This is a genomic window from Herbiconiux dendrobii, assembly GCF_052048175.1.
In the GTDB taxonomy this organism is placed as follows: domain Bacteria; phylum Actinomycetota; class Actinomycetes; order Actinomycetales; family Microbacteriaceae; genus Herbiconiux.
On the sequence record NZ_JBLZQV010000002.1, the window covers coordinates 438,596 to 494,279 of the forward strand.

The window sequence follows — 55,684 nt, forward strand, 5'->3', positions numbered from 1 at the left end:
CGAGCGGATGCGCCAGGGACTGCGCGAGGCGCGGGTCGCCCGCGAGTCGGCGCTGAGCGCCGCCGGAGCCCAGCGCACCGAGGCGGCCCGCCTGCGCGACACGGTCGAGGATGCGGCGGCCGCCGAGCGGATCACCGCCGCCTCCGCCGCCCTGGAGGCAGCCGTCGACACCGCGCGTGCGCGCACCGCCGCGGATCCCGTCGCCGACGTCGACGCCCTCGCGGCCGCGGCCGCCCACCTGGACGAGACGCTGGCCGTCGCCCGCACCGCGCAGCAGCGGCTGGACTCGGCTCGCTCGGCACTGGTGGGCGCCATCGCGATCGCCGAGAGCCACATCCGCACCGCCGACGACGCGATCGCCTCGGGTCGTGGCCGGGTGGGGACGGATGCGCGCACGCGGCTCGCCGCCGCCCGTCATGAGCTCGAGCTGGCGCGACAGGAGGCCGATCCGGTGGCCGCGCTCGACGGAGCACGCCGGGCCGCCACCCGGGCGACGGATGCCGACGCGCTGGCCCGCTACGACCTCCAGGGACTCGGCCGCTGACGCCGATACCCGGCGACGCCGCGGACGTCGGCACCCGGGGATAGGGTCGAAGCGTGACCGACGCCGCATCCTCACCCGTCCGCCGCCGGCATCCGGTCGCCCGCCGCATCGGGGCCGCGGCCCTCGCACTGCTCGTGCTCCTGGTGCTGGCCGTCGTGGGGTTCCTGGCCGACGCCCACATCACCTATGCCGCGGAGCGCGATCCGGTGCTCGCGCTGGCCGAGAACCCGGCGGTCGACGTGCAGTACAGCTACGGCTCGGTCGTGCTCTCCCCCACCGGCGAGGCGAACGGCGTGGGTCTGGTCTTCCTGGCCGGGGCCAAGGTCGATCCGCTCGCCTACGCCGAGAAGCTGAGCGGCGCCGTCGAGGCCGGCAGCACCGTGGTGATCGTGCGCCCGCTCGCCAACTACGCGATCCTGGAGTGGCGCCCGATCGGTGATTTCACCGCCCTCGCGCCGGGCGTCGAGACCTGGTACGTCGGCGGCCACTCGCTCGGCGGTGTGAAGGCGTGCCAGTACGCCGGCGACGACGCGATCGCGGGCCTCGTGCTCTTCGGCTCGTACTGCGCGGGCGACGCCTCCGGCCTCGGCAAGCCGGTGCTGTCGATCTCGGCGAGCAACGACGGCCTCAGCACCCCCGCCAAGATCGAGGCCTCCCGCACCCAGCTGCCCGCCGACACCGACTTCGTCGTCATCGAGGGCGCGAACCACGCCCAGTTCGGCGACTACGGCCCCCAGCCCGGCGACGGCGTCTCGACCACCCCCGACCCCCAGGTGCGCGCCGACATCACCGCCGCCCTCGACCCCTTCCTCGCGAAACACTGACCCGAACCGACAGAGCCTGAGAAGCGCGGCAGAAGCACGAGGAGCCGCAAAAGGAGAAGGGCCCGAACTCCCTGGTACTCCGGGAAGTCGGACCCTTGCGTTCGTGCGCGAGGGGGGACTTGAACCCCCACGCCCTTGCGGGCACTGGCACCTGAAGCCAGCGCGTCTGCCAATTCCGCCACTCGCGCGAACTAGGAGAGATTAGCACGACGGATGCGATGGTCGCGAACCGGGGCGCCGGAACCGTCCCGGAGGCGTCTTCGGGTGCGCCCGGAGGGGCAATAAAGGGGCGCCCTCAGGTGCCCCTTAGGTGGATTGTCACGCAAGGCAAGTAACATCATCGGAGCAGTGCCGGGAGAATGGGAACGATCTGACGTGGGAATACTGGACAACTTCGAGAAGGGTCTCGAGCGCGCCGTCAACGGCGCTTTCGCGAAGACCTTCCGCTCGGGGCTCCAGCCGGTCGAGATCTCGTCGGCCCTGAAGCGCGAGCTCGACACCACGGCGGCCGTGGTCTCGCGCGACCGGATCCTGGTTCCCAACAGCTTCCGGGTTCTGCTCGCGCCGGCCGATCTGCAGCGCATGACGGGCATCGGCCAGGCCCTCATCGACGACCTGCTCCAGATCGTCACCCAGCACGCGGCCCAGCAGGGCTTCCAATTCGCCGGCGCCGTCTCGATCGAGCTCGAGAACGACGCGAAGCTCACCACCGGCGTGGTGCGGATCGAGTCCTCCACCGTGCAGGGCAACGTCACCTGGACGCCGGTTCTCGACGTCGCCGGCCAGCGGCATCCGATCACCAAGTCGCGTACCGTCATCGGCCGCGGCAGCGACGCCGACATCACCATCGACGACTCCGGCACCTCGCGCAAGCACGTCGAGATCCTCTGGGACGGCTCTCACGCCCAGGCGCGTGATCTCGGCAGCACCAACGGCTCGCAGTTGAACGGTCAGGCCTTCCAGCGCGCCAATCTCGAGCCCGACTCGGTCATCCTGATCGGCCGCACGAGCATCGTCTTCCGGGTGGTGCCGCAGACCGGCGCGCGGGGGTCGGGCCCCGCCGGAGCCGGAGCCGGCTCCGCCTCCGACGGTCGGCCTCAGGCCGATCCGGGCGGGTTCTGGCGGTAGGCGGCGACATGAGCGAACTGACACTCCTCATCCTGCAGCTCGCCTTCCTGGCGCTGCTCTGGGTGTTCATCTTCATCGTGGTCTACGCGATGCGGTCCGACCTGTTCGGCCAGCGTGTGCGCAAGCTGCGCGAGGCCCCGGCGGCCACGGCGGGAGCGGCATCCGGCGCAGCCCAGCCGTCCGTACCCGCAGGAGCCGGAGCAGGAGCGGGAGCAGCAGCGAACGCAGCCGCCGCCGCCGCGCCGGCCGCCCCCGCTCCCCCGGCCCCCAAGGTGCCCACCTTCGTCCCCGCCCCCGGCACCGAGCTGAGCGGCCCGCCGCACGCCAGCACGGCCAACGCCCGGCGCCTGGTCATCACCTCCGGCGCCAAGGCCGGCAGTGAGATCCCGCTCGGCACCGAGCCGCTCACGATCGGCCGCTCCTCCGACTCCAGCGTCGTCATCCGCGACGACTACACCTCCACGCACCACGCCCGCCTGATGGTGTGGAGCGAGGAGTGGGTCATCCAAGACCTCGACTCCACGAACGGCACGTTCCTCGACGGCCAGCGGGTCACCTCACCCACCCACGTGCCCCTGAACACGCCGATCCGAATCGGAGCCACGAGCTTCGAGCTGCGGCGGTAGCCCATGGCGATCGTGACCGTGAGCGCGGCCGTCTCCCACGTCGGCAAGATCCGCTCCAACAACCAGGACTCCGGGTACGCCGGCGAGACCCTCTTCGCCGTGGCCGACGGGATGGGCGGTCACGCGGGCGGCGACGTCGCCAGTGCCCTGGCCCTGAAGCGTCTGGTCGAGATCGACGGTCAGTACACCTCGGCGGTCGACGCCGAGTTCGCCCTGCAGGAGGCCATCGTCGCGGCGAACGCCGTGCTCACCGAGACCGTGTACGAGCATCCGGAGCTCACCGGCATGGGCACCACGCTCAGCGCGCTGGTGCGGGTGGGCCAGAGCGTCGCCCTCGCCCACATCGGCGACTCCCGGGTCTACCGCCTGCGCGACGAGGCGCTCACCCAGATCACCATCGACCACACCTTCGTGCAGCGCCTGGTCGACTCCGGCCGCATCACACCCGAGGAGGCGAAGACCCACCCGCGCCGCTCGGTGCTGATGCGCGTGCTCGGCGACGTCGACGCGGCCCCCGAGGTCGATCTGCAGGTGATGGACACCCGCCCCGGCGATCGCTGGATGCTCTGCTCCGACGGCCTCTCCGGCGTCGTCGAGCCGGAAGACATCGAGAAGATCCTGGGCAGCAACATCCAGCCGAAGGATGCCGCGAACGCCCTGGTCAAGGCCAGTCTCGACCACGGGGCCCCCGACAACGTCACTGTCGTGGTGGTGGACGTGCACCAGTCGATCGAGACGCCGGAGGCGAGCCCCGTGATGGTCGGCTCGGCCGCGCATCCGATCGCTTTCGAGCAGCAGCCGGGCCGACGCTCCTCCCGCCCCGGCCTCCGCCTGCACCGCACCCCCGCGGTCAGCCACTTCGAGGCCGAGTCGGACGACTACCTCGACGAGCTCATCGAAGAAGACCGCCGCCGCAGCCGCCGCCGCAAGGTCACCTGGCTGGTCGGCGCCCTGGTCGTGCTCGCCCTGATCGCCGTGGGCCTATACGCCGGCTACCGCTGGACGCAGACCCGCTACTACGTGGGCAGCTCCGACGGCACGGTCGCCATCTTCCAGGGCATCCAGCAGAGCGTCGGCCCGATCGAGCTCTCGCACGTCTTCCAGGAGACCGACATCACCACCGAGGTGCTGCCGCCGTACACCCAGCGCCAGGTGGAGAACACCATCAGCGCCGACTCCGTCACCGCGGCGCTGGAGATCGTGAAGCGGCTGAGCGACGCGGCGGCCACCGGCACCGAGACCCAGCTGGGGGCCGACGGATCGGCGACCCCCGCGCCCACCGGCACCGCCACGCCCACCCCCGGTTCGACGCCCGCCCCCACGACCGCGCCCGCTCCCGGGACGGGCCAGTGACGAACGCCGTCGCCCCCGCGGCCGCCGAGCCCGCCCCCGCCACGCCGGACAGGGGCATCCGGCGCATCCGGGTGCCGCAGAAGCTGCGCAACCTGGAGCTCTTCCTGCTGCTGTTCGTCTGCGCTGTGAACGCCTTCGCGGTGGTGCTCGTGCAGTTCGGCGCGCTCGGCTACGCCGACATGACGGTGTTCACGCTCGGCGCGGGTCTCGCGGTGCTGGTGCTCGGCATGCACATCGCCCTGCGCTTCGTGGCCACGAACGCCGATCCGTTCATCCTGCCGATCGCGGCACTGCTGAACGGCATCGGCATCGCGATGATCTACCGCATCGACATCGCCGAGAAGCTCACCGGCTGGGAGAGCACGGCCGTCCGCCAGGTCGTCTGGAGCGGTCTGGCCATCGCGCTCGCGCTCGTGGTGATCGTCGTCATCCGCAACCACCGGGTGCTGCAGCGCTACACCTACCTGGCCATGCTGGTGGCCGCCCTCCTGCTCCTGCTGCCGATGCTGCCGGTGATCGGGCAGGAGATCAACGGCGCACGGGTGTGGATCCACGTCGGCCAGTTCTCGTTCCAGCCCGGAGAGGTGGCGAAGATCGCCCTCGCCGTGTTCTTCGCGGGCTACCTGGTGTCGCGGCGCGACAGCCTCTCGATGGTAGGCACCAAGGTGCTCGGGATGCGGTTCCCTCGGGCGCGCGACCTCGGGCCGATCCTCGTGCTCTGGGCGCTGTCGATGTCGATCATCATCTTCCAGCGCGACCTCGGCACGGCGCTGCTCTACTTCGGCCTGTTCGTGGTGATGATCTACGTCTCCACCGGCCGCGCCAGCTGGGTGGTGCTCGGCGTCGGGCTCTTCCTCGCCGGCGCCGTGATCGCCGGTCAGGTGCTGGTCTACGTCAACGACCGCTTCACCAACTGGCTGGATGCGCTGAACCCGGCGATCTACGACGCCCAGGGCGGCAGCTACCAGCTCGTGCAGGGCCTGTTCGGCCTGGCCAACGGCGGCCTGATCGGCACCGGTCTCGGCGAAGGCCGGCCCGACATCACCCCGCTCGCGCAGAGCGACTACATCATCGCCTCGCTCGGCGAAGAGCTCGGTCTCGCGGGCATGTTCGCCATCCTGGCGCTCTACCTGCTGTTCATCTCGCGCGGGTTCCGGATCAGCTTCGCGGGGCAGGACGACTTCGGCCGACTGCTCGGCGTGGGCCTCTCGTTCACGGTGGCGCTGCAGTGCTTCATCGTGATCGGCGGCGTCACCCGGGTCATCCCGCTGACCGGCCTCACGGCCCCGTTCATGGCGGCCGGCGGATCGTCGCTGGTGGCCAACTGGATCATCGTCGCGCTGCTGCTGCGCCTGTCGGACACAGTCCGCAATCAGCCAAGGCTGGTGATCTAGAGCCGTGACCCGAGAACTCAAACGCGTGAGCATCGTGGTCTTCGCGATGTTCCTCACCCTGCTCGTGTCCACCACGATCATCCAGTTCTTCCAGGCGGATGCTCTCGCGAGCGACGCCCGGAACGCCCGCACCATCTACGCCAGCTACGACACCGAGCGCGGCCCGATCCTGGTCGACGGCCAGCCGATCGCCGTCTCGGTGCCCACGAACGACGAGTTCAAGTACCAGCGCAGCTATCCGCAGGGACCGCTCTACAGCGCGGTCACCGGGTACTACACGCTGGGCCAGGGCTCGAGCCAGATCGAGCAGGCGATGAACGACTACCTCTCGGGCACCTCGAACTCCCAGTTCCTCGACTACCTCAACCGCCTGGTCACCGGCCAGAACCCGCAGGGCGCCTCCGTGGAGCTCACGATCGACCCCGTGGTGCAGCAGGCGGCCTACGACGCGCTCGGCAGCTACCAGGGCGCGGTCGTGGCGATCGAGCCCTCGACCGGGCGCATCCTGGCCATGGTCTCCAAGCCCGACTACGACCCCAACACGCTCGCCGCGCACGACACGCAGCAGGTGCTCGACACCTACGACACCCTGCTGGCGGCCGACGGCGATCCGCTGATCAACAAGACCATCAACGACCTGAACCCTCCCGGCTCGACCTTCAAGATCGTCACCACCTCGGCGGCGCTGCAGAACGCGGGGCTCGATGTGAACCACACCGAACCGAACCTCGCACGCCTGCCGCTCCCCGGCAGCGACTCCACCGTCGCCAACGCCGGCGGCGGAACCTGCGGCGGTGGCGACAGCGTCAGCATCCGCACCGCCTTCGTGCTCTCCTGCAACATCCCGATGGCCGAGCTCGGCATGGAGATGGGCGAGACCCCGCTGGCCGACATGGCGAAGGCCTTCGGTTTCGGCAGCGAGCTGTCGGTGCCGATGGATGTCTCCACCAGCGTGTACCCCCGCGGACTCGACGACGCACAGCTCGCGCTCTCGGCCTTCGGCCAGGGCAGCGACACGGCCACCCCGCTGCAGATCGCGATGCTCTCGGCCGCGGTCGCGAACGGAGGAACGCTGATGACCCCGAACTTGGTGGACGAGATCCGAGCCCCGGATCTGAGCCTTCTGCAGGGCTTCGAAGCGAAGGAGTTCGGCACTCCGCTGACTTCTATAACAGCTTCGACACTTTCGGATCTGATGGTCGAGGCAGTCGATTCCGGCGCAGCGACTAATGCAAGAATAGACGGAGTCAGTGTGGCCGGTAAGACCGGAACTGCGGAGAACGGGGAGGGCGATCCCTACACGCTGTGGTTCACCGGTTTTGCTCCCGCCGACAACCCTCGGGTAGCCGTCGCAGTGGTCGTAGAAGATGGTGGTGGGTTGGGTCAATCCGGTTCAGGCAACGAATTGGCCGCACCGATCGCAAAACGAGTACTAGAGGCGGTGCTGAGTAAATGAGACCCACAGCAGGGGTGACCTTCGGTGGCCGGTACGAACTTTCGAGCCGGATCGCGATCGGCGGCATGGGCGAGGTCTGGCAGGCCACCGACCTCGTGATCGGGCGCACCGTCGCCATCAAGATCCTGAAAGACGAGTACCTGGGCGACCCGGGCTTCCTCGAGCGCTTCCGCGCCGAGGCCCGCCACGCCGCGCTCGTCAACCACGAGGGCATCGCCAACGTCTTCGACTACGGCGAAGAAGAGGGCAGCGCCTACCTCGTGATGGAGCTCGTGCCCGGCGAGGCGCTCTCCACCATCCTCGAGCGCGAGCACGTGCTGTCGACGGATCGCGTACTCGACATCGTGGCCCAGACCGCGCTCGCCCTGCAGGCCGCGCACGCTGCGGGCCTCGTGCACCGCGACATCAAGCCGGGCAACCTGCTGATCACGCCCGACGGCCGCGTCAAGATCACCGACTTCGGTATCGCCCGGATCGCCGACCAGGTGCCGCTCACGGCCACCGGTCAGGTGATGGGCACGGTGCAGTACCTCTCCCCCGAGCAGGCCAGCGGCCAGCCCGCCTCGCCGACGACCGACATCTACTCGCTCGGCATCGTGGCGTACGAGTGCCTCGCCGGCAAGCGCCCCTTCACGGGGGAGTCGCAGGTCGCCATCGCGATGGCGCAGATCAACGAGGCCCCGCCCGAACTGCCGGTCACGGTGGCCGAGCCGGTGCGCAACCTCGTGCTCTCGTGCATCGCCAAGAAGCCGGCCGACCGGCCGTCCTCCACCGGCAACCTCGCCCGCGCGGCGATGGCCCTGCGCCGCGGCGACATCGCCTCGGCCGCGGCCGCCGTGCCGGCCGTGCTCGGCAACGAGCCGCTCCCGCCCACCATGGCCACCCAGCTGATGCCGGCCGCGGGTGCCACGCAGGCCACGACCGTGCTGCAGGCCCCGGGCGCCGCATCCGCTCAGCCCGTTCCCACGCCGGTCGGCACCGAGGTGGCCGAGGACGAGCCGAAGAAGCGCTCGCCCTGGACCTGGCCGCTGATCGTGCTGATCATCATCCTGGCCCTGGTGCTCGTCGGAACGATCGTGGCGCTCGTGCTGCAGGGCGGCAACAGCGCGGCCCCGGTCACCACCCCGGCCACGAGCTCGACGCCCACGCCGGTTCCCACCTCGAACACACCCACCCCGACGCCGAGCGCGACGACCGTCGCCATCACCGAGGCCGAGCTCAAGGGCAAGTCCTTCGACGAGGCCGCCGCCATCCTGTCGCAGAAGGGCCTGAGCGCCGCTCGCGCCGTCGGCAACGCGGCGCCGGCGGCCGACCAGGTCGACTTCGTCTACCAGGCCTCGCCGGTGGGCAACCTCGCGCCGGGCGCCACCGTCACCCTCACGGTCTACGGCGACGTGATCGTGCCCACCTCCCCCTCCTCGGCGCCCACCGGCGGCAGCGGGGTCACCAGCGGCAGCGTGATCGCCAGCCAGGGCTTCGAGGTCACCTGGCCGAGCTACAGCTGCCCCTCGGGCACCACGCTCGACGGCTACACGGTCAACGCCACCGGTGCCACCCTGCAGACGCAGTCAGGAACCTCGGCGGGCTTCACCGCCGGTGCCGCGGGTACGCCGATCGAGATCAGCTACAGCGTGAGCTGCTCGGGATCGGCCTCCGGCAACTCGCCGGTGCTGAGCCTCAGCACCGGCGCCGGGCCCACCAGCAGCGCCAACCCCGGCAACGGGAACGGCAACGGCGGAAACGACGACTGACCCGGATCCCCTCCGGCGACGGCTCCCCGACCCAACCCAATTCGCTTCCCTTCCCTTCCCACGACGAGCGACCCGAGGCTCACCCCACGATCCAGGAGCAGCAACAGTGACCGACGACAACCGTCTCCTCGCCGGGAGGTATCGCCTCGGCGAGCTCATCGGCCGCGGGGGGATGTCGAACGTGTACTCCGGCCGTGACGAGCGACTCGGGCGCCAGGTGGCCATCAAGCTGCTGAAGTCGTCGCTGGCCGGCGACCCGGTGTTCCGCACCCGCTTCCGGCAGGAGGCGCAGGCCGCGTCGCGGATGGCGCATCCGACGATCGTGCGCGTCTTCGACGCCGGCGAGGAGCGGGTGGCCGAGGCCGGGGGCTTCGAGGGCATCGTGCCCTTCATCGTGATGGAGTTCGTCGAGGGCAAGCTGCTCAAAGACCTGATCCGCGAGGGTCCGGTCGACTCGGCCGAGGCCATCCGCATCACCGAGGGCATCCTCACGGCGCTGGAGTACTCGCACCGCGCCGGCGTGGTGCACCGCGACATCAAGCCCGGCAACGTGATGGTCACGCACGGCGGTCAGGTCAAGGTGATGGACTTCGGCATCGCCCGGGCCATCTCCGACTCCTCCGCCACGGTCGCGCAGACCACCGCCATCCTCGGCACGGCGCAGTACTTCTCGCCGGAGCAGGCGCGCGGTGAATCCGTCGACGCCCGCACCGACCTCTACTCCACCGGAGTGGTGCTGTTCGAGATGCTCACCGGCGAGCCGCCCTTCAAGGGCGAGACCCCGGTCGCCGTCGCGTACCAGCACGTCAGCGAGATGCCGGTCGCTCCCTCGAGCATCAACCCGCTGGTCTCGCCGGCGATCGATCAGGTCGTGCTGCACGCCCTGGCCAAGGACCGCTTCACCCGCTTCCAGAGCGCAGTCGAGTTCCGCGCCGACCTCGAGGTGGCCGGTGCGGGCAAGATCCCGTCCAAGCGCCTGCCGGCCGACGACTTCCAGTCCTCGCTCTTCGGCGCCCCGCCGAGCCTCGCCCAGGGCAACGAGTCCGCCCTCACGCAGCTCGCCGGCGACGACGAGTACACCGTGCGCACGCAGTCCCGCCCGCCCGTGGTGTGGATCTGGGCCGGTATCGCCTCCGTGGCCGTGATCCTGGTGGCCATCGTGTTCTGGGTGCTCACCCTGCAGCCGACGAATGCTCTGCCCGACACCTCGAGGCAGATCCCCACGGTCACCGGCCAGACCTTCGATGCGGCGGATGCCACGCTGCAGCAGCTCGACCTGGTGACGGCCCGCTTCGAGGTGTTCAGCGACAGCATCCCCGAGGGCCAGGTCGTCGAGACCGATCCCGCGGCCGGCACCATCGTGAGCCCGGGCACCGTCATCGAGGTGCACGTCTCCAAGGGCAAGGAGGCGGTGGCCGTACCGACCCTCACCGGCAAGAGCGTGGCCGATGCCACCGCGGCCATCACGGCGGCACGACTGACCGTCGGGCAGACCATCAAAGAGAACTCCAAAGACGCGCCGGCCGATTCCGTGATCCGCACGGATCCGGAGGGTGCCAGCCAGGCTTTCGCGGGAGACACGATCAACATCATCGTCTCCAGCGGGATGGTCGACGTGCCGGATGTCACGGGCAAGCCCATCGCCGACGCGAACAACGAGCTGCAGAACAGCCTGCTCACGGTGACCTGGGTGGCCGATCCCGGCTGCAAGGCGCAGGCCGACAACCCGGTGACGCGTCAGTCGATCGCGGCGGGCGATGCTCTGCAGAAGTCGGAGATCAGCCTGACCTACTGCACCGGCACCTGATCAGGCCTCGACCGGACAGCATCCTCGCCAAGCTCGGCGCTCGTCTTCTAGTGGACGTCGATCGCGACAGCGTCGCGATGGGCGACGACATGGCGTCCCATGCGTATCGCCGGTCGTTCCGGAGCGGCACGCGACTCGCCGGGGTGCTCGAGGCGACGCATCCGGAGATCCACAGCCGCGGATGGTCCTGGGTCGCGGTCGTCGACGGCACCGTGTCGGCGGTGTGGTCGGTGGACCTGGGCGTGCGGCTCCTGGTCGACAACCGCCGGCTGCGGGCAGGCGCCTCTCCCCTGCCGGTGGTCTTCCGCTACTTCGTGCAGATCGACCCGCAGTGGCTGCACGAGCGGCTGGCAGCGGGAGCTCCCGCCGACCGGGACGCCCTGAGCGCGGAGTACGCGCCGATCGCCGCCGAGCGTCTGGAGCAGGAACAGCGCCGGCGAGAGCGTGAGGTTCCGGAGAGGCTGTTGTCGGCCGTCTGCATCGAGGCCCTCGAACGCCTCGGCGCGAGGATCGACCTGCATTCGGACACGCGCTGTCGATTCGACGCCCACGGCGAGCGCTGGATCGTCGTGCGTTCGGACACGATGACGCTCGTCCACCATGGGGAGAATCCGGGACCGATCGCGTCCCTCCGCCCCCGCGCCTTCGCCGAGGTCTGGCTCGCGTCGGCGGTCGGTGCGCGCGGGCGGGAGAAGGACGGGCTCCCTCCGCTGCCCTCCCCGGTGCCGGATCAGGGCCCACCACTGCGGTCGATGACATCGTGGCCGCCCGGGAGAGAGCGCTGGTCGGCGACCGGGGACGACGGTTTCGTCGCTCAGCTCTCCGGCGAGGATGCCGTGGCCTGGTACCGATTCGCGTTCGGGCGCACGCTCGACGAGATCGTCGAAGCGCTCACCGGGCCGGGATGGCCCTCCGCTGCGGACGGCTAGGCCTGGGCGGTGCGCAGCAGCGGGTTGAGCGTGGCGGCCTTGGCCGGGGCGTCGTCGAGGCCGGCGGTGGCCAGCCAGTTGCCGAGCATCCGGTAGCCGCCCTCGGTGAGCACCGACTCGGGGTGGAACTGCACGCCGTACACGGGCGCTTCGGCGTGACGGAGCCCCATGATGACGCCGCCTTCGGTGCGGGCCGTCACCACGAGGGTGTCGGGCACCGTGCCGTCGACCACGGCGAGTGAGTGGTACCGGGTGGCGGTGAAGCCGTCGGGCACCCCGTCGTAGAACGGGCTGTCGTCGTGGCGGATGACCGAGGTCTTGCCGTGCATGAGCTCTTCGGCGTTCGTGACCGTGGCGCCCATCGCCTCGGCGATCGCCTGATGGCCGAGGCACACGCCCAGCAGCGGCTTCTGTGCGTCGAGTGCCGCGAAGACGACGGGGATCGACACTCCCGCCTCCGACGGCTTGCCGGGACCGGGCGAGAGCAGCACCGCATCGTACCCGGCGATCGTCTCGGCTGCGTCGGCCGCGTCGAAGGCGTCGTTGCGCACCACGACGGTCTCGGCGCCCAACTGCTGCAGGTAGCCGTTGAGCGTGTAGACGAAGCTGTCGTAGTTGTCGACGACGAGGACGCGGGTCATTGGTCCACCGTGACATCCTGGGCCGGAGCGGTCAAATCGTCGATCCAGGGGAAGACCCAGAAGGCCAGCGCGTACAGAACGGCGACCACGAGCACCACCACGATCAGGATGCGCACCCACAACGGTCCGGGCAGGATGCGCCACAAGGCTGCGTACATGGTCTAGGCCCCCACGAGTCCGGCGATGGCGGCGGGCGCGCCGGCCGATCGCGGTGTGTAGTCGGTCAGCACGCCATAGGCGATGATGCGCTCCGAGGCGATGTAGAGCGGGTTGCAGCTGGTGAGCGTGATGATGCGGTCGACGGCCGTGGCATCCGGAACCTGGGGAACCTCGTCGATGACTCCGACGCCGAGGGGCGTCACGTACTCGGAGCTGCGGTAGGTGTACGTGTACCAGCCGTCTTGCGTCTCGATGTAGATGGGGTCGCCCACCTGCAGCTCGTTGATCTTGAGGAAGGGACTGCCCCAGCCGTCGCGATGCGCGGCGATGGCGAAGTTGCCGACCTGCCCCGGCATCTGCGTGGTGGTGTAGTGGCCGGCCCCGCCGTTGTTCAGCACGGTCTTCGGATCGACGCCTTCGGCGATGGTCTTCTTGAAGTCGCTGCCGAAGCGCGGCACGTACATCACCGCGAAGTCGTCGCCGGTACCGGGTTCGGAGCCGGCCGCCGGCGGCTCACCGTAGAGGAAGGTGCCTGCGGGCTCGGCACCGGTGCTCGCGCTCGGGGTGGGTGCGGCCGTCGGCGACTCCGCGGCCCAGTTCTGCGACAGCGACCCGGCATCCGAGGCCTGCTGGTTGTTGAGCATGATGCCGTTCAGCGAGAACTGCCAGCCCAGGAAGAGCAGCACCAGGACGCCGGCCGTGATCAGCAGCTCGCCGACCACGCCGATCGCCTTGGACACGGGACTGCGCTTGCGACGGCGGGGACGCATCGGGAGCGGTTCGGGCACGGCGTCGTGCGGGGCGGACGGCTCGCTCATGTCCACCATCCTAAAAGGTAATGGCTGTGCAGCCGCCCCGAGTGCGCAGCCTGTGGAGAACCGGTGGAGAACGCGTCGGCAAAGCCCGTTAGAATCATCGGCATGGCCCGAGACAAAGCATCCACGAAGGACGTCGCCCGCCGAAGCCGCGACGTTCAGCGCGCATCGAGCGACGAGTCCTCCGCGAACAACCCGAACCCGGTGTGGTTCAAGCCGGTGATGTTCGGGTTCATGATCGTCGGTCTGCTGTGGATCATCGTGTTCTACGTGTCACAGGGCCTGTTCCCCATCCCCGACCTCGGGAGCTGGAACATCCTGATCGGCTTCGGCATCGCCTTCATCGGCTTCATCATGACCACGCGCTGGCGCTGAGCCGCGCTTTCGACGACGCCCGCCCGGGGAAGAATTACACTGCTGTAATTATCCCCAATGTTAATAACCTTGTGGATAAGTCCACAGCTGTGGATAACCCTGTGGAATAGCTGCCGCGAGCAGGGTCCCGGATGGCGCAGATCAGACCAGCGCGCGGACGACCGTGATGGCCACCAGGGCGACGGCGACGGCCGCCACCAGCAGGATCTGCACGTTCTTCATCCGGATCGGACGCGTGCGCACGTAGATGAAGGCGATCAGCAGGCCGACCGCGAGGCCGCCGAGATGGGCCTGCCAGGAGACACCGGGAACGAAGAAACCGTACGCCAGGTTGATGCCCACGAGCACGACGAGCTGGATGCTGCTGCCCCCGAGGTGGCGGTTGATCACGAAGAACGCGCCCATCAGGCCGAAGATGGCCCCGGATGCGCCGACGACGGCGGAGAGCGGGCTCGCGAAGAGCACGACCGCGACCGAGCCGCCGAGACCCGAGATCAGATAGAGCGCCAGATAGCGCCAGCGGCCGAGGAGCCGCTCCAGGCCGCTGCCGAAGATGAACAGGGTGTACATGTTCAGCAGCAGGTGCAGGATCGAGCCGTGGGTGAACACCGACGTGATCATCCGCCACGGTTCGAACGGCGCCCCGACGGGGAGCACGTACGCCGGCGCGAACTGCAGCGCCGTCGTGACTCCCAGCCCGGGGATGGACTGCAGCAGGAACACCACGGCGCAGATCGCGATCAGCGCATACGTGACCACGGGAGCGCCCTGTCCCGTCAGGTTCCGCAGGAAGGCGGGCCGCCCGCGGTTCATCTTCGGTGCCGACCGGCGATCCTGAGCCGCGCACTCGACGCAGTGCACGCCGACCGCGGCCTGCACCTGGCAGTCGGGGCACACCGTGCGCCCGCAACGCTGGCAGAGGATGTAGCTCTGCCGGCCCGGATGCCGGTAGCAGTAGTTGTCGGGGTTGGCCGAGGCGCTGCTCATCGACGGGTCAGGATGCCGGAACGCGGAACGGGGACGGTGGAAACGGCTTGGGCCGGGCCTAGACCGCCTCGACGGTGACGCTCTCGAGCACCACGTCGTCCAGCGGACGGTCGTAGGCGTCGGTGGCCACACCGGCGAGCTTGTCGACGACGCGCTTGGAGGCGTCGTCGGCCACCTCGCCGAAGATGGTGTGCTTGCCCTGGAGCCAGCTGGTGTTGCCGACGGTGATGAAGAACTGCGAACCGTTGGTGCCCTTGCCGCCCTGGATGCCGGCGTTGGCCATCGCGAGGATGTAGGGCTCGTTGAAGTTCAGCTCGCCGTTGATCTCGTCGTCGAACCTGTAGCCCGGGCCACCGGTGCCGTTGCCGAGCGGGTCGCCGCCCTGGATCATGAAGCCGGGGATGATGCGGTGGAACACGATGCCGTCGTACAGCGGGGCGTTCGTGGGCTGGCCCGTCTTCGGGTCGGTCCACTCGATCTCGCCCGTGGCGAGGCCGACGAAGTTCTTGACGGTCTTAGGTGCCTGGTGACCGTACAGGTTGACCACGATCGGGCCGTGGTTGGTGGTGAGGGTAGCGACGTGCGTGTGTGCGGGCATGTCCCAATTGTGTCACACCGGCATCGGGCATCCAGTGAAGGTCCAGGCGATGCGAAGGCGATGATCAGTGGTGCGAACTACTCCGCTTCGGGATTGCGTGGCAAGATGACACTGACCGTGCTCTCGCCGATGGAGGTTTCTTATGAGTCTTTCCCGCAAGCGCCGCAAAGCGCTCACGCGCCTGAAGGGAACGGCAGAAGACCTGTGGGTCGACCAGCAGGACGTTCTCGACCGTGCCAACGCGATTCTGCGTGAGGCCGGGCGCCAGGCCAGCTTTCTGGCCGATGAAGAAGTGAAGCCCCGTGTGAAGACCGCTGTCGACAGCGGTGCGGTGGCCATCAGCCGTAAGGTCGCGGATGTGAAGGTGGCCGGCGAGACCGTCAAGCACCGTTTCGCCACCGACGTGCTGCCCGCGATCGCCGGTACCGTCGGCTCCGCCGCGGCGGTGCTGCAGTCCTCCAAGAACCCGGAGTTCGTGCAGCAGGCCGGCAAGCAGGTCTCCAAAGCCTCCAAGTCGCTGCAGAAGGCCGCTCCGAAGCCCGCGGGCTCGAAGGTCGGCCTCGTCTTCGCGATCAGCCTCGGCGTCGTCACCGCCGTGGGCCTCGGTTACGCCATCTGGCAGACCTTCCGCGCCGACGACGAGCTCTGGATCGCCGACGAGGACCCGGAGCCCGAGACCGACCCCGAGAGCTGACCACCAGCTCTCCCCAAGAAGAAAGGCCCCGCACAAACCGTGCGGGGCCTTTCTCGTCCCATGAAACCAGCCGTTAACGACGAAGAGGATGCGTGTACGCATCCTCTTCCCTAAGCGGAGTGGAGCCTGGGAGAATCGAACTCCCGACATCCTGCTTGCAAAGCAGGCGCTCTACCAACTGAGCTAAGGCCCCCCAAGAGATCTTGCGGACGAACCGCACCGATCTCCCGGAGATTTCTTGTGGATCTCTCGTGGGGCTACAAGGACTTGAACCTTGGACCTCTTCGTTATCAGCGAAGCGCTCTAACCGCCTGAGCTATAGCCCCGTCTTTTGACCAGAGACGAGACTACCTTACGGAAGCCCCGTTCTGCCAATCGGCCCTACTTGTTGGTGAAGCCGAGCATCACGCCACCCGTGATCCGCACCGCGAGGTTGTACAACGCGGCCCAGATCGCACCGAGTGCGGTGATCACGATCACGTTCAGCACGGCGACGACGACGGAGAAGCCCATCACCTGGGGCAGCGAGGCGAAGTCGAACAGGTCGAAGTTGCCGGCGCCCGCGATGTCTTGCAGCAGCGTGTTGACGGAGTCGAACACACCGGTCTGGTTGAGCACCGACCACACCAGGAACGAGGCGACCACGGTGACGATACCGAGGATGATCGCCAGGAGGAAGGAGATCTTGAGCACCGACCAGAAGTCGATGTAGACCAGCTTCAGCCGAACCTGCTTGGTGGTGGCGACGCGCGCCGTCTTCTTCGCGAATTTGTCGCCGAGGTTACTCATCCGTCGTTACGTCCTCTCCAGGAGCCGCAGGGGCTTCGGGGTCGAGCGGCTCCGCATCCTCGGAATCCAGGTTGCGTTCCGTGTTCTTGGCCACCGCGATGATGCGATCCTCGTCCGCGAAGCGAGCGAAGACCACGCCCATCGTGTCGCGTCCTTTAGCCGGTACCTCGGCCACGGCAGAGCGTACCACCTTGCCGCTGGCAAGAACCACAAGGACCTCGTCGTCCTCCCCGACGATCAGCGAGCCGATCAGGTCGCCGCGCGCATCCTGCAGCTTGGCCACCTTGATGCCGAGGCCGCCTCGGCCCTGCACCCGGTATTCCTCCACCGAGGTGCGCTTGGCGTAGCCGCCCTCGGTGACGATGAACACGTAGCCCTCGTCGGAGACCACCGAGGCGCCCTGCAACGCGTCGTCGCCGCGGAACTTCATGCCGATGACACCCGAGGTGGCGCGGCCCATCGGCCGCAGCGCCTCATCCGTCGCCGTGAAGCGGATCGACATGCCCTTCTTCGACACCAGCAGCAGGTCGGAGTCCTCGTCCACCAGCAGGGCCGAGACGAGCTCGTCGTCTTCGCGCAGGTTGATGGCGATGATGCCGCCCGAGCGGTTGGTGTCGTACTCGGTCAGCGCCGTCTTCTTCAGCAGGCCGCCCCGGGTGGCGAGCACCAGGAACTGCGCCGCCTGGTAGTCGCGGATGTCGAGGATCTGCGTGATCTGCTCCTCCGGCGCGAGCGCCAGCAGGTTCGCCACGTGCTGGCCCTTCGCGTCGCGGCCGGCCTCCTGCAGCTCGTAGGCCTTCGCGCGGTACACGCGGCCCCGGTTGGTGAAGAACAGCAGCCAGTGGTGCGTGGTGGTGACGAAGAAGTGCTCCACCACGTCGTCGGCCCGCAGCTGGGCGCCCTTGACGCCCTTGCCGCCGCGGTGCTGGCTGCGGTAGTTGTCGCTGCGCGTGCGCTTGACGTAGCCGCCGCGGGTGACCGTGACCACCATCTCCTCTTCGGGGATGAGATCTTCGATGTTCATGTCGCCGTCGAAACCGAACATGATCTCGGTGCGGCGGTCGTCGCCGAACTTGTCGACGATCTCGGTGAGCTCTTCGGTGATGATCTCGCGCTGACGCGACGGCGAGCCGAGGATGACGTTGTACTCGTCGATCCGGGTCTGCAGCTCGGTGGCCTCGTCCTGGATCTTCTGGCGCTCCAGCGCGGCCAGCCGGCGCAGCTGCAGTTCCAGGATGGCGCGGGCCTGCAGCTCGTCGATCGAGAGCAGGTCGATCAGGCCGTCACGGGCCTCCTCGACGGTCGGCGAGCGCCGGATGAGGGCGATCACCTCGTCGAGAGCGTCGAGCGCCGCCAGGTAGCCGCGCAGGATGTGCATGCGGGCCTCGGCCTCGCGCAGGCGGTACTGGGTGCGGCGCACGATCACCTGGATCTGGTGCGCCACCCACTCGGTGATGAAGCCGTCCAGCGGCAGGGTGCGCGGGATGCCGTCGACGATCGCCAGCATGTTGGCGCCGAAGTTGTCCTGCAGCTGGGTGTGCTTGTAGAGGTTGTTCAGCACGACCTTGGCCACGGCGTCGCGCTTCAGCACGATCACCAGGCGCTGGCCGGTGCGGCCCGAGGTCTCGTCGCGGATGTCGGCGATGCCGGCGAGCTTGCCGTCTTTCACCAGCTCGGCGATCTTCACGGCCAGGTTGTCAGGGTTCACCTGGTAGGGCAGCTCGGTCACGACGAGGCAGGTGCGGCCCTGCAGCTCTTCGACGTTGACGACCGCGCGCATGGTGATCGATCCGCGCCCGGTGCGGTACGCATCCTGGATCCCCTTGACGCCCAGGATCTGCGCTCCCGTGGGGAAGTCGGGGCCCTTGATGCGCTGCATCAGCGCCTCGAGCAGCTCTTCGCGGCTCGCCTCGGGGTTCTCCAGATACCAGACGGCTCCGGATGCCACCTCCCGCAGGTTGTGCGGAGGGATGTTCGTGGCCATGCCGACCGCGATACCGACCGATCCGTTCACCAGCAGGTTCGGGAACCGCGAGGGCAGCACGACGGGCTCGAGCGTGCGGCCGTCGTAGTTGTCCTGGAAGTCGACCGTCTCCTCGGTGATGTCGCGCACCATCTCGAGGGCGAGCTGCGACATCTTGGTCTCGGTGTATCGCGCGGCGGCGGCGCCGTCGTTGCCGGCCGAGCCGAAGTTGCCCTGGCCGAGGGCCAGCGGGTACCGCAGGTTCCACGGCTGGATGAGGCGCACCAGGGCGTCGTAGATGGAGGAGTCGCCGTGCGGGTGGAACTGGCCCATCACCTCGCCGACGACGCGCGCCGACTTGGAGAAGGCACGGTCGGGGCGGTAGCCGCCGTCGTACATCGCGTAGATCACGCGACGGTGCACGGGCTTCAGGCCGTCGCGCACGTCGGGCAGGGCACGCCCCACGATCACGCTCATCGCGTAGTCGAGGTAGGAGCGCTGCATCTCCAGCTGGAGATCGACCTGTTCGATGCGGTCTCCGGCGGGCGGAGTGATTTCGTCTGTCATAAGGAGGTATCAGTCTCGATCGAAGGGTCAGATGTCCAGGAAGCGCACGTCTTTGGCGTTCCGCTGGATGAAGTTGCGGCGCGACTCGACGTCTTCGCCCATCAGGGTGCTGAAGATCTCGTCGGCCGCGGCCGCGTCGTCGAGGGTGATCTGGCGGAGGGTGCGGGTGTCCGGGTCCATCGTGGTGTCCCACAGCTCGCGGTAGTCCATCTCACCGAGACCCTTGTAGCGCTGGATGCCGTTGTCTTTCGGGATGCGCTTGCCGGCGGCCTGGCCGTCGACCAGAAGTGCGTCGCGCTCGGCATCGGAGTAGACGTAGTCGTGCGGCGCGTTCGACCACTTGAGGCGGTAGAGCGGCGGCATCGCGAGGTACACGTAGCCCAGCTCGATCAGCGGCCGCATGTAGCGGAACACCAGGGTGAGCAGCAGGGTGGTGATGTGCTGGCCGTCGACGTCGGCATCCGCCATCAGCACGATCTTGTGGTACCGCGCCTTCTCGGGGTTGAAGTCCTCCCCGATCCCGGCGCCGAACGCCGTGATCATGGCCTGCACCTCGGCGTTGCCGAGCGCGCGGTCGAGCCGGGCCTTCTCGACGTTCAGGATCTTGCCGCGCAGCGGCAGGATGGCCTGCGTCTCGGGGTTGCGGCCCTGGATGGCGGAGCCGCCGGCCGAGTCGCCCTCCACGATGAAGATCTCGCTCTTGGAGGGGTCACGGCTCGAGCAGTCCTTCAACTTCCCGGGCATGCCGCCACCCTCGAGCAGGCCCTTGCGCCGGGTCTGCTCGCGGGCCTTGCGCGCGGCGAGACGGGCTTGCGAGGCCTGGATCGCCTTGCGGATGATGTCGCGGGCCTGCACGGGGTTGCGGTCGAACCAGTCGGTGAGCTCGGTGCTGACGACCCGCTGCACGAAGGCCTTGGCCTCGGTGTTGCCGAGCTTGGTCTTCGTCTGGCCCTCGAACTGCGGTTCGGCGAGCTTGATCGAGATGACGGCGGTGAGGCCCTCGCGCACGTCGTCGCCCGAGAGGTTGTCATCCTTCTCTTTGATGATGTTCTTCTCGCGCGCGTACTTGTTCACCAGCGTGGTGAGCGCGGCGCGGAAGCCCTCTTCGTGGGTGCCGCCCTCGTGCGTGTTGATGGTGTTCGCGTAGGTGTGCACGCTCTCGGTGTAACCCGTGGTCCACTGCATGGCGACCTCGAGCGCGATCTTGCGCACTGTGTCCTCCTGCTCGAAGGAGATGATCTCCTCGTTCACGAGGTCGGCCTTCTTCGAGCGGTTGAGGTACTCGACGTAGTCCTTCAGGCCGTTCTCGTAGAGGTAGGTGACCGTGGTCTCCTCCTCTTCGCCCGACTCGCCGCCGCGCTCGTCGGTGAGCTTGATGGCGAGGCCCTTGTTGAGGAAGGCCATCTGCTGGAACCGCGCACGCAGGGTCTCGTAGTCGAACTCGACGGTCTCGAAGATCTCGCGGCTCGGCCAGAAGGTGATCCGCGTTCCGGTCTCGTCGGTCGACTCGCCCTGCTCGAGCGGCGCCTGCGGAACGCCGATCTTGTAGCTCTGGCGGTAGACGCTGCCCTGGCGGCGCACCTCGACGTCGAGTTCGCTGGAGAGCGCGTTCACCACGGAGGAGCCGACGCCGTGCAGGCCGCCCGATACCGCGTACCCGCCGCCGCCGAACTTGCCGCCGGCGTGCAGGATGGTGAGCACCACCTCGACGGTCGACTTCTTCTCGACCGGGTGGATGTCGACGGGGATGCCGCGACCGTTGTCGGTGACGGTGATTCCGCCGTCTTTGCGCATCACGACCTCGATGTGCGTGGCGTACCCGGCGAGGGCCTCGTCGACGCTGTTGTCGACGATCTCGTACACCAGGTGGTGCAGGCCGCGCGGGCCCGTGGAACCGATGTACATGCCGGGGCGCTTGCGCACCGCCTCGAGGCCTTCAAGAACCTGGATCTGGTCCGCGCCGTACTCGTTGTCAGGGTGGACCTTGTCCGATTCAGACATATGGAAATGTGCTCCTCAGTGTCGCGCCCTCCGGCCGGGCAAGGCGACCCTTAATTCTATCAAAGGAGAGGGCGGTTCCGCGGATCATACGCCGTTCTGAGGACTTTATTTCGGGCCCGTGACCACATTTGCCTACTCAGCCGTAGGTATCGCGAGGACCGCGCCCTGGAATCGATCTGGAGCCGCGTTTCCAGCTCGGGGCGTGGGGGGCTTCGAAGCGGATCGACTCGATACCCGCTTCGGGGAACCGCTGGGCGATCGTCGTCATGATCAGCACGCGCATGTGGCGCAGCTGCGTGGCCCACGCGGTGGAGTCGCATTGCACGGTGAGCACCGCATCCGTGATGCCGATCGGCGTGGAGTGCTCGGCGGTGTCGGGGCCGGCGATCTCGGCCCAGGCGAGCAGAAGATCCGACTTGGCCAGCGACGAGCCCCAGCCGAGCTCGCTGGTGAGCGAACCCATCACGTCGCCGAGGCCGTGCGGGTCGCGCCCGCGGCCGTAGGGCTCGCTCTCGTCGTCGTCCCCGCGCTTGCGCGTCTTGCGCGAGCGCCAGTTCGCGGCGCGGGAGTCGGGGTTGCCGAAGGCGGCCTTCAGGCGCAGGTACACGTTCTGCGACTCGGTCATCAGCGGCGCACCCCGCAGATCGGCGTCATGAGAACTCCGTCACGATGGTGCCGGCCTGGATGCGCACGGTGTGCGCCGTCAGCGCCTCGGGCACGTCGTCGTAGACGGCGGCCGTGATGAGCACCTGCTCGTAGTCCTTCACCGCATCCGCCAGTCGGCCGCGCCGGCCCTGATCGAGCTCGGCGAAGACGTCGTCGAGGATGACGATGGGATCGCCGGTGCTCGACTCGGCCCGCAGTAGTTCGGCGCAGGCCAGCTTCAGCGCGAGGGCGAACGACCAGGATTCACCATGGCTCGCGTAGCCCTTGGCCGGCAGCCCGTTCAGCCGGAACAGCACGTCGTCGCGGTGCGGGCCGACCAGGGTGATGCCGCGGTCGCGCTCGGCGCGCGCCACCTTCTCGAGCGCACCGCGGAACGAGTCGGCGAGCTCGGCGCGGCTGGGCAGCGCTGAGACCGCGTCGGCGCTCTCGCCGGCGACTCCGCCGGTTCCGGATGCGCGGGGGGCGACATCCGGAACCCCGGCCTCGTCGTCGTCACCCGGCTTCTCGGCCAGGATGCTCAGCACCAGCTCGAGCGTGGGCTCCTGTTCCGAGCCGGCGACCGCCTGGTAGGCCTCGCGCACGAACGGGCCGAGTGCCTGCACGATGGCCAGCCGTTCGGCGATGATCTCCGTGCCGAGTTCGACGAGCCGCTCGTTCCAGAGCTCGAGCGTCGAGAGCTTGGCATCCTTCAGGCCGGATGCTCTGGCCGACTTGAGAAGGGCGTTGCGCTGCTTGAGCACGCGGTCGTAGTCGGCGAAGACGCCGAGCAGGCGCGGAGCCCGGGTGCCGAGCAAGGCATCCACGAACCGGCGCCGGGTGGACGGCTCCCCTCTGATCAGGGCGAGGTCTTCCGGCGCGAACAGCACAGTAGAGAGGTATCGGGGCAGTTCGCGCGGCTTGATGGCCGCCCGATTGACCTGCGCCCGGTTGGCGGCACTGCGGTTCAGCTGCAGTTCGACCAGAAGTTCACGGCCGTCGTGCTCGAGCCGCGCCCGCACGATCGCGGCATCCTGACCCGCTCTGATCAGCGCCTGGTCGGTGGAGACCCGGTGCGAGGAGAGCGTGGCCAGGTAGCCGAGCGACTCGACGAGGTTGGTCTTGCCCTGGCCGTTGCGGCCCACGAACAGGTTCGGCCCGGGCTCGAGTGCGACCTCCGCGGTGGCGTAGTTGCGGAAATCGGTGAGGCTCAGGTGACGGACGAACAAGCAGGGCCTGGCGCTGGACTAGTCGAGCTCTTTGACCGCGTGGCCGCCGAACTGGTTGCGCAGGGCGGCGACGGCCTTCATGGCCGGCGAGTCGTCTTGGCGCGACACGAAGCGCGCGAAGATCGAGGCGCTGATGGCGGGCATCGGCACGGCGTTCTCGATGGCCTCCTCGAGGGTCCAGCGGCCCTCGCCCGAGTCCTCGACGTAGCCGTGGATCTGGTCGAACTCGGGGTCGGCCTCGAGCGCGCGCACCAGCAGTTCGAGCAGCCAGGAGCGCACGACCGTGCCGCGCTGCCAGGCCTTGAAGGTGCCGGTGACGTCTTTGATGATGTCCTTGCGCGCGTCGAGCAGTTCGTAACCCTCGGCGTAGCTCTGCATCATGCCGTACTCGATGCCGTTGTGCACCATCTTGGCGTAGTGGCCGGCACCGACCTCACCGACGTGCACGAAGCCCTCGTCGCGCGGGCCCTCGGGGCGCAGCGCGTCGAACACGGGCATGGCCCGCTCGACGTTCTCGGCGGTGCCGCCGACCATCAGGCCGTAGCCGTTCTCCAGGCCCCAGACGCCTCCCGAAACGCCGGCGTCCATGAACTGGATGCCCTTGGGGGCGAGGAACTCGGAGTGCGTGAAGTCTTCGGTGAACTTGGAGTTGCCACCGTCGATGATGAGGTCGCCCTCCTCCAGCACCTCGGAGAGGTCGTGGATGACGCTGTCGGTGATCTTGCCGGCCGGAACCATCACCCAGACGATGCGCGGAGCGGGCAGCGCGGCGGCGAGGGCCTTGAGATCGGGAACATCGCTCACGGCGGGGTTGGTGTCGTAGCCGACCACGTCGATGCCCGACTTCTTCAAGCGGGCACGCATGTTGTTGCCCATCTTGCCCAGACCGATGAGTCCGATGTTCATGACAGCTCCTTGCAGGTGGTGGAGAGGGTCAGCGCAGCAGCAGGTTGGGCTGCAGCAGGTACTTGTAGTCGTCGGATCCCGGCTGGTCTTTCGAGGACTGGCTGGTGATCAGCACGGGCCCGGGCTTGTTCGGGTTGTCGGTCTTCGTGAACGAGATCCGCACGAATTCGGAGTGCACGGCGGAGAGGCCGTCGAGCAGGAACTGCGGCTTGAGCGACACGACGGTGTCTTGGCCCGTGAGCAGCGCGTCGATCGACTCGGAGGCCTGGGCCTGCTCGGATCCGATCGCCTCGAGGGTCACGCCGTCGATGGTGAAGGTGAAGCGCAGGGCGGCTTCGCGCTCGAGCACCAGCGACACGCGCTTGGTGGCCTCGATCAGCTCGGCGGTGTTGATCACGGCGTAGTTGTCGACGGTCTCGGGGAACAGGCGCTTGACCGGCGGAAAGTTGCCCTTGATCAGCAGCGTGGTGACCGTCTTCTTGTCGCTCTTGAACGCGATCAGCTCTCGGTCGTCGGAGTTCGTGATGGCGACCGAGATGGTGCCGGCGTTACCGAAGGTCTTGCCGACCTCCTGCAGGGTGCGGGCGGGAACCAGGGCGGTGGCACTGGTGGTGCCGGAGTCGTTGGAATCCCAGTCGATGTTGCGCACGGCGACGCGATAGCGGTCGGTGGCGACCAGCGAGATGCTGTTCTCGGTGACCTCGAGCTGCACGCCCGTGATGACCGGTGTGACATCGTCGCGCGACGCGGCGACGGCCACCTGGGCGACGGCCGCGGCGAACTGCTCGGCCGGGAGCAGCCCTGATTCGGCGCCGACCTGCGGCAGCGTGGGGTATTCCTCCACCGGCATGCTCAGCAGCGTGAACTTCGCGGTGCCGCAGCTCACGATGATGCGCGAGTCTTCGGTGCTGAACCGCACGGGGGCGTTCGGCAGGCGGTTGGCGATGTCGGAGAGCAGCCGGCCGGAGACCAGGATGACGCCGGGTTCTTCGACGTCGGCGGTGATCTGGGTCTGGGCCGAGACCTCGTAGTCGAATGAGGACAGGGTGAGACCGTCGTCTTTCGCCTCGATCAGCACGCCGCTCAGAATGGGCAGCGTGGTGCGCTGGGGCAAGAGCTTCACGGCGAAGGACACTGCTTCGCTGAAGACGTCTCGGTTTACTTGGAACTTCACGAAGTCACCTCTGTCGGCATTAGAGACCCTGGGTCGCTCCATGCTACCGGGTGAGTGCACCCGGATCGGGAACGGGCTGCGAACCCGAGGCCACCTCCGAAGAGGTTGTGGGATGTCATTGATTAATTGGGATTCTTAATGGTCTTAACGCCTGTGGATATGTGGATAAGTCTGTTTAAAACGCACCGTTCCGCTGAACTACACGCGTGTGAGTTGTTGATCCGCTGTGCATCCGGCTCAAAACTCCACTGACGCCGGGTGAACGGGATCGGAACCATTCCACATGCGGGGCCAACTGATCAACATCCGGGGCCGGGTTATCCACAATCTCTTCACAATCTGTGGAATGCGCACCCAGGTTGTACCCAGGATGGGGGGCTCAGGCGCTCTTGTAGCGCTGGTTGTGCTTGATCCGGTTCGAGATCTCGGTGACCTGGTTGTAGATCGACCGCTTCTCGGTCATCAGCTTGCCGATCTTGTTGTTGGCGTACATCACCGTCGTGTGGTCGCGTCCACCGAACAGCTGGCCGATCTTCGGCAGCGAGAGACTCGTCATCTCACGGCACAGGTACATCGCGATCTGGCGTGCCGTGGCGATGGCCTGGGAGCGGCTGGAGCCGTAGAGGTCGTCGACCGAGAGCTTGAAGTAGTCGGCGGTGTGATTGATGATGTCGACCGGCGCGATGATGTTGTCGTCGTCGAGCGTGATGAGGTCTTTCAGCACCGTCTGCACGAGGGCCATGTCGACCGGGGTGCGGTTCAGGCTCGCGAAGGCCGTGACGCGGATGAGGGTTCCCTCGAGCTCGCGCACGTTGCTGGAGACCTTCGTGGCCATGAACTCGAGGATGTCGTCGGGAACCCGGAGCCGTTCGCTCTGCGCCTTCTTGCGCAGGATGGCGATGCGGGTCTCGAGGTCGGGGGTCTGCACATCGGTGATGAGGCCCCACTCGAAGCGGGTGCGCATCCGGTCTTCGAAGCCGGTGAGGTGCTTGGGCGGCAGGTCGCTGGTGATGACCACCTGCTTGTTGTGGTCGTGCAGCGTGTTGAAGGTGTGGAAGAAGGCCTCTTGCGTCTCGGCCTTGCCCTGCAGGAACTGGATGTCGTCGATCAGGAGCAGGTCGATGTCGCGGTAGCGCGAGTGGAAGGCGGCGCCGCGGTTGTTCGCGATCGAGTTGATGAAGTCGTTGGTGAACTCCTCGGAGCTCACATACCGCACGCGCACCCCGGGATAGAGGCTGATGGCGTAGTGGCCGATCGCGTGCAGCAGGTGGGTCTTGCCGAGCCCCGAGTCGCCGTAGATGAACAGCGGGTTGTAGGCCTTGGCCGGCGCCTCGGCCACGGCCACGGCGGCGGCGTGCGCGAAGCGGTTCGAGCCGCCGATCACGAAGTTGTCGAAGCTGTACTTCGGGTTGAGCCGGGTGTCGTTGTTGCGGAGCGGGCCCACGGTCTCCTGCACGGGCGGGGCGACGGATGCCACCGACTCCGCGTAGCTCGACTCGGGCGCCGAGTGCTGGCCGAGGCCTTGACCCGGAGCGGGCACCTGGCCGGTGGGGCCGGTCGGGGTCGACGTGGCCTCGGCCGCATCCGATGCCGCGGGATAGCCGCTGATGTCGGGGTTCACCACCACCGAGAAGCTGCTGACGTCCAGGCTCGGATCGAGTGTGCCGAGTGCGGCGAGAAGAGAGGGGCGCACACGCTGCTCGAGCATGTCGCGGGTGAAGTCGTTGGGCACCTCGAGATAGAACGAGCCGCCCAGGATGCCCTTCGGGACCACGAGCCCGAGGAACCCCTTGAGTTGCGGAGTGATCCGTTCGTCGGCCGAGAGAACCTGGAGGATCTTCCGCCAGTTCTCTTCTGTCGAACCGGCACCCTCAGCCAATGGAACTCCTGTCGAACGTGTGTAGCGGTGACGAACGAATGCATCCGTCACCAGCCGCGTGCTTGGCCCCCGCCGGCTGTTAGTAACTGTAGGCACCTAAGCTAGTGACTGCCATGCCGCAGGGCAAGTTCGGTGTATTGACGGCCTGCGTGTCCTACACAGATGTTCTCCACATGCTGTGGATAATTGACTCTTTGGGCAGATCCGGTTTGACCCCGGGCCTTTGAGGTCGTAGGTTTAATCAGTTGACTTGTAGCGGTTTCCCGCTGCCCCCCTCGAATACGACTTCACGACGGTCTTGCTGCCTGCTTGCCCGCCGGACCGGAGAACATCATGAGCAAGAGAACTTTCCAGCCGAACAACCGCCGCCGCGCCAAGGTGCACGGTTTCCGTCTGCGTATGCGCACCCGTGCGGGCCGTTCGATCCTGTCGGCGCGTCGCCGCAAGGGTCGCACCGAGCTCTCCGCCTGAGCCCGACCCTTCGCTGCGGTGCTGGCCAGAGCCAATCGCATCACCCACGGCCGTGACTATCGCGGCACCGTGCGGCGTGGTGCGAAATTCGTGGGCCCGCACACCGTGACCTACATTCGCGCATCCGACTCCTCATCGTCGGATGCGCGTTTCGGGTTCATCGTGGCGAAATCCGTCGGCGTCGCGGTGGTTCGCAATCGCGTCCGTCGGCGGTTGAAGGCGGCCGCCTTCGCGTTGCTGCCGTCGATGGCACCGGGAACCGAAGTGGTGGTGCGCGCCCTGCCCGAAGCTGCGTCTCAGCCTTACGGCGTACTCTTCGAAGAACTATCGCGTTCTCTCACCAAAGGATCTGTGCTCGCATGATGTCAGTGGTGACGGCGATCCTGCTCCTCCCCCGCAACCTCGCTGTTCTGCTGCTTCGCGGGTACCGAGCGGTGATCTCTCCTTTATATGGGGATGTCTGCCGCTACTACCCGTCCTGCTCCTCTTATACCTTGCAGGCCATCCAGCAGCGCGGTCTGGTGGTGGGTTCCGGGATGGGCGTCTACCGCATCGCCCGCTGCCATCCCTGGGCGAAGGGCGGCGTCGACGACGTGCCGCCGGTGCGCCGACAGAAGTACCGGTTGACGCCGTTCGGTTTCGTAGTAGCTAGCCACGGAAAGGGCTAACCCCACACCATGGAAATCCCCCTCCTCGACACCATCCTCTGGCCCATCAAATGGGTGGTGGAGCTGATCCTCGTCGCCTGGCACTGGGTCTGGACGAACGTATTCCAGCTCGACCCGGCAGCCGGCCTCACCTGGGTGCTCTCCATCGTCGGCCTGGTGATCGTGGTGCGTGCCGCCCTCATCCCGATCTTCGTGCGGCAGATCAAGAGTCAGCGCAAGATGCTCGAAGTCGCGCCACAACTCAAGAAGATCCAGGACAAGTACAAGGGCAAGAAGGATCAGTTCTCGCGCGAGGCCATGTCGCGCGAGACCATGGAGCTCTACCGTAAGACGGGAACCAACCCGCTGGCATCCTGTCTCCCTCTGCTGCTGCAGATGCCGATCTTTTTCAGTCTGTTCTCGGTGCTCAACAACGCCCAGAAGGGCCAGGGCGGCGTCGGCCCCCTGAATGCGGAGCTCGGCAAGCAGTTCGGTGACGCGACCCTGTTCGGCGTCGCTCCCCTGCACGACACCTTCATGGGGGCCTTCAACGCCGGCGGGCCGTGGCAGGTCATGCTGATCGCCGGTCTGATGGTGGTGCTGATGACCGCCTCGCAGTTCTACACGCAGCTGCAGATCATGGCCAAGAACCAGTCCCCCGAGGCCAAGGCCAGCCCGATGTACCGGCAGCAGCGCATCCTGCTCTACATCCTCCCGCTGGTGTTCGTCTTCTCCGGTGTGGCCTTCCCGCTCGGCGTGATGTTCTACTGGCTGACCTCGAACTTCTGGACCATGGGCCAGCAGTTCCTCGTGATCCGCAACATGCCGACGCCCGGTAGCGAAGCCGCAAAGGCCCGTGAGGCCCGTCTCGCAAAGAAGGGCAAGGTCGAGCCGACGAAGGGGGCGCCGGAGATCGAGTCGATCCCGGAGGTTCCGAAGACGACGCAGCGCCAGCAACCCGTGAGCAAGAACCGGGCGAAGAAGCAAGGGGACAAGAAATGACTGATGTGACCGAGACCCAGGCCGAGGCGTCGGTCGACACCGACGTGATCGAGGGGGCGGACGCCGTCGTCGACGAGGGCGATGTCGCGGCCGACTACATCGAGGAACTGCTCGACATCTGCGACCTCGACGGCGACATCGACATCGAGGTCAACGACGGCCGCGCGTACATCTCGGTGAACGCCTCGGGCGAGAGCAACCTCCGCATCCTGTCGCGTCCCGACACGGTGGCCGCGCTGCAGGAACTGACCCGCCTTGCGGTACAGACGAAGACCGGCGAGTTCTCGCGTCTGATCCTCGACGTGGGCGGCAGCCGGCAGATCCGTCAGCGTGAGCTCGAGAAGCTGGTCGACGGCGCTGTCGCCGAGATCGAGGGTGGCGCTGCGGCGTCTCACCTGGAGGCGATGTCCTCCTACGAGCGCAAGCTGGTGCACGACATCGTGGCCGAGCGCGGTGGCTTCACCTCGGAGTCCGAGGGCGAAGGCCGCGACCGTCATACGGTCATCTCGCGCGCGTAGTTTCACGTGAAACATTGATGCAGACAGAGAACGCCCCCGAACCCGGCTCCGCAGACGTCGAGGCGGAGCCGGAGACCGCGCTCCGCGTCTTCGGTGATCGGATCGACGTCGCACGGCAGTTCACGGATGATCTGATCCGGCGAGGTGAGGAGTTGGGCCTGATCGGCCCGCTCGAACTCCCCCGCATCTGGAGTCGGCACATCGTCAACTGCGCTGTGGTCTCTCCGCTGCTGCGCCCTGGTGTCGTCGGCGACATCGGCAGCGGCGCGGGGCTGCCGGGAATCGTGCTGGCGATCGCTCGTCCGGATGTGTCCTTCGTGCTGATCGAGCCGATGGAGAGGCGCGTGGCCTGGCTGGACGAGCAGAAGGATCTGCTGGGGCTGGAGAACGTGACGGTGGTGCGGGCGCGTGCCGAGGAGTATCAGCGCGGCGAACTCGACCAGGTGACTGCCCGTGCCGTGAGTGCGTTCTCGAAGCTGATCCCGCTGACCGCTCCCCTGCTACGTCCAGGAGGTGAACTCGTGCTGATGAAAGGCGCGAGTGCGGCGAAGGAGATCACGGCGGCAGAGAAGGCGATCCGCAAGTATCGGCTGTCTGACGTCGAGGTGATCGAGCTGGGTGAGGATCTCGGCATCGACGTGACACGTGTGATCCGAGCGCGAGTACCCTGACTTCGTCCTCGTTGGGTCGGGACTCGTGGTGGCCAGCTCGGCGCAGCGCTCAGAGACGGCTACATGGCTGCGACACGCGGAGAGTGTCAGCGGAGTTCGGTAGCATCGAAGTCGGCCGTCGGAGTGGTGGTTCGGCCCACTCCCTCCGGATCCACTCCCCCATGTTTCACGTGAAACATATCGACAGGATTGTGAATGACCAGTGATGCCACCGCGTTCGACGCGTCGACCCCACTCGCTCGCGAGTTGGCGGACCTGTCGCAACGCAAGCGCCTCTTGGCCACGCGGGAATTCCCGCTCCCTGCTGACGCGCGCGTCCTGACCGTCGCGAACCAGAAGGGCGGCGTGGGGAAGACCACCACCACCGTCAACCTCGCGGCGGCACTTGCACGAGAGGGCGCTCGCGTTCTGGTTATCGACCTGGACCCTCAGGGGAACGCCTCCACGGCCCTCGGTGTCGATCACCGGGGTGACAAGCCCAGCGTGTACGACGTGTTGATCCGGGACGAGCCGATGGCCGACGTCGTGCAGGAGAGCCCCGAGACGGGGAATCTCTTCTGCCTCCCGGCGACAATCCATCTCGCCGGTGCCGAGATCGAGCTCGTGCCGATGGTCGCGCGCGAGCAGAGGCTTCGTGGAGCCCTGGACCGTTTCCTGGCGGCGATGGACGAGGCTGGAACCCCCTTCCACTATGTCTTCATCGACTGCCCGCCGTCGCTCGGACTACTGACCATCAATGCGTTCGTCGCCGCCCGCGAAGTTCTGATCCCGATCCAGTGTGAGTATTACGCGCTGGAAGGTCTGAGTCAGCTCCTCAACAACATCAGTCTGATCGAGCGGCACCTGAACCCCACGCTCGCCGTGTCCACTATCCTGCTCACCATGTACGACGGACGCACGCGGCTGGCCTTCCAAGTGGCGGAGGATGTGCGGAAGCACTTCCCTGACCAGACTCTCCGCGCGGTGATCCCCCGGTCGGTGCGGATCTCCGAGGCGCCGAGTTACGGCCAGACCGTCATCAGCTTCGATCCCAATTCCCCCGGCTCGGTCTCCTACCTCGAGGCAGCCGCTGAAATCGCAGACAGAGGAGCGCCGCAGCGTGGCAACTAAGAAGAGAACCGGACTCGGTCGCGGTATCGGCGCCCTCATCCCCACCGACGAACCGCGGGTGGAGGGCTCACGCCCCGTCGACGTGTTCTTCGACGCTCGGCCCGGCGACACCGATGCGACCGCGGACTCCGGAGTACAGCTGGTCGCCGTCCCGGGTGCGCGTCTGGCACAGCTCAACCCGAACAGCATCGTCCCCAACGCCAAGCAGCCCCGGAGCGTGTTCGACGCTTCCGACCTCGCCGAGCTGGTGCATTCGGTCAAGGAGATCGGCGTGTTGCAGCCGATCGTGGTGCGCGAATTGCCTGCCGAGGACGGGAAGCCGCAGCAGTACGAGCTGGTGATGGGTGAGCGCCGTCTGCGCGCGACGAAGGAGGCCGGGCTCGACACCATCCCCGCGGTGATCAAGGACACCGCCGACGAAGACATGCTCCGGGATGCTCTGCTCGAGAACCTGCACCGTTCGCAGCTGAATCCCTTGGAAGAGGCCTCCGCCTACCAGCAGCTGCTGGAAGACTTCGGCATCACGCAAGATCAGCTGGCGGAGCGGATCGGACGCTCGCGCCCGCAGATCACGAACACCCTGCGCCTGCTGAAACTGCCGGCCGCGGTGCAGAACCGGGTGGCCGCCGGCGTGCTGAGCGCCGGCCATGCCCGCGCCGTGTTGGCCGTCGGTGACGTCGACGCGATGAACAAGCTCGCGGACAAGATCGTGAACGAAGACCTCTCGGTGCGCGCGGCCGAGGCGCTGGCATCCTCAGCTCCGAAGGCGACGCGCGCCAAGACCACGGCCGGCGCCAAGCGGGGTCATCTGGACGAGATCGGCGAGCGGCTGGGCGACCGGCTGAACACGCGGGTCCGCGTGAGCCTCGGCCGCTCGAAGGGGCAGATCGTGATCGACTTCGCGACGATCCAGGATCTCAATCGTATTCTGGGCGAGCTGGGCGAGGACGGTTTCGGCCAAGCCTCGAGCAGCCGGGGTCCGCGCTTCAGCTGAACCGGACGTGCGGCGGTACCGCCGCACACAACGTTTCACGTGAAACATCCGCCGCAAACGCCGAACGCCCGCCACGCTCCATAAGGAGGGGGCGGGCGTTCGGCGTTATGGCGCGCGGCGACAGCGTCAGCCGGCGATGGCCACGTCGCTGAGCTTCTCGTACACCTCGGCCAGCGAGAGACCGGCGGCGAGGATGCCCTGCGGCACGGTCGACGTCTCGGTGAGCCCGGGCAGCACGTTCGCCTCGAGGAACCACGGGGTTCCGGCGTCATCGATGATCAGGTCGATGCGCGAGATGTGCCGCAGGCCGAGGGCGGCGTGGATGGCCAGCGCGGTGTCCCGCGCGGTGGCGGCGGCTTCGGCGTCGAGGCGGGCCGGGGCGTAGAAGCTGGTCTCCCCAGCGTTGTACCGGGCCTCGAAGCTGTAGACGCCCGAGCGCGGCTCGATCTCCACGGCCGGCAGAGCCACCGGCCCCTCCCCCAGGTCGACGACGCCGATCGAGATCTCCACACCGCGAGCCCGCTGCTCGATCAGGGCGACCTCACCGTAGGTGTACGCGTCGACCACGGCGCGCGGCAGGTCGTCGGCGGAGCCGAGCACCCCGACACCCAGAGCGGATCCACCCATGGCTGGCTTGACGACCAGCTCGGAGCCGAGCGACGACAGCACGAGATCGAGCACCTGGGTGGCACCCAGCTCGCGGAACGTGTCGCGCGGCAGTGTCACCCAGCGCGGTGTGGCGAAGCCGGCTCGCTCGACGAGCACCTTGGCGGTGGGCTTCTGCCAGGCCAGGCGCGCGGCCTTCGCCTGCGAGCCGACGTAGGGGATGCCCAGCATGTCGAGCAGCGCCCGCAGGGCACCGTCTTCGCCGCTGGCTCCGTGCAGTGCGGGCCACACCACGTCGGGGCGCGTCTCGGCCAGGAACGGCAGCAGGTTCGCATCCGGTTCCCGCACGATGACGGTGTGACCACGACCGATCAGCGCATCCGCGACCCGACGGCCGGTGCGCAGCGACACGTCGCGCTCGTGCGAGATGCCGCCCGAGAGGACGACGACGGTTCGGGGGGTGGAGTTGTCGCTCATGGTGCGGTCTCTCAGTCGAGGTTGGGCGGAGGAGCCGAGAAGGTGCGGTCGCGCACGGTGTCGAGCGGACCGGTGGCGGCGAAGGTCTCGAGCAGGTCGAGTTCGCCGTTGATGACGTTCTGCAGGCGACGTATGCCGACGCGGATCGCCTCGGGCGTCGGGTAGCAGAACGAGAGACGGATGTTGTTGCGGCCCGATCCGTCGGCGTAGAACGCGGTGCCGGGCGTGTAGGCCACCAGTTCCTTAACCGCTCGGGGCAGCATCTGCTTGGAATCGAGATGCGGCGGGAGTGTGAGCCAGACATAGAAACCGCCCTGCGGGTCGGTCCAGGAGAGATTGGGCAGATATTCGGTTAAAGCGCCGATCATCGCCTCTTTTCGCTCCTTGTAGACGCCACGGAAGCGATCGACCTGCGCGCGCCAGTCGATCGTGTCGAGGTACTGCGAGACGATCAGCTGACTGAACGAGGAGGGTGAGAGCACGGCGGCCTCGTTGGCCAGGATGAGCTTCTCGCGGATGGCGTGCGGCGCGAGCGCCCAGCCCACCCGGAATCCAGGCGCGAGCGTCTTCGAGAAGGTGCCGAGGTAGATCACGCCGTCCTCGTCGAGCGAGCGGATGGCCGGGGGCGGCGGGGCGTCGAAGTGCAGCAGACCGTACGGGTTGTCCTCCAGCACCAGGATGCCGTGCTCCTTCGCGATGGCGAGTACCTCCTGGCGGCGCTCCCAGCTGAGGGTCACGCCCGCCGGGTTCTGGAACGACGGGATGGTGTAGAGGAACTTGATCTTCTTGCCGGCCGCGTGCACGGCGGCGATCCGCTCGCGCAGCGCCTCGGGGATCATGCCGTGCGCATCCATCGCCACGTGCTGGGTCTCGGCCTGGAACGAGCGGAAGATCACCATCGCGGTGACGTAGCTCGGGCCCTCGGCCAGCACCACGTCTCCCGGGTCGATGAAGAGCTTGGTCACGAGCTCGAGCGCGTGCTGCGATCCGGTGGTCACCACCACGTCGTCGGCGCTTGCCGAGATGCCCTCCATGGCCATCACGTCGAGGATCTGCTCGCGCAGCTTCGGCACGCCCTGACCGGAGCCGTATTGCAGGGCGACGGATCCCTGCTCGCGCATGACCCGGTTCATCGAGTCGATGACGAGCTCCTGCGGGAGGGCCGAGACCGCCGGCATGCCTCCGGCCAGTGACACCACCTCGGGGCGGGAGGCCACGGCGAAGAGGGCCCGGACTTCACTGGCGGCGAGACCCGCCGTGCGTGCGGCGTAGTTGTAGTACCACGGATCGAGGTTGTTACCCGACTGCTGTGGGGGGTTCTGGCTGCTCACTGACATACTTCCCGACGTAGACCGAAATTCCATCGTAGGACATCAAAAAGTGGCCCGCTGCACGAAGGCAACGGGCCACTTGGAAGAGACTGGCTGCGCCCTAGATGAAGGCGGCCAGGTCGGCCTCGAGGGCCGCCTTCGGCTTGGCGCCGATGATCGTCTTGACGACCTCGCCACCCTTGTAGACCTTGAGGGCCGGGATGGAGGTGATCTGGTACTTCGCCGCGGTCTGCGGGTTGTCGTCGACGTTCAGCTTGACGATCTCGATCTTGTCGCCGTGCTCGTCGGCGATCTGGTCGAGGATCGGGGCGACCGCACGACAGGGGCCGCACCACTCGGCCCAGAAGTCGACCAGGATGGTCTTCTCGGAGTCGAGCACGTCGACCTGGAAGCTGGCGTCGGAGACGGCCTTGGCGTTGGACATGTTTCCTTCTTTCGTGGAACTCGGTGAATTCGTGGAGTGGGGATCCGGATCGGCGGGGGCCGTTCGGAGAACTGCTATTCGGCGGCGACCAGTTCGTCGACGATCTCGGCCACCTCGGCGGCCTCGACCTCGTCGCCGGTCTGATCTAGAGCTGCAAGAAACTGCTCGGCATCCAGCGCCGCCACCGTTCCGGAGGCCGCGGCCGTGACGGCCTGACGATAGTGCGGGTCGATCACGTCGCCGGCGGCGAAGACACCCGGGAGGTTCGTCTTCGACGTGCGCCCGGCCACCGCGATGGTGCCCTCCGAGGTGAGGTCGAGCTGACCGTGCACGAGGTGCACGCGCGGGTCGTTCCCGATCGCCACGAACAGACCCTGCACCGGCAGCTGAGAGGTGGAGCCGTCCACCGTGTTGCGGAGCGTGAGGCCCTCGACCGCGTTCTCGCCCGAGATGCCCACGACCTCCGAGTTCCAGACGAACTCGATCTTGTCGTTCGCGAAGGCGCGCTCCTGCATGATCTTCGAGGCGCGCAGCGTGTCCTTGCGGTGCACGAGGTACACCTTCTCGGCGAAGCGGGTGAGGAAGGTGGCCTCTTCCATGGCGGAGTCGCCGCCACCGATGACCGCGATGGTCTTGGTCTTGAAGAAGAAGCCGTCGCAGGTGGCGCACCAGGAGACGCCGCGGCCGGAGAGCCGCTCCTCGTCGGGCAGACCGAGCTTGCGGTACGCGGATCCGGTGGCGAAGATCACCGAGCGGGCCTCGAAGGTGCCGCTGTACCCGGTCTCGACCGACTTGACCTCGCCCTCGAGCTGCACGCTCGTGACGTCGTCGAGGATGACCTCGGTGCCGAACTTCTCGGCCTGCTCCTGCAGCTTCATCATCAGTTCGGGGCCCTGGATGCCCTCGGGGAAGCCGGGGAAGTTCTCCACGTCGGTGGTCTTCATCAGCTCGCCGCCGGCCTCGACGCTGGACGCCAGGAGCAGGGGGGCAAGGCCGGCGCGCGCGGCATAGATCGCCGCGGTGAAGCCGGCGGGGCCGGAGCCGATGATGATGATCTCGCGCATGTGTCTCTCACTCCTGAGGATGATCGCGGGCAGGCTGCCCGGGTCGGTCACTGACCGGTACAACCCATCATATGCGCGGACTATTCCGCGGATCCGGCGCGGTCAGGGGGCACTCAGGAGGCCGCTTCACCGGCTGAGCGACTACCGACCGAGCCGGGCTCGGACGGGGCCCAGCGCTGCTTTCAGCTCCGGTGAACGCAGGGCGAAGAGCGCCCCGAGATACACCACCAGCATCACCGCGCCGACGATCGCCATCGAGATGATCGCGGGCGCGTAGCGCGACACCGCGAAGCCGTGCTCGACCGTGCCGCCGAGGAGCACCAGTACCCCGAATCCGGCGGCCGTGGCGGGGATGCCGGCCACCAGGTAGCGCACGAAGCTCAGGGTGAGCCGCCGCCCACCCGTTCCGCCGAGCCGGCGACGGATGATGACCGCGGCCACCACGGTCTGGATCGCGGTGGCGAAGGAGAGCGAGAACGCCAGACCGACGGCGATCCACTCGACCGGCAGCATCGAGCACAGCAGGGCGAGCACCGTGAAGATGATCGCCTGCAGCACCTGCAGGAAGAAGGGCGTCTTGGTGTCGCTGAGCGAGTAGAACACCCGCTGCAGCACGAACAGCACGGTGAAGGGGATGAGGCCCACCAGGAAGGCGATCAGCACGTTCCCCATGGCGGCGGTGTCGAAGAACGACTTGCTGAACAGGCTGGAGAACGGATACGCCACCACGATCAGCACGAACATCGCCAGCACCATGAACAGACCGGTGGTGCGGATGGCGGCGGCCACGTCGGTGCGCAGCTGCGGCGTCTCTCCGCGCTCGGCGTGCCCGCTCATCTTGGTGAAGTAGGCCGTGACGATCGACACCGTCACCAGCGAGTGCGGCAGCATGAAGATCAGCCAGGCGTACTGGATGATGGCGACCGAGGCATCCGACCCCGAGGCGATCGAGGCGACGTTGGTCTCCACCAGGCCGGCGGCCTGGGTGACCAGCAGCATGCCGAAGGTCCAGCCGGCGAGCTTGCCCGCGGTGCCGAGGCCGACTCCGCGCCAGGCGAAGTCAGGGCGGTAGCGGATGCCGGCCCGGCGCCAGAACAGGAACAGGATGAGCGCCTGCGCGGCCACGGCCAGGGTCGTGAAACCGCCGAGCACGGCGATCGAGGTGGGCGTCCATTCCGAGACCAGGCGGCCGCCGGCCGGATCCGAGCCGAACAGCAGCATGAACACGACCAGGCCGATGATCGAGACGATGTTGTTCACCGCGGGCGCCCAGGTGAACGGGCCGAACACGTTCTTGGCGTTCAGCACCTCGCCGAGCACCGTGTAGAGGCCGTAGAAGAAGATCTGCGGCAGGCACCAGTACGCGAAGGCGGTGGCGAGCGCGAGCTGGTCGGGACTGAATCGGGTGGCGGAGATGGTGACGAGTACCGGCGCCAGCAGGGTGGCCAGGATGGTGGCGCCGCCGAGGATCACCATGGTGATGGTGAGCAGCTTGTTGATGTAGCCGCGGCCGCCGTCGGCGTGCAGCAGCGCCCGCACGATCTGCGGCACCAGCACGGCGCTCAGGGTGCCGCCCGCGATGATCACGTAGATGTTGTTCGGCAGCTGGTTCGCGATGGCGAAGGCGTCGGCGCTGACGCCGACCGTGCCGATGGTCTGGGCGAGCACGATCGTGCGCACGAAGCCGATCACCCGCGAGACGATCGTGCCGGAGGCGAGGAAGGCGCTCGAGCGGCCGATGCTGGGGCTACTGCTACTGGACACTGGGTGGCTCCGCCGATCCGTCCGACTCGGCACGCCGCTGCTTGCGACGGCGCAGGATGTTGGTGACGATGCCGAAGCCGAACACCAGAACCACGAGCGCGGCGAAGATCACCGTGCCGAGCGTCTCCCAGTCGGCGCTCACGTTCACCAGCACGGGCGAGGGCGTCGACAGCAGCACGCCCGTGGGGCTCAGCAGCTGGAAGCTCAGCGTCACGGGCCCGTTCGCGACACCGGCCACGAGCGGGATCTGCGCACCCTTGCGCGAGGAAGCCTCGATGGTGACCTCGACGTCGCCCTTCTCCACCACGAGCCGCCCGTTGGAGGGCGTGACGTGCAGGATGACGGTGACCGGATAGGGTAGCTCGTTGCTCAGCGTGACCGGCAGATTGGCCTGGTTGGCCACCATGTTGATGTTCGAGCCGTCGACCACCTGAACGGAGCCGAGGGTCTTGGCCGTGGCGTCGCCGAAGGTCTGTGCGGCCACGCTCCAGCCGCCCTCGTTCGACACCCAGTTGTTCGAGAGCAGGGCCAGCAGATCGGCGCGGTACTCGCCGGTCATCACGGAAGGGTCGGCGAGGATGCTGGCGAAGGCGTCGATGCTCTGCCCGCCCGCCAGCAGGGTGCGGATGGTGGCGAGGCGCTCCTCGGACTGCGGGGCGTCTATCACCTGCACGACCTGGCTGGGCGTGGCGTCGAGCAGGGGCTGGATCGGTGCGGGAGAGGCCCACGGCAGCGCCTCGATCGTGCTCAGCACCTGGTCGATGCTGGTGAAGTTCATGGCGCTGCGGTCGAGCACCGCGAGCACGGTGGGCGGGCCGGTGGACGAGGACGCACCCGTGTCGGTGGTGCTGCCGCCGGTGCGGTTCTCGGCGGCCAGTGTGAGCGTGCCGGTGAGCTGTGCGATCGCCTCGCCGCGGCGGGCGTCGGTGGTGGCGGCCAGAGCATCCTGGATGGCGGTGGAGACGCCGTGGTCGGCCACCAGCACGGTCTGCTGACCCGTGGTCGCCGACGCGTTCAGGGTGGCGGTCGGGTCGGCGGCACCGGTGCTGTCCACGGCCACCACCTGGCGGGAGTCGAGGATGGTGGTGGTCAGGCCCGACTCGGCGAAGAACGGCAGGTCGCTCGTGACGACGCTGCCGCTGCGCGGCCAGGCGATGTCGCTCGCGGTGTAGTCCCAGCTGGTGAGCTGCTCGAGGGTGGGCACGGATGCCGCGGCGTCGGTGGGGGTGGGCGTCGGGGAGGCGGTGCTGCTCCCCGATCCGTCGGCCGTCGTCGACTGCGCGGTGGCCGAGGGCTCGATCAGGTCGTCGACGTCGGTGAAGTTGGAGGCCTTGAGGGCGTACGCGAACGAAGTGGGCTGCAGCACGGCCCCGGCGCCGGCCTGGTGCTCGCCGGAGAGGTCGGAGTCGCCGTAGCTGAGCGGGATGATCGGGTTCGGGGCCGCGTCGAGCCGCTCCAGCCAGCCGACGGCCGAGGCGGGAGCGGAGGAGCCGAGCGAGCGGATGGAGACGATGATGCGCGGGTCGACGGCGATGGTGACGGGCTTGCCGATCACCGCGTCGAGCTCGCGGGTGAGCACGCCGGTGTCGCTCGTGAAGGCCTCCAGTGAGGCGGACTGGATGAGTCCGGTCGCGCTCGCGACGCTCGTGATGGGGGCGATGACGGTCACCCCGGCGGTGGCGGGGGCCGGGCTGACGCCGTCGTTCCAGACGATGGTGGTGCGGGTCGTGGCGAGGCTGCTGCCGGAGTCGGTCAGCTCGGCGGAGATGCCGTAGACCCCGGAGGTGCCGAACGGCAGCGCCGCCGCGGGGATGGTGAGGGTGACGGTGTGCGAGCCGCCGGGCTGGACGGTTCCGGCGTCGACGGTGCCGACGACGGTGAGGTCGGCGGCTTCATCTGCTCCCTCGTCCGCCAGCCAGGCCGTGTAGTCGCTGGCGCCCTCGAGAGCGGTGTCGCGGATGCCGATGGCGATCGTGCCACCGACCGCATCCGGGCCCGGGTCGGCGATCTCGACGGAGAGCGCGAGGTCGCCGCCGGCGGTGAGCACCCCGTTGCCGGCGGGCGACAGGGCTAGCGCCACTCCCCCGGTCTCGGGCGCCTGGGTCGTCGCGGCCGCGGCCGGGTCGTCGGAGGCCGCCGTCGCAGCCGGCTCGGGCGTCGGCATCGGCGTGGTGGCGGCCGAGGCGGTCAGCGGAGCGGCGAACACCAGGGTCGCCAACGCGGCACCGGCGATCAGCGCACGGGCGGCGGTCGCGGGCGCAACTCGTGAGAATCGACGCGCTGGGGAGTTCATAGGTAGTCGGGGAGGCGGTCGCGGGCGGTCGCCGTCCTCGACCGATTCTAGGAGACGGGGCCTGGGAGATCCGGGAACCGCCGGGGCCAGCCGTGGGCCCCGGCTAAAATGGGCCGGTGCAGCCGGTTCAGCAGTCCCTCGATTTCCTGGCGCAGCTCGCGGCCGACGGTCCCGTCGCGGTGCTCGCCACCGCCTTCGCCGACGCCGGGCACGAACTGGCGCTGGTGGGCGGGCCCGTGCGCGACGCCTTCCTCGGCCGCCCGATCACCGACCTCGACTTCACGACGGATGCCACGCCCGACCAGATCCTGGCCATCGTGACGCCCATCTCGCAGGCGCAGTGGGACGTGGGCCGCGCCTTCGGCACCATCGCCGCCCGCATCGACGGCGAGAGCGTGGAGATCACCACGTACCGCTCCGACAGCTACGACGGCGCCAGTCGCAAGCCCGCCGTGGAGTTCGGCGACTCGCTCGAGGGCGACCTGCGCCGGCGCGACTTCACCGTCAACGCGATGGCCCTACGGGTTCCCGAGCTCAAGCTCGTCGACCCCTCCGGCGGCATGGACGACCTCGTGGCCGGCATCCTGCGCACCCCGGGCGCTCCCGAGGTGTCGTTCGGCGACGACCCGCTGCGGATGCTGCGGGCCATCCGGTTCAGCGCCCAGCTCGGGTTCACGCTCGAGGCCGCGACCGCGATCGCCATCGCCGAGATGCGCGAGTCGATCGGGATCATCTCGATCGAGCGGGTGAACGACGAGCTCTCCAAGCTGCTGAAGACGGATGCGCCCCGGCGTGGTGTCGAGCTGCTGGTCGAGAGCGGCCTCGCCGAGCTGGTGCTGCCCGAGGTGCCCGCGCTGCAGCTGGAGAGCGACGAGCACCATCACCACAAGGACGTGTACCAGCACAGCCTCACCGTGCTCGACCAGGCCATCGACCTGGAGAAGTCGCGCGCGGCATCCGGAACCGGCATCGCCTCCCCCGACCTCGTGCTGCGCCTGGCCGCCCTGCTGCACGACATCGGCAAGCCCGCCACCAAGCGCAACGAGCCGGGTGGCCAGGTGTCGTTTCACCACCACGACATCGTGGGCGCGAAGCTCGCCAAGAAGCGCCTGCGTGAGCTGCGTTTCGACAACGACACCATCGCCGCCGTCGGCCGGCTGATCGAGCTGCACCTGCGCTTCTTCGGGTACACCGAGGGGGCCTGGACCGACTCGGCCGTTCGCCGCTACGTGCGCGATGCCGGCGAGCAGCTCGAACGGCTGCACATCCTGACCCGCGCCGATGTGACGACCCGCAACCGGCGCAAGGCCGATCAGCTCTCCTTCGCCTACGACGACCTCGAGGAGCGGATCGCCGTGCTCGCGGCCCAGGAGGAGATCGATTCGGTGCGGCCGGATCTGGACGGCTCGCAGATCATGGCGCTCCTCGGCATCGGCCCGGGGCGCGAGGTGGGGCAGGCGCGCGCGTTCCTGCTCGAGCTGCGGCTCGACGAGGGGCCGCTGCCCCCCGAGGAGGCCGAGGCGCGCCTGCGCGCGTGGTGGGCCGAGCGCCACCCCTGAGCGGCGGTCAGCCGGCGGGGGTGTTCGCGGCGATGAACTCCTCGAGGCGGGTGCGGGCCACGTCGTCGGGCAGCTGCACAGCCGGCGACTTCATGAAGTAGGCCGAGGCCGATTCGACGGGACCGCCGAGGCCGGCGTCCAGCGCCAGCTTCGCGGCGCGCACGGCGTCGATGATGACGCCGGCCGAGTTGGGCGAGTCCCACACCTCGAGCTTGTACTCCAGGCTCATCGGGGCGCCGCCGAAGCCGTGGCCCTCGAGACGCACGAAGGCGAACTTGCGGTCGTCCAGCCACGGCACGTGGTCGCTCGGGCCGATGTGCACGTCGCCCTCGGGCAGGTCGATGTCGATGTTCGAGGTGACGGCGCGCGTCTTCGAGATCTTCTTCGAGTTGAGGCGGCGGCGCTCCAGCATGTTCTTGAAGTCCATGTTGCCGCCGACGTTCAGCTGGTAGGTGTGGTCGAGTTGGATGCCGCGGCTCTCCAGCAGACGGGCGAGCACCCGGTGGGTGATGGTGGCGCCGACCTGGCTCTTGATGTCGTCGCCGACGATCGGCAGGCCCGCCGCCTCGAACTTCGCGGCCCACTCGGGGTCGGAGGCGATGAACACCGGGATGGCGTTCACGAAGGCGACCCCGGCATCCAGAGCGGCCTGCGCGTAGTGCTTGGCGGCCTTCTCCGAACCGACCGGCAGGTAGCACACGAGAACCTCGGCACCGGATGCGCGCAGCGCCTCGGCCACGTCGACCGGCTCCGCTTCGGACTCGTCGATCATGTCGGTGTAGTACTCGCCCAGACCGTCCAGGGTCGGGCCCCGCAGCACCGTGACACCGGTGGGTGCCACGTCGGCGAACTTGAGGGTGTTGTTCTCGCTGGCCCAGATGGCGTCCGCGAGGTCGGCTCCGACCTTCGCCGCATCGACGTCGAACGCGGCCACGAACTGCAGGTCGCCCACGTGGAACGGACCGAACCGCGTGTGCATGAGGCCGGGGATGGCCTCGGTCTCGTCGGCGTCGGCGTAGTACGTCACGCCCTGGATCAGCGAGTTGGCGCAGTTGCCGACCCCCGCGATTGCGACCTTGATGCTCATTCGGGCAGCCCTCTTCGTCGTTGTCAAAACTTAACGATCCTATCGGGGGACGGAAAGGTCGACGAGCCGCTTGACTCAGAGCAGCCGGCGGTACCGTTCGACACCGGCGACCGGATGCCGCTGACCCCCGCTCAGTACGAACCACGGCGTGCCGTCGGCGGCCTGCTCGATCGTGAGCTGGGTGGCGTGCGCGGCCATCGCGGCGACCTTGGCCGCGAGCTGGGGCCCCACGTCGACGGTGAGGTCGGACTCGGGGGCGGGTGCGCTCGCATCGTCGGCGACCCGCGGTTCGACGATCGCGAGGTACCGAAGTCCGCGCTCGCGGGCCGTCTGCAGCCCGAGTTCGTGCATCCGCACGTGGTCAGGGTGGCCGTAGCCGCCCAGCGCGTCGTAGCCCACGACGGCGGTGGCATCGCGGGGGAACGCGGCCAGCAGGTCGGCAAGCTCCTCCCCCACGTCCGAGAGGCTGAGCGAATCGGCCCCTGCATCGTCGGCCGCCTCGGCGAATCCGCTCGCCGCCCAGCGCATTCCGGAATCGGCATATACCCGATCCGGCAGACCGCTGACGCGCGAGGGCGCCGCACCGAGGAAACGGTGCTCCGGGCTTCGGAGCGCGCCGAGGGCCGCAGCGAGCTCGGTCTCCCGATGCGGCCCGAGGGCGGAGGTGCCCTCCAGCTCGGAGAACGGACCGGCGACGACCTCCCCCTGCTCCCCGCGGGTGCCCGTGATGACGGTCACGCGCACGCCGGAGGCGCGCAGCGCCGCGATCGTGCCCCCGGTCGAGATCGACTCGTCGTCGGGATGCGCGTGCAGGAAGACCGGATGCGCGCCGAACGCCGTCAGGTCCGGGCGGGCGGGGCGGGAGGATTCGGAAGCCGTCATCGTCAGAGGACTCTCTCATACAGTCGCTCCAGCAGCCGGACGGTCTGCATCCAGCTGTGTGCTTGGGCGTGTTCGGCCGCCGAGGCGGAGAGCACAGCCAGCCGGGCGGGATCCTGGAGCAGGGCGTCGATCGCACTCGCCCATGCGCTCGCCGACCGGCCGTCGAGCAGTACGCCGCTCACCCGATCGGCCACCGCCTCGGCGAGACCGCCCGCCGATCGCGCGGCGATCACGGGGGTGCCGCTGGCCGCCGCCTCGAGTGCCACCAGACCGAAGGTCTCCGAGTGCGAGGGCGCCAGGAGCAGTGAGGCCTCCCGCAGCAGCCGGGCGGCCTCGGCCCGGGGCACGGCGGCCCGGAAGTCCACGTCCTCCCCCACGCCGCGCTCCACGGCGAGGCGGTGCAGACCGTCGGCGTAGTCGGCGTGGCCCGGGCTCGTGCCGCCCGCGATCACCAGGCGTGGACGGCGCGGGGCCGGGACGAGCGCGAGGGCCTCGATGGCGAGCTCGATCCCCTTCAGGGGCTGGATGCGCGCCAGGATCAGGAGGGACGCGCGGCCGCGGGGCGTGGCATCCGGAACCGGCGGATGGAACAGGGCCGTGTCGACACCCGGGGGCACCCCGACCACCCGGTCGGGATCGACACCGGTCGCCCGCAGGATCGCGGCCCGCTCCGCCGAGGTGGCCGCCACCGTGAGGGCGGAGGCCCGCACGAGCATCCGCTCGGCATCGAGCCGCTCGGCGGGCTCCGGTCGGTCGCCGGGTGCCAGGCGTTCGTTCTTCAGCGCGGCCACCGTATGCAGGCTCAGGACGTGGGGAGCGTTCCAGGCCGCGGCGGCCTCGAGCCCGGCCAGACCCGAGAGCCAGTAGTGGGAGTGCACCACGTCGAAGCGCGGGAGGGTGACGAGGGCTCGAGTGAACTCCGGTATCAGGGCCGGCAGGGAGGCCTTCGGTATCGGAGCGAGGGGCCCCGCGCGCAGGAACCGCACCGGCACTCCCCCGGGAGTCGTGCCGATCCCGGTCGCCCCGGCCGCGGCATCCGTCGCCCGGGTCAGCAGCTCGACCTCGTGGCCCCGAGCGGCCAGCGCGTCGGCCACGCCCACCAGGTAGACGTTCATGCCGCCCGCATCCGCCTGTCCCGGCTGCTCGAGCGGCGAGGTGTGCAGGGTGACGAGGGCGATGCGCAGGCTCACCCTCACACCTTCACACATCGAAACTCCATCACCCACCGAAACTCCCCACACCCGGATGCGCTGCTCTGGTAGGGTGAGGAAGTTGTCTTGTGCCCGGCGGAAATCGTCCGAAGGGCGCGAGACCGATGCATAACCCTCCTGTCACAGAGATTCTGTGGCCGTTCTAGTCCGAAGGAGGTGGGTTTGTGACGCATCAGTACGAACTCATGGTCATCCTCGATCCCGAGATCGACGAGCGCACCGTGGCTCCCAGCCTCGACAAGTTCCTCAATGTCATCCGCAACGACGGTGGAACCGTCGACAAGGTCGACATCTGGGGCCGCCGTCGCCTGGCCTACGAGATCAACAAGAAGACCGAAGGCATCTACGCCGTCGTCAGCCTCACCGCGAACAGCTCCGCCACGGTCGAGCTCGACCGTCAGCTGAAGCTCTCCGAAGCCGTCATGCGCACCAAGGTGCTGCGGGCCGAAGAGTCGATCGCCCAGGTCGCCGCAGCCTCGAAGCTCGCCGAAGAGAAGGCCGCCCGCAAGGCCGCCAACCCGAAGGCCGCCGCTGCCCCCGCAGCCGCTTCCAGCTCCGCTGCTCCGGCAGCCGCCGTCAAGGCCGCGTCGGCGAAGCCCGCCGCTGCCGCAGCAGCAGCCCCGGCCGCCGAGTAGTCGTCATGGCGGGCGAAACCGTAATCACAGTGGTGGGCAACCTCACCGCCGACCCCGAGCTGCGCTACACGCAGAACGGGCTGGCGGTCGCGAACTTCACGATCGCATCGACCCCCCGTACGTTCGACCGCGCGTCGAACGACTGGAAAGACGGCGAGGCGCTGTTCCTCCGCGCGAGCGTGTGGCGTGAATTCGCCGAGCACGTGGCCGGTTCGCTGACCAAGGGCAGCCGCGTCGTCGCGACCGGCCGCCTGCGCCAGCGCTCCTACGAGACGAAAGAGGGCGAGAAGCGCACCTCGATCGAGCTCGAGGTCGACGAGATCGGCCCCTCGCTGCGCTACGCGACCGCTCAGGTCACCCGAGCCACCAGTGGTGGCGCCGGTGGCGGTGGCGGAAGCTTCGGTGGCAACGGCGGCGGTGGCAACCGCGGTGGCCAGTCGGCCGTCGAGGAGCCCTGGGCCGCATCCGCGCCCTCGTCCTCCGGCACCGGTGGCGACGTGTGGAACACTCCCGGCAGCTACGCCGACGACACCCCCTTCTAAACTTCTCTTCTTTCAGAACAGGAATCCAAAACAATGGCTGGAAAGTCAAGCGGCGACCGCCGCAAGCCGCTCCGCGGCGCCAAGGGTGCGAAGAACGCCGCTCCCGCGAAGTCGATCCGCGTCGGCGTCATCGACTACAAGGACGTCGCGACCCTTCGCAAGTTCATCTCGGAGCGTGGAAAGATCCGCGCCCGCCGTATCACGGGAGTCTCCGTCCAGGAGCAGCGCCTCATCGCCCGTGCCGTCAAGAACGCCCGCGAGATGGCACTTCTGCCCTACGCTGGCTCGGGCCGCTAAGGAGCAGCAGAATGTCGAAAATCATCCTCACCCACGAGGTGACCGGTCTGGGAGCTCCCGGCGATGTCGTGGAGGTCAAGAACGGCTTCGCCCGTAACTACCTCGTTCCCAAGGGCTTCGCCGTGGCGTGGAGCCGCGGTGGCGAGAAGCAGGTCGAGCAGATCAAGGCCGCCCGCGTCGCCCGCGAGCACGCCACGATCGAAGAGGCCCAGCACGTCAAGCTGACGCTCGAGAACGCCACCGTGAAGCTCACGGTCAAGGCGGGCCAGGGCGGACGCCTGTTCGGCTCGGTGAAGACCTCGGACATCGCCGACGCGGTGTCGGCAGCCGGCATCGCCCAGCTCGACAAGCGCAAGATCGAGATCCCGGTGGCCATCAAGGCCACGGGAACCCACGAGGCCACCGTGCGCCTGCGTGACGACATCTCGGCCACGATCACCCTCCAGGTGGTCGCTGCCAAGTAGTCGTACCCGAGAAGGGGTGTCAGGGGCCGTCAGGTCCGTGGCACCCCTTTTCGCTGCCCATTTCTCCCCAGATCTATGCACAGGCCACTGGGGAGAATGCAAGCTTCAACCGATGGTCGAAGGATGTCTCCACTAACAGCATGTGGAATGACAATTATCCTGGTCAGAAGCTATTTCAAGCCATATTCCCACTGGTTCTCCACAGGCCAGTCCACAGTTTTCACACATAGCTTCCGGCGTTTCGCGCAGATAGTCCACACCTTTATCCACAAGGCTGTTTGGAGGGGAACGGGAGCCCTTCCTACTCTGGGGCAGCGCCCTCGGGGAGGCCGATGTCGGTGGTCGGTCATGGAATGGGTACGAGCAGTACGAGCCGCCTCGCGCGGCAGAGCAGGAGTCCAGGTTGTCGATCGCCCATCTCGGTCTCGCCGGCGAACAGCGCCCGGGCGACGGCCAGGGTTCCACCCGTGCGGGCGACCGCACTCCCCCGCACGACCTGCTGGCCGAGCAGAGTGCCCTCGGTGGCATGCTGCTGAGCAAAGACGCCGTGGCCGACGTGGTCGAGGTGATGCGCGCGGTCGACTTCTACATCCCCAAGCACGAGGTCATCTTCGAGGCCATCCTCAACCTCTACTCGCACGGCGAGCCCACCGACGTGATCGCCGTCACCGACGAGCTCACCAAGAGCGGCGAGCTCAGCCGCGCCGGTGGCGCCGACTACCTGCACACCCTCACCGGCCTCGTGCCCACGGCGGCCAACGCCGGCTTCTACGCCCAGATCGTCTCCGAGAAGGCGGTGCTGCGCCGCCTGGTGGAGGCCGGCACGCGGATCGTGCAGATGGGGTACGCGAGCGAGGGCGAGGTCACCGACCTGGTCAACAACGCCCAGGCCGAGATCTACGCCGTCAACGGCGGCGTGGAGGCCGAAGACTACGTGCCGCTCACCGTCGCGGTCACCGCGGCCATCGACGAGATCGAGGCCGCCGCCGGCAAAGACGGGTCGATGACCGGTGTGCCCACCGGCTTCGCCGACCTCGACAACCTCACCAACGGCTTCCACCCCGGCCAGATGATCATCGTGGCCGCCCGTCCGGCGCTGGGCAAGTCGACGCTGGCGCTCGACTTCTGCCGCGCCGCCTCGATCAAGAACGACATGCCCTCGATCTTCTTCTCGCTCGAGATGGGGCGCTCGGAGATCGCGATGCGTCTGCTCTCGGCCGAAGCATCCGTTCCCCTGCAGAGCATGCGCAAGGGCCGTATCGAAGGTCGCGACTGGACGACCCTCGCCTCCACCCGCGGCCGCATCAACGACGCCCCGTTCTACATCGACGACAGCCCCAACATGACGCTGGTCGAGATCCGGGCGAAGTGCCGGCGGCTCAAGCAGAAGGTGGGCCTCAAGCTCGTCGTCATCGACTACCTGCAGCTGATGACCTCGGGCAAGAAGGTCGAGAGCCGCCAGCAGGAGGTCTCGGAGTTCTCCCGGGCGCTCAAGCTGATGGCGAAGGAGCTGCAGGTGCCCGTCATCGCGCTGTCGCAGCTGAACCGTGGCCCGGAGCAGCGCTCCGACAAGAAGCCCGCCATCAGCGACCTGCGTGAGTCGGGCTCGCTCGAGCAGGATGCCGACATGGTCATCCTGTTGCACCGCGAGGGCGCTTACGAGAAGGACAACCCGCGCGCCGGAGAGGCCGACTTCATCGTGGCCAAGCACCGCAACGGCCCCACCGCCACCATCACGGTCGGCTTCCACGGCCACTTCTCCCGCTTCGCGGACATGCCCCCGGCTTAGGCAGCTCGCTCAAGGTCTGAGCGGACCGATCGCGATTCCACAGCTCGCGTCGCGTCGGCCGAAAGGGACTATCGTCGGACAGTAGGACAGGCGATGGGAGCGACGATGCTTTTCTCTGAGACGGGTGGCCGCGGGGTGCTGGCGAACGCGCCGGCCGCGGGGGATGTCGTACTGGTGACCGGGGCGGCCGGCGGGGTGGGGGCGGCCGTCGTCGAGGCGGTGCGCGCCGCGGGCGGGCGCGTCGTGGCGGAGGACATCAGTGCAGGGCTGGAGGAGCGCCACCGGGGCGACGACGAGGTGCACGTGATCACGGGCGACGTGGCCGACCCCGGCACGGCCGAGGCCGCCGTGACCGCGGCCGTCGAGCGGTTCGGGCGGCTGGATGCCCTCGTGAACGTCGCTGCGCGATTTCATTCGGCGCCACTGGAAGACATCGGCGCCGAGGACTGGGACGCGCTGATGGCCACGAACATCCGCGGGGTGCACCTGCACGTGCGGGCGGCGGTGGCGGCGCTGGCCGACAGCCGCGGGGCGATCGTGAACGTGGCCTCGATCTCGGGCCTGGTCGGGCTGCCGGCCCAGATGGCGTACTCCGCCACCAAGGGCGCCGTGGTGCAGATGACCCGGGCCGCCGCCGTCGAACTGGCGCCACGCGGCATCCGGGTGAACGCCGTCGCACCGGGCGCGATCGCCACCGGGTTCATGGACGAGGCGCTGGCCGGCGACCCCGATCCGGAGGCCACCTGGCGCGCGATCGCGGCGGGGCATCCGCTCGGCCGGATCGCGACTCCGGAGCAGGTCGCGGCTCCGATCGCCTTCCTGCTCTCGGCCGGGGCCGGCGCCATCACCGGCGCCGTGCTCACCGTGGACGGCGGCTACACGGCGCAGTGAGGGCACCTGCGGGCGTGCGCGGGGCATCGGGCACTCGCCCGCACGCGCCGGGCTCCGGATCAGTCGAGGGGCCGCGCCGCCTCGGTGGCCGTGCGGTAGACCTCGGTGACGTCGCGCAGAAAGCGCTCGACGACCGTGCGGTCGTGCGGCGCCAGGCCCTCGACCAGGCCGGAGATGCCGGCGATGATGGGCAGCAGCTCGTCGACGGCGCGGTTCACCGAGGCGCGAGCCGGAACCACCACGATCTTGCGCCGGTCGTGGTCGTGCGGGTGCCGCTCCGCGTGCCCGAGTGCGACGAGGCGGTCGACCACCAGGGTGCTGGCCGCGGTGGAGACGCCCAGGCGCCCGGCGAGCTCGCTCGGGCTGAGCGGGCCGTTCTGGATGAGGTGCTGCATCGCGGAGAGATCGGTCGGATTCACCGTGAGCACCGTGCCGAGGTGGCGCTCGAAGGCGCGCGACCAGACGTCGAGGTCGCGCAACGCCCTGGTGATGGCGGTCGGATCGGTGATGCCGGCATCCGCGAGTTCGGCACGCGACCAAGGCTGCTCGCCCGGTGTGGGCACGTCCGGGTCCGTGCTCGACGGCGGTTTGCGGATGTCTGCCATGGATGACATGCTAAACCCCTAGGTAGTTAAGTTGCTTAGAAGCATCGATCCATCCGCGAAGGACTCTGCATGCGCGCCATCTCCCGCTTCGTGACCGGACGCGGATCCGCCTGGATCGCCCTCGGCATCGCCGCCGTCGCCATCGTGCTGCTGTTCGGCCTGCTGCCCAAGGGCTCGAGCGACAGCTACCCGCCCTCGGGCCTGCCCGACTCGAGCGAGGCGGCCCAGGTGACCGCGCTGCTGGACGAGTTCCCCTCCGCCGACAGCACCGCCGCGATCGTCGTCTACAGCCGCGGCCCGGGTACGGACGGCGCCGGCGAGGCACTGACGGATGCCGACCGCGCCGCGATCACCGCGAACGCGGCGGTGCTGGCCGAGCAGTCCATCGCCCCGCAGGCCGTCGTGCCACAGTTCAGCGACGACGGCCGGGCGGCGATCGTGGCGGTGCCCCTGGACGGGGCCGCCGCAGAAGACGACATCGAGGCGACGGCCGAGGGCATCCGCACCGACGCCTCCGCCGACCTGCCCGAGGGCCTCACCGCCCTGCTGACCGGTCCGGTCGGGTTCCAGGCCGACATCACGAACGCCTTCGCCGGCGCCGACTTCCGGCTGCTGCTGGTCACCGTGATCGTTGTGGCCATCCTGTTGATCGTCACCTATCGCTCTCCAGTGCTCTGGATCGTCCCGCTCGCCGTGGTGGGCCTCGCCGACGGCCTCGCCCGGGTGGTGGTGACCGCTCTCGCCGATCCGCTCGGCATCACCATCGACGCCTCGATCGGCGGCATCCTCTCGGTGCTCGTGTTCGGCGCGGGCACGAACTACGCCCTGTTGCTGGTGGCTCGATACCGCGAAGAGCTCACGAAGGTTCAGGATCGGCACGCCGCCATGCTCACCGCCGTGCGGAGTGCCGGCCCTGCCATCGCGGCCAGCGGCGGCACGGTGGCCCTCAGCCTGCTGACACTCCTGCTGGCCCAGCTCGCCGGCAACCGCGCGCTCGGCTTCGCCTGCGCCATCGGCGTGGTGATCGCCATCGCCTTCGCGCTGCTCGTGCTGCCGGCCGCGCTCGTGGTGTGCGGGCGGGGGTTGTTCTGGCCGTTCGTTCCGCGGGCGCAGACCGACGACGGCTCCACCCATCACGCCACCACGAAGCCCGGCCTGTGGATGCGTCTCGGTCGCGGGGTGTCCAAGCGCCCCGCGGTGGTGGCCGTCGTCGCCACGCTCGGCATCGGCATCCTGGCCCTGGGGCTCGCGGGCTACAAGGTGGGGCTCTCGCAGACCGACCAGCTGATCGGGAACCCTGACTCGGTGCGGGCCCAGGAGGTGATCGACGCCTCGTTCTCGGCCGGTCTCACCGGGCAGACCATCGTTCTCACCCCGACCGACGCGGTTCCGGATGCCACGGGCATCGCCCAGGGCGTGGATGGCGTCGAATCGGTGCAGCCGATCGAGGTCTCCGGCGATCTCACCCGCCTGGACGTGACGCTGAGCGCCGAGCCGGAGAGCGACGCGGCCTTCGCGACCGTGCAGGCCCTGCGCACCGCCTATGCCGACGCCGGCCCCGACAATCCGGTCAGCCAGGCGCTCGTCGGCGGCAGCGACGCGACCGCCCTCGACACGAACACCGCCGCGGCCGCCGACCAGGCGCTGATCATCCCGCTCATCCTGGCGATCGTGTTCGTCATCCTGGCGCTGCTGCTGCGCAGCCTCGTCGCGCCCGTGCTGCTGATCGCGAGCGTGCTCGCCACCTTCTTCGCGAGCCTCGGCGCCTCGAACGTGCTGTTCCAGAACGTGCTCGGCTTCCCGGCCTTCGACTCGAACGTCATCCTGTTCGCGTTCCTGTTCTTGGTGGCGCTGGGCGTGGACTACAACATCTTCCTGACCACCAGGGCGCGCGAGGAGTCGGTCGCGCACGGCACCCGGGAGGGGATGGTGCGGGCACTCTCCTCGACCGGCGGGGTCATCACGAGCGCCGGCATCCTGCTGGCGGCGGTGTTCGCGGTGCTCGGCGTGCTGCCCGTCGTGGCGCTCACCCAGATCGGCGTGATCGTGTGCATCGGTGTGCTGCTGGACACCCTGGTGGTGCGCACCGTGCTGGTGCCCGCCCTGGTGTTCTTGACGGGAAACGCCTTCTGGTGGCCGTCGCGACCGGCGGCGCACGCGCATCCGTCGTCTTCCGGGGCTGTGGATGCGGTGGCCGGGCCGGCACACGCGAGGCACTCAGGCGCGGCGCAATAAACTAGGAGCACGCGCATGATCTGAATCGAGGACCCCGGAGTGACCGACTCACCCCGTCACCTGCCGCGCTCGCCCTACTGGGGCGTGCCCGTGGCCCGGGCGATCCCGTTCGTGATCACCGCTCTGGTGATCACCTTCCTGTCGAACCACTCCGCCCAGATCGGGCTGCTGAGCTACGGGGTGCTGGCGATCGTGTCGGGCATCCTGGTGGGCGTACTGTCGTGGCGCACCCTCACCGAGCGCTCGCTGCGGATCAACTTCCTGATCCAGGGTGTCTCGGGTGTCGTGTTCGGCGCGCTGGCCATCGCGTTCAACGGCGGCGGCCTCGGCTTCCTGCTGTTCTGCGCCACCATGAACTCCGCCATCACCGGCTTCCTCGAGCTCTACGCGGGCCTTCGCCACACCAAGAACCCCGCGGCGCGCGACTGGGCCGTCGTCGGAGCGCTCACCGTCATCTTCGCCCTGGTGCTGATCTTCTTCCCCACCGATCCGGTCTTCGCCGTCGGCATGCTCGGCGCGTACTCCGCGATCGTGGGGCTGTTCCTGATCATCGCCGGTCTGTCACTGCGCTGGGGAACCCAGCCGGCCTCCGGAACCGCGGCATCCGCTGCGGCCCGAACCGGGCAGACGCCGCGAAGGGGAAAGGCATCGTGAACCAACCCTCCAGGCGCGATCGGCTGAAGCCGGTCGAGCTGCTCGTGCTCTCGGCCATCCTGTCGCTGTTCGTCGGGCTGACCGTTCTTCTGGCCACCCGGGAGGTCGTGCTCTCGCTGATCTTCTTCGGCGTCGCCTTCATCGTGGTGCTGGTGGTGATGGCGATGTTCTCGCTGTCGATCAAGCCCAACGACACCGAGCAGCTCGAGATCGATGACGAGGGCGACCACCCCGCCGGGCACTGACCGCGGCTCGGCGCGGCGGGGCTCGGTGACTCGCCTCAGTCGGCGGCGGGCGTCGGCAGGATGTGGTCGACCAGCTGCGAGGCGAGACCGGTGTAGACGCCCGGGGTGAGCGCCACGAGGCGCGCCTTGGCGGCGTCCCCGATGTCCAGGCCCTCGACGAAGGCCACGAGGTCGGCCTGGCCGATCCGGTTGCCGCGGGTGAGCTCTTTCAGCAGGGCGTACGGATCGGCGATCGACGAGCGGCCCGCCGTCACCTCGGCCCGCACGACGGTCTGGATCGCCTCGCCGAGCACCTCCCAGTTGCTGTCGAGGTCTTTCGCCAGCGCTTCGCGGTTGAGCGAGATGGCCCCGAGGCCGCCCGTGATGTTGTCCAGCGCGAGCAGCGAGTGGCCGAGGGCCACCCCGATGTTGCGCTGCGTGGTGGAGTCGGTGAGGTCGCGCTGCAGGCGCGAGGTGACCAGGGTGGCCGCGAGCGAGTCGAGCAGGGCGCTGGAGAGCTCGAGGTTGGCCTCGGCGTTCTCGAAACGGATCGGGTTGATCTTGTGCGGCATGGTGGAGGAGCCCGTGGCGCCCTTCACCGGGATCTGGGTGAAGTAGCCCATCGAGATGTAGGTCCACACGTCGGTGCAGAGGTTGTGCAGCACGCGGTTGGCGTGGCTGATGCGCGAGTACAGCTCGGCCTGCCAGTCGTGCGACTCGATCTGGGTGGTGAGCGGGTTCCATTCCAGGCCCAGCGAGTTCACGAAACCGCGCGAGATCGACTGCCAGTCGGCATCCGGATCGGCCACCAGGTCGGCGGCGAAGGTTCCGGTGGCGCCCGAGAACTTGCCGAGGTACTCGGTGCCCTCGATCTGCTTCTTGATGCGCTCGAGGCGGTGCACCGTGACGGCGAGCTCCTTGCCCATCGTGGTGGGCGTGGCGGGCTGGCCGTGCGTGAGGGCCAGCATCGCGTCGTCGCGCAGCTCGACCGCGAGACCGCGCAGCTTCTCGATCACACCGGTGAACTTGGGCAGCCACACCTCGGTGACGGCCTGGCGGATGGTGAGGGCGTAGGAGAGGTTGTTGATGTCCTCGCTTGTGCAGCCGAAGTGGGTGAGCTCGGCGATCTGGTTGAGGCCCAGCTCGGCCAGCTTCTCGCGCACGAAGTACTCCACGGCCTTCACGTCGTGGCGGGTGGTGGCCTCGAGGGTGCCGATGCGGTCGATCTCGTCCTGGCCGAAGTCCTGCACCACGGCGCGCAGGCGACGGGCGAGCTCGGGGTCCAGCGGAGCCGATCCGAACATCGAGTGGTCGGTGAGGTAGAGCAGCCAGTCGATCTCGACGTGCACCCGGGCGCGGTTCAGGCCCGCCTCGGAGAGGAACTCGCCGAGCTCGGAGACGGCGGCGCGGTAGCGGCCGTCGAGGGGGCTGATGGGCTGAGGGGGCAGAGGAGGCATGAGGGTTTCGTGGTCTTTCGTGTGGCGGGGGTGCGGGCGGAGGATCTAGAGCGCGGGGGAACGGCGGAACGCGGGCTCGAGCTGACGGAACAGGGCGGCGCTGGAATGTTCGATCATGGCCAGCACCGAGTCGAACATGGCGGCATCGGAGTAGTACGGGTCCGGCACGTCGTGGCGGCCGGCGTAGTCGGGGTCGAAACCGAGCAGCAGGCGGATCTTCTGCCGGTCCTCCTCGGAGCGGGCCCAGGAGCGCAGCACCCGCTCGTGGCTGCGATCGAGGGCGATCACGAGGTCGAGATCGTCGAACCAGGTGCTCTCGAACTGGCGCGCGCGGTGAGCGGAGCCGTCGTAGCCACGGGCCCGGAGCGCCTCCACGGTGCGCGGATCGGCGTGCTCACCGACGTGCCATTCCCCCGTCCCGGCGGAGCTGACGATCACCCGGCCGGTCAGGCCGGCGCGATCGACGAGGTCGCGCAACACGACCTCGGCCATCGGCGAGCGGCAGATGTTGCCGGTGCAGACGACGCAGACGCGGAAGGCCCCGGCGGT

General features: G+C 68.2%; 54 protein-coding genes, 3 tRNA genes and 1 pseudogene (2 of these 58 cut by a window edge). 30 read left to right on the plus strand and 28 right to left on the minus strand.

The window, feature by feature from the left end; all coding sequences use genetic code 11:
• Window positions 1-544: the 3' portion of a coiled-coil domain-containing protein gene (locus tag ACN4JJ_RS06960; protein ID WP_440709189.1), read on the plus strand. 785 nt of this gene lie to the left of the window's left edge; the window shows 544 of its 1,329 coding nt (coding positions 786-1,329); its start codon lies off the left edge, out of view; it ends in the stop codon at window positions 542-544.
• Between the two features lie 53 nt (window positions 545-597).
• Window positions 598-1,368 carry an alpha/beta hydrolase gene (locus ACN4JJ_RS06965; RefSeq protein ID WP_440709190.1) on the plus strand — a complete coding sequence of 257 codons (771 nt, stop codon included), beginning with the start codon at window positions 598-600 and terminating at the stop codon, window positions 1,366-1,368.
• A gap of 104 nt (window positions 1,369-1,472) precedes the next feature.
• Here the strand turns inward: ACN4JJ_RS06965 and ACN4JJ_RS06970 are convergent.
• Window positions 1,473-1,556 (minus strand) — tRNA-Leu (locus ACN4JJ_RS06970).
• 187 nt (window positions 1,557-1,743) lie between these two features.
• Here ACN4JJ_RS06970 and ACN4JJ_RS06975 point away from each other — a divergent pair.
• From ACN4JJ_RS06975 to ACN4JJ_RS07010, 8 genes are all read left to right on the plus strand, one after another.
• Window positions 1,744-2,496: an FHA domain-containing protein gene (locus ACN4JJ_RS06975; RefSeq protein ID WP_440709191.1), complete on the plus strand. Its 753-nt coding sequence runs from the start codon at window positions 1,744-1,746 to the stop codon at window positions 2,494-2,496.
• Window positions 2,497-2,504: 8 nt separating this feature from the next.
• A complete protein-coding gene (locus ACN4JJ_RS06980) occupies window positions 2,505-3,122 on the plus strand; it encodes an FHA domain-containing protein FhaB/FipA (protein WP_440709192.1) in 618 nt (205 codons plus the stop codon).
• Between the two features lie 3 nt (window positions 3,123-3,125).
• Window positions 3,126-4,475, plus strand: coding sequence for a PP2C family protein-serine/threonine phosphatase (locus tag ACN4JJ_RS06985; protein WP_440709193.1), 1,350 nt, complete (start codon window positions 3,126-3,128; stop codon window positions 4,473-4,475).
• Complete coding sequence (locus ACN4JJ_RS06990; protein WP_440709194.1) at window positions 4,472-5,869, plus strand: FtsW/RodA/SpoVE family cell cycle protein; 1,398 nt, start codon at window positions 4,472-4,474, stop codon at window positions 5,867-5,869. Before ACN4JJ_RS06985 ends, ACN4JJ_RS06990 begins: the two co-directional genes overlap by 4 nt.
• A gap of 4 nt (window positions 5,870-5,873) precedes the next feature.
• A complete protein-coding gene (locus ACN4JJ_RS06995) occupies window positions 5,874-7,325 on the plus strand; it encodes a peptidoglycan D,D-transpeptidase FtsI family protein (protein ID WP_440709195.1) in 1,452 nt (483 codons plus the stop codon).
• On the plus strand, window positions 7,322-9,076 hold the full coding sequence (locus ACN4JJ_RS07000; RefSeq protein WP_440709196.1) for a serine/threonine-protein kinase: 1,755 nt from the start codon (window positions 7,322-7,324) through the stop codon (window positions 9,074-9,076). Before ACN4JJ_RS06995 ends, ACN4JJ_RS07000 begins: the two co-directional genes overlap by 4 nt.
• 106 nt (window positions 9,077-9,182) lie before the next feature.
• Window positions 9,183-10,883 (plus strand): Stk1 family PASTA domain-containing Ser/Thr kinase, encoded by a 1,701-nt coding sequence (gene pknB / locus ACN4JJ_RS07005; protein ID WP_440709197.1) that lies wholly within the window; start codon window positions 9,183-9,185, stop codon window positions 10,881-10,883.
• A gap of 89 nt (window positions 10,884-10,972) precedes the next feature.
• The gene (locus ACN4JJ_RS07010) at window positions 10,973-11,812 is read left to right on the plus strand and encodes a hypothetical protein (protein ID WP_440709198.1); all 840 of its coding nucleotides are present in this window, start codon (window positions 10,973-10,975) and stop codon (window positions 11,810-11,812) included.
• On the opposite strand, the gene ACN4JJ_RS07015 is transcribed toward ACN4JJ_RS07010, so the two are convergent.
• Genes ACN4JJ_RS07015 through ACN4JJ_RS07025 form a run of 3 tightly spaced genes read right to left on the minus strand, consistent with a single transcriptional unit; the run spans window position 11,809 to window position 13,430 of the window.
• The gene (locus tag ACN4JJ_RS07015; protein WP_440709199.1) at window positions 11,809-12,453 is read right to left on the minus strand and encodes an anthranilate synthase component II; all 645 of its coding nucleotides are present in this window, start codon (window positions 12,451-12,453) and stop codon (window positions 11,809-11,811) included. The two genes, ACN4JJ_RS07010 and ACN4JJ_RS07015, sit on opposite strands and share 4 nt — an antisense overlap.
• On the minus strand, window positions 12,450-12,611 hold the full coding sequence (locus ACN4JJ_RS07020; protein WP_440709200.1) for a hypothetical protein: 162 nt from the start codon (window positions 12,609-12,611) through the stop codon (window positions 12,450-12,452). Before ACN4JJ_RS07020 ends, ACN4JJ_RS07015 begins: the two co-directional genes overlap by 4 nt.
• Window positions 12,612-12,614: 3 nt before the next feature.
• Window positions 12,615-13,430 carry a class E sortase gene (locus ACN4JJ_RS07025; RefSeq protein ID WP_440709201.1) on the minus strand — a complete coding sequence of 272 codons (816 nt, stop codon included), beginning with the start codon at window positions 13,428-13,430 and terminating at the stop codon, window positions 12,615-12,617.
• 102 nt (window positions 13,431-13,532) lie between these two features.
• Here ACN4JJ_RS07025 and ACN4JJ_RS07030 point away from each other — a divergent pair, with 102 nt between their 5' ends.
• On the plus strand, window positions 13,533-13,802 hold the full coding sequence (locus ACN4JJ_RS07030; RefSeq protein WP_291050022.1) for a cell division protein CrgA: 270 nt from the start codon (window positions 13,533-13,535) through the stop codon (window positions 13,800-13,802).
• A gap of 141 nt (window positions 13,803-13,943) precedes the next feature.
• Here the strand turns inward: ACN4JJ_RS07030 and ACN4JJ_RS07035 are convergent, their stop codons facing one another.
• Both ACN4JJ_RS07035 and ACN4JJ_RS07040 read right to left on the minus strand, forming a co-directional pair.
• Window positions 13,944-14,789: a rhomboid family intramembrane serine protease gene (locus tag ACN4JJ_RS07035; protein WP_440709202.1), complete on the minus strand. Its 846-nt coding sequence runs from the start codon at window positions 14,787-14,789 to the stop codon at window positions 13,944-13,946.
• Window positions 14,790-14,847: 58 nt separating this feature from the next.
• Window positions 14,848-15,387, minus strand: a complete 540-nt coding sequence (locus ACN4JJ_RS07040; protein ID WP_440709203.1) for a peptidylprolyl isomerase — start codon at window positions 15,385-15,387, stop codon at window positions 14,848-14,850.
• A 142-nt stretch (window positions 15,388-15,529) separates the two neighbouring features.
• Here ACN4JJ_RS07040 and ACN4JJ_RS07045 point away from each other — a divergent pair, with 142 nt between their 5' ends.
• Window positions 15,530-16,081 (plus strand): hypothetical protein, encoded by a 552-nt coding sequence (locus ACN4JJ_RS07045; RefSeq protein ID WP_440709204.1) that lies wholly within the window; start codon window positions 15,530-15,532, stop codon window positions 16,079-16,081.
• Window positions 16,082-16,201: 120 nt separating this feature from the next.
• Here ACN4JJ_RS07045 and ACN4JJ_RS07050 read toward each other — a convergent pair.
• From ACN4JJ_RS07050 to dnaA, 10 genes are all read right to left on the minus strand, one after another.
• Window positions 16,202-16,274: transfer RNA gene (locus ACN4JJ_RS07050), tRNA-Ala, on the minus strand.
• 59 nt (window positions 16,275-16,333) lie between these two features.
• Window positions 16,334-16,407: transfer RNA gene (locus tag ACN4JJ_RS07055), tRNA-Ile, on the minus strand.
• Between the two features lie 55 nt (window positions 16,408-16,462).
• Complete coding sequence (locus ACN4JJ_RS07060) at window positions 16,463-16,870, minus strand: DUF3566 domain-containing protein (protein WP_291050011.1); 408 nt, start codon at window positions 16,868-16,870, stop codon at window positions 16,463-16,465.
• Window positions 16,863-19,400, minus strand: a complete 2,538-nt coding sequence (gene gyrA / locus ACN4JJ_RS07065; protein WP_440709205.1) for a DNA gyrase subunit A — start codon at window positions 19,398-19,400, stop codon at window positions 16,863-16,865. Before gyrA ends, ACN4JJ_RS07060 begins: the two co-directional genes overlap by 8 nt.
• A gap of 27 nt (window positions 19,401-19,427) precedes the next feature.
• A complete protein-coding gene (gene gyrB, locus ACN4JJ_RS07070; RefSeq protein WP_440709206.1) occupies window positions 19,428-21,401 on the minus strand; it encodes a DNA topoisomerase (ATP-hydrolyzing) subunit B in 1,974 nt (657 codons plus the stop codon).
• Between the two features lie 136 nt (window positions 21,402-21,537).
• On the minus strand, window positions 21,538-22,026 hold the full coding sequence (locus ACN4JJ_RS07075; protein WP_440709207.1) for a DciA family protein: 489 nt from the start codon (window positions 22,024-22,026) through the stop codon (window positions 21,538-21,540).
• A gap of 25 nt (window positions 22,027-22,051) precedes the next feature.
• Entirely contained in the window at window positions 22,052-23,272 is a 1,221-nt protein-coding gene (gene recF / locus ACN4JJ_RS07080) for a DNA replication/repair protein RecF (protein ID WP_440709208.1), read from the minus strand.
• An 18-nt stretch (window positions 23,273-23,290) separates the two neighbouring features.
• Window positions 23,291-24,178, minus strand: a complete 888-nt coding sequence (gene gnd, locus ACN4JJ_RS07085; RefSeq protein ID WP_440709209.1) for a phosphogluconate dehydrogenase (NAD(+)-dependent, decarboxylating) — start codon at window positions 24,176-24,178, stop codon at window positions 23,291-23,293.
• A 28-nt stretch (window positions 24,179-24,206) separates the two neighbouring features.
• The gene (gene dnaN / locus ACN4JJ_RS07090; RefSeq protein WP_440709210.1) at window positions 24,207-25,352 is read right to left on the minus strand and encodes a DNA polymerase III subunit beta; all 1,146 of its coding nucleotides are present in this window, start codon (window positions 25,350-25,352) and stop codon (window positions 24,207-24,209) included.
• A 379-nt stretch (window positions 25,353-25,731) separates the two neighbouring features.
• Window positions 25,732-27,231, minus strand: a complete 1,500-nt coding sequence (dnaA, locus tag ACN4JJ_RS07095; RefSeq protein WP_440709211.1) for a chromosomal replication initiator protein DnaA — start codon at window positions 27,229-27,231, stop codon at window positions 25,732-25,734.
• A 333-nt stretch (window positions 27,232-27,564) separates the two neighbouring features.
• Here dnaA and rpmH point away from each other — a divergent pair, with 333 nt between their 5' ends.
• The 8 genes from rpmH to ACN4JJ_RS07135 all read left to right on the plus strand — a co-directional run bounded on the left by rpmH (window position 27,565) and on the right by ACN4JJ_RS07135 (window position 32,644).
• Entirely contained in the window at window positions 27,565-27,702 is a 138-nt protein-coding gene (gene rpmH / locus ACN4JJ_RS07100) for a 50S ribosomal protein L34 (protein ID WP_055810406.1), read from the plus strand.
• Window positions 27,703-27,720: 18 nt separating this feature from the next.
• The gene (gene rnpA, locus ACN4JJ_RS07105) at window positions 27,721-28,065 is read left to right on the plus strand and encodes a ribonuclease P protein component (protein WP_440709212.1); all 345 of its coding nucleotides are present in this window, start codon (window positions 27,721-27,723) and stop codon (window positions 28,063-28,065) included.
• Entirely contained in the window at window positions 28,062-28,370 is a 309-nt protein-coding gene (yidD, locus tag ACN4JJ_RS07110) for a membrane protein insertion efficiency factor YidD (protein ID WP_440709213.1), read from the plus strand. Before rnpA ends, yidD begins: the two co-directional genes overlap by 4 nt.
• A gap of 9 nt (window positions 28,371-28,379) precedes the next feature.
• On the plus strand, window positions 28,380-29,351 hold the full coding sequence (gene yidC / locus ACN4JJ_RS07115) for a membrane protein insertase YidC (protein WP_440709214.1): 972 nt from the start codon (window positions 28,380-28,382) through the stop codon (window positions 29,349-29,351).
• A complete protein-coding gene (locus ACN4JJ_RS07120; protein WP_440709215.1) occupies window positions 29,348-29,869 on the plus strand; it encodes a Jag family protein in 522 nt (173 codons plus the stop codon). Before yidC ends, ACN4JJ_RS07120 begins: the two co-directional genes overlap by 4 nt.
• A gap of 17 nt (window positions 29,870-29,886) precedes the next feature.
• Window positions 29,887-30,540, plus strand: coding sequence for a 16S rRNA (guanine(527)-N(7))-methyltransferase RsmG (gene rsmG / locus ACN4JJ_RS07125; RefSeq protein WP_440709216.1), 654 nt, complete (start codon window positions 29,887-29,889; stop codon window positions 30,538-30,540).
• A gap of 195 nt (window positions 30,541-30,735) precedes the next feature.
• On the plus strand, window positions 30,736-31,650 hold the full coding sequence (locus tag ACN4JJ_RS07130) for a ParA family protein (protein WP_440709217.1): 915 nt from the start codon (window positions 30,736-30,738) through the stop codon (window positions 31,648-31,650).
• Window positions 31,640-32,644 (plus strand): ParB/RepB/Spo0J family partition protein, encoded by a 1,005-nt coding sequence (locus tag ACN4JJ_RS07135; RefSeq protein WP_440709218.1) that lies wholly within the window; start codon window positions 31,640-31,642, stop codon window positions 32,642-32,644. The genes ACN4JJ_RS07130 and ACN4JJ_RS07135 overlap by 11 nt, the downstream gene beginning before the upstream one ends.
• 126 nt (window positions 32,645-32,770) lie before the next feature.
• Here the strand turns inward: ACN4JJ_RS07135 and ACN4JJ_RS07140 are convergent, their stop codons facing one another.
• The 6 genes from ACN4JJ_RS07140 to ACN4JJ_RS07165 form a co-directional block, all read right to left on the minus strand.
• Window positions 32,771-33,727 carry a D-alanine--D-alanine ligase family protein gene (locus ACN4JJ_RS07140; RefSeq protein ID WP_440709219.1) on the minus strand — a complete coding sequence of 319 codons (957 nt, stop codon included), beginning with the start codon at window positions 33,725-33,727 and terminating at the stop codon, window positions 32,771-32,773.
• An 11-nt stretch (window positions 33,728-33,738) separates the two neighbouring features.
• A complete protein-coding gene (locus ACN4JJ_RS07145) occupies window positions 33,739-35,064 on the minus strand; it encodes an aminotransferase-like domain-containing protein (protein WP_440709220.1) in 1,326 nt (441 codons plus the stop codon).
• 94 nt (window positions 35,065-35,158) lie between these two features.
• On the minus strand, window positions 35,159-35,482 hold the full coding sequence (trxA, locus tag ACN4JJ_RS07150) for a thioredoxin (RefSeq protein ID WP_440709221.1): 324 nt from the start codon (window positions 35,480-35,482) through the stop codon (window positions 35,159-35,161).
• Between the two features lie 74 nt (window positions 35,483-35,556).
• Window positions 35,557-36,546: a thioredoxin-disulfide reductase gene (gene trxB, locus ACN4JJ_RS07155; protein ID WP_440709222.1), complete on the minus strand. Its 990-nt coding sequence runs from the start codon at window positions 36,544-36,546 to the stop codon at window positions 35,557-35,559.
• 141 nt (window positions 36,547-36,687) lie between these two features.
• Window positions 36,688-38,310 (minus strand): murein biosynthesis integral membrane protein MurJ, encoded by a 1,623-nt coding sequence (gene murJ, locus ACN4JJ_RS07160; protein WP_440709223.1) that lies wholly within the window; start codon window positions 38,308-38,310, stop codon window positions 36,688-36,690.
• Window positions 38,300-40,603, minus strand: a complete 2,304-nt coding sequence (locus tag ACN4JJ_RS07165; RefSeq protein ID WP_440709224.1) for a DUF6049 family protein — start codon at window positions 40,601-40,603, stop codon at window positions 38,300-38,302. The genes murJ and ACN4JJ_RS07165 overlap by 11 nt, the downstream gene beginning before the upstream one ends.
• A 116-nt stretch (window positions 40,604-40,719) precedes the next feature.
• Here ACN4JJ_RS07165 and ACN4JJ_RS07170 point away from each other — a divergent pair, with 116 nt between their 5' ends.
• Window positions 40,720-42,162: a CCA tRNA nucleotidyltransferase gene (locus ACN4JJ_RS07170; RefSeq protein ID WP_440709225.1), complete on the plus strand. Its 1,443-nt coding sequence runs from the start codon at window positions 40,720-40,722 to the stop codon at window positions 42,160-42,162.
• Between the two features lie 7 nt (window positions 42,163-42,169).
• On the opposite strand, the gene ACN4JJ_RS07175 is transcribed toward ACN4JJ_RS07170, so the two are convergent.
• The 3 genes from ACN4JJ_RS07175 to ACN4JJ_RS07185 all read right to left on the minus strand — a co-directional run bounded on the left by ACN4JJ_RS07175 (window position 42,170) and on the right by ACN4JJ_RS07185 (window position 45,321).
• Window positions 42,170-43,249, minus strand: coding sequence for an inositol-3-phosphate synthase (locus tag ACN4JJ_RS07175; RefSeq protein WP_440709226.1), 1,080 nt, complete (start codon window positions 43,247-43,249; stop codon window positions 42,170-42,172).
• Between the two features lie 75 nt (window positions 43,250-43,324).
• The gene (locus ACN4JJ_RS07180) at window positions 43,325-44,131 is read right to left on the minus strand and encodes a PIG-L family deacetylase (RefSeq protein ID WP_440709227.1); all 807 of its coding nucleotides are present in this window, start codon (window positions 44,129-44,131) and stop codon (window positions 43,325-43,327) included.
• A gap of 2 nt (window positions 44,132-44,133) precedes the next feature.
• Window positions 44,134-45,321 carry a glycosyltransferase gene (locus ACN4JJ_RS07185; RefSeq protein WP_440709228.1) on the minus strand — a complete coding sequence of 396 codons (1,188 nt, stop codon included), beginning with the start codon at window positions 45,319-45,321 and terminating at the stop codon, window positions 44,134-44,136.
• Window positions 45,322-45,527: 206 nt separating this feature from the next.
• Between ACN4JJ_RS07185 and rpsF the strand changes: the two are divergent.
• From rpsF to ACN4JJ_RS07215, 6 genes and pseudogenes are all read left to right on the plus strand, one after another.
• Window positions 45,528-45,878, plus strand: a pseudogene (rpsF, locus tag ACN4JJ_RS07190) (30S ribosomal protein S6); the annotation flags it as partial.
• Between the two features lie 104 nt (window positions 45,879-45,982).
• Complete coding sequence (locus ACN4JJ_RS07195; RefSeq protein WP_440709229.1) at window positions 45,983-46,519, plus strand: single-stranded DNA-binding protein; 537 nt, start codon at window positions 45,983-45,985, stop codon at window positions 46,517-46,519.
• Between the two features lie 33 nt (window positions 46,520-46,552).
• On the plus strand, window positions 46,553-46,816 hold the full coding sequence (gene rpsR / locus ACN4JJ_RS07200) for a 30S ribosomal protein S18 (protein WP_022895757.1): 264 nt from the start codon (window positions 46,553-46,555) through the stop codon (window positions 46,814-46,816).
• 11 nt (window positions 46,817-46,827) lie between these two features.
• Window positions 46,828-47,280, plus strand: a complete 453-nt coding sequence (rplI, locus tag ACN4JJ_RS07205) for a 50S ribosomal protein L9 (protein ID WP_440709230.1) — start codon at window positions 46,828-46,830, stop codon at window positions 47,278-47,280.
• Between the two features lie 403 nt (window positions 47,281-47,683).
• Window positions 47,684-49,069 carry a replicative DNA helicase gene (gene dnaB, locus ACN4JJ_RS07210; RefSeq protein ID WP_440709231.1) on the plus strand — a complete coding sequence of 462 codons (1,386 nt, stop codon included), beginning with the start codon at window positions 47,684-47,686 and terminating at the stop codon, window positions 49,067-49,069.
• 105 nt (window positions 49,070-49,174) lie between these two features.
• Window positions 49,175-49,960, plus strand: a complete 786-nt coding sequence (locus tag ACN4JJ_RS07215) for an SDR family NAD(P)-dependent oxidoreductase (protein ID WP_440709232.1) — start codon at window positions 49,175-49,177, stop codon at window positions 49,958-49,960.
• A 59-nt stretch (window positions 49,961-50,019) separates the two neighbouring features.
• On the opposite strand, the gene ACN4JJ_RS07220 is transcribed toward ACN4JJ_RS07215, so the two are convergent.
• On the minus strand, window positions 50,020-50,565 hold the full coding sequence (locus tag ACN4JJ_RS07220; protein ID WP_440709233.1) for a MarR family winged helix-turn-helix transcriptional regulator: 546 nt from the start codon (window positions 50,563-50,565) through the stop codon (window positions 50,020-50,022).
• A gap of 69 nt (window positions 50,566-50,634) precedes the next feature.
• Between ACN4JJ_RS07220 and ACN4JJ_RS07225 the strand changes: the two genes are divergently transcribed.
• From ACN4JJ_RS07225 to ACN4JJ_RS07235, 3 genes are read left to right on the plus strand one after another with little or no spacing between them, the layout of a single operon-like run.
• Window positions 50,635-52,800: an MMPL family transporter gene (locus ACN4JJ_RS07225; RefSeq protein WP_440709234.1), complete on the plus strand. Its 2,166-nt coding sequence runs from the start codon at window positions 50,635-50,637 to the stop codon at window positions 52,798-52,800.
• A gap of 39 nt (window positions 52,801-52,839) precedes the next feature.
• The gene (locus ACN4JJ_RS07230; protein ID WP_440709235.1) at window positions 52,840-53,454 is read left to right on the plus strand and encodes a DUF308 domain-containing protein; all 615 of its coding nucleotides are present in this window, start codon (window positions 52,840-52,842) and stop codon (window positions 53,452-53,454) included.
• Window positions 53,451-53,699, plus strand: coding sequence for a hypothetical protein (locus ACN4JJ_RS07235; protein WP_440709236.1), 249 nt, complete (start codon window positions 53,451-53,453; stop codon window positions 53,697-53,699). Before ACN4JJ_RS07230 ends, ACN4JJ_RS07235 begins: the two co-directional genes overlap by 4 nt.
• Window positions 53,700-53,734: 35 nt before the next feature.
• Here ACN4JJ_RS07235 and purB read toward each other — a convergent pair whose 3' ends face one another.
• Both purB and ACN4JJ_RS07245 read right to left on the minus strand, forming a co-directional pair.
• Window positions 53,735-55,135: an adenylosuccinate lyase gene (purB, locus tag ACN4JJ_RS07240; protein WP_440709237.1), complete on the minus strand. Its 1,401-nt coding sequence runs from the start codon at window positions 55,133-55,135 to the stop codon at window positions 53,735-53,737.
• A gap of 45 nt (window positions 55,136-55,180) precedes the next feature.
• Window positions 55,181-55,684 carry the 3' portion of a low molecular weight protein-tyrosine-phosphatase gene (locus ACN4JJ_RS07245; RefSeq protein ID WP_440709238.1) on the minus strand. The gene runs 54 nt beyond the window's last position, so the window shows 504 of its 558 coding nt (coding positions 55-558); the start codon falls outside the window, past its right edge — the gene reads right to left on this strand; it ends in the stop codon at window positions 55,181-55,183.

Coding starts and splice junctions, on each gene's coding strand:
- ACN4JJ_RS07030 (WP_291050022.1), top strand. CDS start 13,533: ATGGCCCGAGACAAAGCATCCACGAAGGACGTCGCCCGCCGAAGCCGC.
- ACN4JJ_RS07180 (WP_440709227.1), bottom strand. CDS start 44,131: ATGACGGCTTCCGAATCCTCCCGCCCCGCCCGCCCGGACCTGACGGCG.
- ACN4JJ_RS07000 (WP_440709196.1), top strand. CDS start 7,322: ATGAGACCCACAGCAGGGGTGACCTTCGGTGGCCGGTACGAACTTTCG.
- gyrB (WP_440709206.1), bottom strand. CDS start 21,401: ATGTCTGAATCGGACAAGGTCCACCCTGACAACGAGTACGGCGCGGAC.
- ACN4JJ_RS07020 (WP_440709200.1), bottom strand. CDS start 12,611: ATGTACGCAGCCTTGTGGCGCATCCTGCCCGGACCGTTGTGGGTGCGC.
- ACN4JJ_RS07060 (WP_291050011.1), bottom strand. CDS start 16,870: ATGAGTAACCTCGGCGACAAATTCGCGAAGAAGACGGCGCGCGTCGCC.
- ACN4JJ_RS07225 (WP_440709234.1), top strand. CDS start 50,635: ATGCGCGCCATCTCCCGCTTCGTGACCGGACGCGGATCCGCCTGGATC.
- ACN4JJ_RS07075 (WP_440709207.1), bottom strand. CDS start 22,026: ATGACCGAGTCGCAGAACGTGTACCTGCGCCTGAAGGCCGCCTTCGGC.
- ACN4JJ_RS07045 (WP_440709204.1), top strand. CDS start 15,530: ATGAGTCTTTCCCGCAAGCGCCGCAAAGCGCTCACGCGCCTGAAGGGA.
- ACN4JJ_RS06985 (WP_440709193.1), top strand. CDS start 3,126: ATGGCGATCGTGACCGTGAGCGCGGCCGTCTCCCACGTCGGCAAGATC.
- ACN4JJ_RS07175 (WP_440709226.1), bottom strand. CDS start 43,249: ATGAGCATCAAGGTCGCAATCGCGGGGGTCGGCAACTGCGCCAACTCG.
- yidD (WP_440709213.1), top strand. CDS start 28,062: ATGATGTCAGTGGTGACGGCGATCCTGCTCCTCCCCCGCAACCTCGCT.
- ACN4JJ_RS07195 (WP_440709229.1), top strand. CDS start 45,983: ATGGCGGGCGAAACCGTAATCACAGTGGTGGGCAACCTCACCGCCGAC.
- trxA (WP_440709221.1), bottom strand. CDS start 35,482: ATGTCCAACGCCAAGGCCGTCTCCGACGCCAGCTTCCAGGTCGACGTG.
- ACN4JJ_RS07165 (WP_440709224.1), bottom strand. CDS start 40,603: ATGAACTCCCCAGCGCGTCGATTCTCACGAGTTGCGCCCGCGACCGCC.
- ACN4JJ_RS07035 (WP_440709202.1), bottom strand. CDS start 14,789: ATGAGCAGCGCCTCGGCCAACCCCGACAACTACTGCTACCGGCATCCG.
- ACN4JJ_RS07040 (WP_440709203.1), bottom strand. CDS start 15,387: ATGCCCGCACACACGCACGTCGCTACCCTCACCACCAACCACGGCCCG.
- trxB (WP_440709222.1), bottom strand. CDS start 36,546: ATGCGCGAGATCATCATCATCGGCTCCGGCCCCGCCGGCTTCACCGCG.
- gnd (WP_440709209.1), bottom strand. CDS start 24,178: ATGAACATCGGACTCATCGGTCTGGGCAAGATGGGCAACAACATGCGT.
- ACN4JJ_RS07015 (WP_440709199.1), bottom strand. CDS start 12,453: ATGACCCGCGTCCTCGTCGTCGACAACTACGACAGCTTCGTCTACACG.
- gyrA (WP_440709205.1), bottom strand. CDS start 19,400: ATGACAGACGAAATCACTCCGCCCGCCGGAGACCGCATCGAACAGGTC.
- ACN4JJ_RS07130 (WP_440709217.1), top strand. CDS start 30,736: ATGACCAGTGATGCCACCGCGTTCGACGCGTCGACCCCACTCGCTCGC.
- ACN4JJ_RS07025 (WP_440709201.1), bottom strand. CDS start 13,430: ATGAGCGAGCCGTCCGCCCCGCACGACGCCGTGCCCGAACCGCTCCCG.
- ACN4JJ_RS07140 (WP_440709219.1), bottom strand. CDS start 33,727: ATGAGCGACAACTCCACCCCCCGAACCGTCGTCGTCCTCTCGGGCGGC.
- ACN4JJ_RS07120 (WP_440709215.1), top strand. CDS start 29,348: ATGACTGATGTGACCGAGACCCAGGCCGAGGCGTCGGTCGACACCGAC.
- purB (WP_440709237.1), bottom strand. CDS start 55,135: ATGCCTCCTCTGCCCCCTCAGCCCATCAGCCCCCTCGACGGCCGCTAC.
- ACN4JJ_RS06980 (WP_440709192.1), top strand. CDS start 2,505: ATGAGCGAACTGACACTCCTCATCCTGCAGCTCGCCTTCCTGGCGCTG.
- rpsR (WP_022895757.1), top strand. CDS start 46,553: ATGGCTGGAAAGTCAAGCGGCGACCGCCGCAAGCCGCTCCGCGGCGCC.
- ACN4JJ_RS07145 (WP_440709220.1), bottom strand. CDS start 35,064: ATGTCAGTGAGCAGCCAGAACCCCCCACAGCAGTCGGGTAACAACCTC.
- rsmG (WP_440709216.1), top strand. CDS start 29,887: ATGCAGACAGAGAACGCCCCCGAACCCGGCTCCGCAGACGTCGAGGCG.
- rplI (WP_440709230.1), top strand. CDS start 46,828: ATGTCGAAAATCATCCTCACCCACGAGGTGACCGGTCTGGGAGCTCCC.
- rpmH (WP_055810406.1), top strand. CDS start 27,565: ATGAGCAAGAGAACTTTCCAGCCGAACAACCGCCGCCGCGCCAAGGTG.
- yidC (WP_440709214.1), top strand. CDS start 28,380: ATGGAAATCCCCCTCCTCGACACCATCCTCTGGCCCATCAAATGGGTG.
- ACN4JJ_RS07215 (WP_440709232.1), top strand. CDS start 49,175: ATGCTTTTCTCTGAGACGGGTGGCCGCGGGGTGCTGGCGAACGCGCCG.
- ACN4JJ_RS07220 (WP_440709233.1), bottom strand. CDS start 50,565: ATGGCAGACATCCGCAAACCGCCGTCGAGCACGGACCCGGACGTGCCC.
- ACN4JJ_RS07010 (WP_440709198.1), top strand. CDS start 10,973: ATGGCGTCCCATGCGTATCGCCGGTCGTTCCGGAGCGGCACGCGACTC.